56 protein-coding genes, 1 tRNA gene, 1 other RNA gene and 1 pseudogene (2 of these 59 only partly in view) are annotated in these 56,244 nt (G+C 66.1%); 33 read left to right on the top strand and 26 right to left on the bottom strand.

The features are described from left to right. A protein-coding gene (locus FHU31_RS26140; RefSeq protein ID WP_208411469.1) for a heavy metal translocating P-type ATPase crosses the window boundary here: on the bottom strand, positions 1-488 show its 5' end (the start). It extends 1,483 nt beyond the left edge of the window; only the first 488 of its 1,971 coding nucleotides appear in the window; the start codon lies at positions 486-488; its stop codon lies beyond the left edge, outside the window. Positions 489-614: 126 nt separating this feature from the next. On the opposite strand from FHU31_RS26140, the gene FHU31_RS26135 reads away from it, so the two are divergent. From FHU31_RS26135 to FHU31_RS26125, 3 genes are all read left to right on the top strand, one after another. Next, positions 615-974: an ArsR/SmtB family transcription factor gene (locus FHU31_RS26135; RefSeq protein ID WP_167163548.1), complete on the top strand. Its 360-nt coding sequence runs from the start codon at positions 615-617 to the stop codon at positions 972-974. Positions 975-1,155: 181 nt separating this feature from the next. Beyond that, positions 1,156-1,569, top strand: coding sequence for an ArsR/SmtB family transcription factor (locus FHU31_RS26130; protein WP_167163547.1), 414 nt, complete (start codon positions 1,156-1,158; stop codon positions 1,567-1,569). A gap of 2 nt (positions 1,570-1,571) precedes the next feature. Next, positions 1,572-2,714: a cation diffusion facilitator family transporter gene (locus tag FHU31_RS26125; RefSeq protein WP_167163546.1), complete on the top strand. Its 1,143-nt coding sequence runs from the start codon at positions 1,572-1,574 to the stop codon at positions 2,712-2,714. A gap of 333 nt (positions 2,715-3,047) precedes the next feature. Here FHU31_RS26125 and FHU31_RS26120 read toward each other — a convergent pair whose 3' ends face one another. Then, a complete protein-coding gene (locus tag FHU31_RS26120; RefSeq protein ID WP_167163676.1) occupies positions 3,048-3,803 on the bottom strand; it encodes an ABC transporter permease in 756 nt (251 codons plus the stop codon). A 177-nt stretch (positions 3,804-3,980) separates the two neighbouring features. Here FHU31_RS26120 and FHU31_RS26115 point away from each other — a divergent pair, with 177 nt between their 5' ends. The 6 genes from FHU31_RS26115 to FHU31_RS31285 all read left to right on the top strand — a co-directional run bounded on the left by FHU31_RS26115 (position 3,981) and on the right by FHU31_RS31285 (position 7,466). Next, positions 3,981-4,472, top strand: coding sequence for a fluoride efflux transporter FluC (locus FHU31_RS26115; RefSeq protein WP_167163545.1), 492 nt, complete (start codon positions 3,981-3,983; stop codon positions 4,470-4,472). Beyond that, entirely contained in the window at positions 4,469-4,834 is a 366-nt protein-coding gene (crcB, locus tag FHU31_RS26110) for a fluoride efflux transporter CrcB (RefSeq protein ID WP_167163544.1), read from the top strand. The genes FHU31_RS26115 and crcB overlap by 4 nt, the downstream gene beginning before the upstream one ends. A gap of 10 nt (positions 4,835-4,844) precedes the next feature. Next, positions 4,845-5,363 (top strand): universal stress protein, encoded by a 519-nt coding sequence (locus FHU31_RS26105; protein WP_167163543.1) that lies wholly within the window; start codon positions 4,845-4,847, stop codon positions 5,361-5,363. 56 nt (positions 5,364-5,419) lie between these two features. Beyond that, the gene (locus FHU31_RS26100; protein WP_167163542.1) at positions 5,420-6,634 is read left to right on the top strand and encodes an MFS transporter; all 1,215 of its coding nucleotides are present in this window, start codon (positions 5,420-5,422) and stop codon (positions 6,632-6,634) included. After that, on the top strand, positions 6,634-7,050 hold the full coding sequence (locus FHU31_RS26095; RefSeq protein ID WP_167163673.1) for a YkvA family protein: 417 nt from the start codon (positions 6,634-6,636) through the stop codon (positions 7,048-7,050). Before FHU31_RS26100 ends, FHU31_RS26095 begins: the two co-directional genes overlap by 1 nt. Positions 7,051-7,175: 125 nt before the next feature. Further along, on the top strand, positions 7,176-7,466 hold the full coding sequence (locus FHU31_RS31285) for an undecaprenyl-diphosphate phosphatase (protein WP_208411375.1): 291 nt from the start codon (positions 7,176-7,178) through the stop codon (positions 7,464-7,466). A 283-nt stretch (positions 7,467-7,749) separates the two neighbouring features. Here FHU31_RS31285 and FHU31_RS26085 read toward each other — a convergent pair whose 3' ends face one another. Both FHU31_RS26085 and FHU31_RS26080 read right to left on the bottom strand, forming a co-directional pair. Further along, complete coding sequence (locus FHU31_RS26085) at positions 7,750-8,832, bottom strand: DNA polymerase domain-containing protein (RefSeq protein ID WP_167163541.1); 1,083 nt, start codon at positions 8,830-8,832, stop codon at positions 7,750-7,752. A gap of 268 nt (positions 8,833-9,100) precedes the next feature. After that, positions 9,101-9,355 (bottom strand): type II toxin-antitoxin system RelB family anti-toxin, encoded by a 255-nt coding sequence (locus tag FHU31_RS26080; RefSeq protein WP_167163671.1) that lies wholly within the window; start codon positions 9,353-9,355, stop codon positions 9,101-9,103. A 479-nt stretch (positions 9,356-9,834) separates the two neighbouring features. On the opposite strand from FHU31_RS26080, the gene FHU31_RS26075 reads away from it, so the two are divergent. The 5 genes and pseudogenes from FHU31_RS26075 to FHU31_RS31705 all read left to right on the top strand — a co-directional run. Then, positions 9,835-11,223, top strand: a complete 1,389-nt coding sequence (locus FHU31_RS26075) for an AAA family ATPase (RefSeq protein WP_167163540.1) — start codon at positions 9,835-9,837, stop codon at positions 11,221-11,223. After that, a complete protein-coding gene (locus FHU31_RS26070) occupies positions 11,223-11,825 on the top strand; it encodes a hypothetical protein (RefSeq protein WP_167163539.1) in 603 nt (200 codons plus the stop codon). The genes FHU31_RS26075 and FHU31_RS26070 overlap by 1 nt, the downstream gene beginning before the upstream one ends. 214 nt (positions 11,826-12,039) lie before the next feature. Beyond that, positions 12,040-12,723, top strand: a complete 684-nt coding sequence (locus FHU31_RS26065) for a hypothetical protein (RefSeq protein WP_167163538.1) — start codon at positions 12,040-12,042, stop codon at positions 12,721-12,723. A 309-nt stretch (positions 12,724-13,032) separates the two neighbouring features. After that, positions 13,033-16,461 carry an NACHT domain-containing protein gene (locus FHU31_RS26060; RefSeq protein WP_167163537.1) on the top strand — a complete coding sequence of 1,143 codons (3,429 nt, stop codon included), beginning with the start codon at positions 13,033-13,035 and terminating at the stop codon, positions 16,459-16,461. A gap of 171 nt (positions 16,462-16,632) precedes the next feature. Further along, positions 16,633-16,746, top strand: a pseudogene (locus FHU31_RS31705) (ATP-dependent DNA ligase); the annotation flags it as partial. Between the two features lie 13 nt (positions 16,747-16,759). Here FHU31_RS31705 and FHU31_RS26050 read toward each other — a convergent pair. From FHU31_RS26050 to FHU31_RS26035, 4 genes are all read right to left on the bottom strand, one after another. Continuing rightward, complete coding sequence (locus FHU31_RS26050) at positions 16,760-17,035, bottom strand: hypothetical protein (protein WP_167163536.1); 276 nt, start codon at positions 17,033-17,035, stop codon at positions 16,760-16,762. A 953-nt stretch (positions 17,036-17,988) separates the two neighbouring features. Then, a complete protein-coding gene (locus tag FHU31_RS26045) occupies positions 17,989-19,005 on the bottom strand; it encodes a S1C family serine protease (RefSeq protein WP_167163535.1) in 1,017 nt (338 codons plus the stop codon). An 83-nt stretch (positions 19,006-19,088) separates the two neighbouring features. Further along, a complete protein-coding gene (gene lucA / locus FHU31_RS26040) occupies positions 19,089-19,826 on the bottom strand; it encodes a lipid uptake coordinator LucA (RefSeq protein WP_167163534.1) in 738 nt (245 codons plus the stop codon). Between the two features lie 81 nt (positions 19,827-19,907). Next, positions 19,908-19,993 (bottom strand) — tRNA-Ser (locus FHU31_RS26035). A 116-nt stretch (positions 19,994-20,109) separates the two neighbouring features. Between FHU31_RS26035 and ffs the strand changes: the two genes are divergently transcribed. From ffs to FHU31_RS26020, 3 genes are all read left to right on the top strand, one after another. Then, positions 20,110-20,204, top strand: an RNA gene (ffs, locus tag FHU31_RS26030) — signal recognition particle sRNA small type. Positions 20,205-20,306: 102 nt separating this feature from the next. Next, entirely contained in the window at positions 20,307-21,596 is a 1,290-nt protein-coding gene (locus FHU31_RS26025; protein ID WP_167163533.1) for an aspartate aminotransferase type Ic, read from the top strand. Between the two features lie 27 nt (positions 21,597-21,623). Continuing rightward, complete coding sequence (locus FHU31_RS26020) at positions 21,624-23,483, top strand: DNA polymerase III subunits gamma/tau (protein WP_167163532.1); 1,860 nt, start codon at positions 21,624-21,626, stop codon at positions 23,481-23,483. Between the two features lie 22 nt (positions 23,484-23,505). Here the strand turns inward: FHU31_RS26020 and FHU31_RS26015 are convergent, their stop codons facing one another. Both FHU31_RS26015 and FHU31_RS26010 read right to left on the bottom strand, forming a co-directional pair. Beyond that, positions 23,506-24,813: a class I SAM-dependent methyltransferase gene (locus tag FHU31_RS26015; protein WP_167163531.1), complete on the bottom strand. Its 1,308-nt coding sequence runs from the start codon at positions 24,811-24,813 to the stop codon at positions 23,506-23,508. Further along, positions 24,810-26,189, bottom strand: coding sequence for an FAD-binding oxidoreductase (locus tag FHU31_RS26010; protein WP_167163530.1), 1,380 nt, complete (start codon positions 26,187-26,189; stop codon positions 24,810-24,812). Before FHU31_RS26010 ends, FHU31_RS26015 begins: the two co-directional genes overlap by 4 nt. 83 nt (positions 26,190-26,272) lie before the next feature. Between FHU31_RS26010 and FHU31_RS26005 the strand changes: the two genes are divergently transcribed. Beyond that, positions 26,273-26,713 carry an SRPBCC family protein gene (locus tag FHU31_RS26005; protein ID WP_167163529.1) on the top strand — a complete coding sequence of 147 codons (441 nt, stop codon included), beginning with the start codon at positions 26,273-26,275 and terminating at the stop codon, positions 26,711-26,713. 42 nt (positions 26,714-26,755) lie between these two features. On the opposite strand, the gene FHU31_RS26000 is transcribed toward FHU31_RS26005, so the two are convergent. After that, positions 26,756-27,514 carry an Rv3717 family N-acetylmuramoyl-L-alanine amidase gene (locus FHU31_RS26000; RefSeq protein ID WP_167163528.1) on the bottom strand — a complete coding sequence of 253 codons (759 nt, stop codon included), beginning with the start codon at positions 27,512-27,514 and terminating at the stop codon, positions 26,756-26,758. Positions 27,515-27,648: 134 nt separating this feature from the next. Here FHU31_RS26000 and FHU31_RS25995 point away from each other — a divergent pair, with 134 nt between their 5' ends. The 3 genes from FHU31_RS25995 to FHU31_RS25985 all read left to right on the top strand — a co-directional run bounded on the left by FHU31_RS25995 (position 27,649) and on the right by FHU31_RS25985 (position 29,623). Beyond that, positions 27,649-27,978 carry a YbaB/EbfC family nucleoid-associated protein gene (locus FHU31_RS25995; protein ID WP_167163527.1) on the top strand — a complete coding sequence of 110 codons (330 nt, stop codon included), beginning with the start codon at positions 27,649-27,651 and terminating at the stop codon, positions 27,976-27,978. Position 27,979: 1 nt separating this feature from the next. After that, complete coding sequence (gene recR / locus FHU31_RS25990) at positions 27,980-28,591, top strand: recombination mediator RecR (protein WP_090361714.1); 612 nt, start codon at positions 27,980-27,982, stop codon at positions 28,589-28,591. Positions 28,592-28,708: 117 nt separating this feature from the next. Then, complete coding sequence (locus FHU31_RS25985; protein ID WP_167163526.1) at positions 28,709-29,623, top strand: type IV toxin-antitoxin system AbiEi family antitoxin; 915 nt, start codon at positions 28,709-28,711, stop codon at positions 29,621-29,623. On the opposite strand, the gene FHU31_RS25980 is transcribed toward FHU31_RS25985, so the two are convergent. Both FHU31_RS25980 and FHU31_RS25975 read right to left on the bottom strand, forming a co-directional pair. After that, positions 29,620-30,336 carry a type 1 glutamine amidotransferase gene (locus FHU31_RS25980; RefSeq protein ID WP_167163525.1) on the bottom strand — a complete coding sequence of 239 codons (717 nt, stop codon included), beginning with the start codon at positions 30,334-30,336 and terminating at the stop codon, positions 29,620-29,622. The two genes, FHU31_RS25985 and FHU31_RS25980, sit on opposite strands and share 4 nt — an antisense overlap. Next, positions 30,329-31,561, bottom strand: a complete 1,233-nt coding sequence (locus FHU31_RS25975; RefSeq protein WP_167163524.1) for a Mur ligase family protein — start codon at positions 31,559-31,561, stop codon at positions 30,329-30,331. The genes FHU31_RS25980 and FHU31_RS25975 overlap by 8 nt, the downstream gene beginning before the upstream one ends. A 74-nt stretch (positions 31,562-31,635) precedes the next feature. Between FHU31_RS25975 and FHU31_RS25970 the strand changes: the two genes are divergently transcribed. Continuing rightward, the gene (locus tag FHU31_RS25970; protein WP_167163523.1) at positions 31,636-32,625 is read left to right on the top strand and encodes a DEDDh family exonuclease; all 990 of its coding nucleotides are present in this window, start codon (positions 31,636-31,638) and stop codon (positions 32,623-32,625) included. 17 nt (positions 32,626-32,642) lie between these two features. On the opposite strand, the gene FHU31_RS25965 is transcribed toward FHU31_RS25970, so the two are convergent. The 3 genes from FHU31_RS25965 to FHU31_RS25955 all read right to left on the bottom strand — a co-directional run bounded on the left by FHU31_RS25965 (position 32,643) and on the right by FHU31_RS25955 (position 36,088). Continuing rightward, on the bottom strand, positions 32,643-33,548 hold the full coding sequence (locus tag FHU31_RS25965; RefSeq protein ID WP_234901648.1) for a class I SAM-dependent methyltransferase: 906 nt from the start codon (positions 33,546-33,548) through the stop codon (positions 32,643-32,645). Between the two features lie 49 nt (positions 33,549-33,597). After that, positions 33,598-34,902, bottom strand: a complete 1,305-nt coding sequence (locus FHU31_RS25960) for an AurF N-oxygenase family protein (protein ID WP_167163522.1) — start codon at positions 34,900-34,902, stop codon at positions 33,598-33,600. A gap of 325 nt (positions 34,903-35,227) precedes the next feature. After that, complete coding sequence (locus FHU31_RS25955) at positions 35,228-36,088, bottom strand: helix-turn-helix domain-containing protein (RefSeq protein ID WP_167163521.1); 861 nt, start codon at positions 36,086-36,088, stop codon at positions 35,228-35,230. Positions 36,089-36,161: 73 nt separating this feature from the next. Between FHU31_RS25955 and FHU31_RS25950 the strand changes: the two genes are divergently transcribed. Genes FHU31_RS25950 through FHU31_RS25940 form a run of 3 tightly spaced genes read left to right on the top strand, consistent with a single transcriptional unit; the run spans position 36,162 to position 37,857 of the window. Next, a complete protein-coding gene (locus FHU31_RS25950) occupies positions 36,162-36,782 on the top strand; it encodes a class I SAM-dependent methyltransferase (RefSeq protein ID WP_167163520.1) in 621 nt (206 codons plus the stop codon). Positions 36,783-36,820: 38 nt separating this feature from the next. Further along, a complete protein-coding gene (locus tag FHU31_RS25945) occupies positions 36,821-37,270 on the top strand; it encodes a hypothetical protein (protein ID WP_167163519.1) in 450 nt (149 codons plus the stop codon). After that, positions 37,270-37,857 carry a TetR/AcrR family transcriptional regulator gene (locus tag FHU31_RS25940; RefSeq protein ID WP_167163518.1) on the top strand — a complete coding sequence of 196 codons (588 nt, stop codon included), beginning with the start codon at positions 37,270-37,272 and terminating at the stop codon, positions 37,855-37,857. The genes FHU31_RS25945 and FHU31_RS25940 overlap by 1 nt, the downstream gene beginning before the upstream one ends. Here the strand turns inward: FHU31_RS25940 and FHU31_RS25935 are convergent. Both FHU31_RS25935 and leuA read right to left on the bottom strand, forming a co-directional pair. Further along, positions 37,854-38,240, bottom strand: a complete 387-nt coding sequence (locus FHU31_RS25935) for an SHOCT domain-containing protein (RefSeq protein ID WP_090361689.1) — start codon at positions 38,238-38,240, stop codon at positions 37,854-37,856. The two genes, FHU31_RS25940 and FHU31_RS25935, sit on opposite strands and share 4 nt — an antisense overlap. 45 nt (positions 38,241-38,285) lie before the next feature. Then, entirely contained in the window at positions 38,286-40,091 is a 1,806-nt protein-coding gene (leuA, locus tag FHU31_RS25930) for a 2-isopropylmalate synthase (protein WP_167163517.1), read from the bottom strand. Positions 40,092-40,264: 173 nt separating this feature from the next. On the opposite strand from leuA, the gene FHU31_RS25925 reads away from it, so the two are divergent. Together FHU31_RS25925 and FHU31_RS25920 are read left to right on the top strand one after the other, a co-directional pair. Next, complete coding sequence (locus FHU31_RS25925; RefSeq protein ID WP_167163516.1) at positions 40,265-41,212, top strand: hypothetical protein; 948 nt, start codon at positions 40,265-40,267, stop codon at positions 41,210-41,212. Positions 41,213-41,343: 131 nt separating this feature from the next. Beyond that, a complete protein-coding gene (locus FHU31_RS25920; protein WP_167163515.1) occupies positions 41,344-41,502 on the top strand; it encodes a hypothetical protein in 159 nt (52 codons plus the stop codon). Here the strand turns inward: FHU31_RS25920 and FHU31_RS25915 are convergent, their stop codons facing one another. From FHU31_RS25915 to FHU31_RS25880, 8 genes are all read right to left on the bottom strand, one after another. Further along, complete coding sequence (locus FHU31_RS25915; RefSeq protein ID WP_090361680.1) at positions 41,503-42,147, bottom strand: type II toxin-antitoxin system RelB family anti-toxin; 645 nt, start codon at positions 42,145-42,147, stop codon at positions 41,503-41,505. Positions 42,148-42,168: 21 nt separating this feature from the next. Next, positions 42,169-43,356, bottom strand: a complete 1,188-nt coding sequence (locus FHU31_RS25910) for an NAD(P)/FAD-dependent oxidoreductase (protein WP_167163514.1) — start codon at positions 43,354-43,356, stop codon at positions 42,169-42,171. Next, complete coding sequence (locus FHU31_RS25905) at positions 43,353-44,678, bottom strand: FMN-binding glutamate synthase family protein (protein WP_167163513.1); 1,326 nt, start codon at positions 44,676-44,678, stop codon at positions 43,353-43,355. Before FHU31_RS25905 ends, FHU31_RS25910 begins: the two co-directional genes overlap by 4 nt. Beyond that, positions 44,679-45,380: a GltB/FmdC/FwdC-like GXGXG domain-containing protein gene (locus FHU31_RS25900; protein WP_167163512.1), complete on the bottom strand. Its 702-nt coding sequence runs from the start codon at positions 45,378-45,380 to the stop codon at positions 44,679-44,681. Next, positions 45,368-46,237, bottom strand: coding sequence for a class II glutamine amidotransferase domain-containing protein (locus FHU31_RS25895; protein WP_167163511.1), 870 nt, complete (start codon positions 46,235-46,237; stop codon positions 45,368-45,370). The genes FHU31_RS25900 and FHU31_RS25895 overlap by 13 nt, the downstream gene beginning before the upstream one ends. A gap of 21 nt (positions 46,238-46,258) precedes the next feature. Further along, positions 46,259-47,563, bottom strand: coding sequence for a type III glutamate--ammonia ligase (glnT, locus tag FHU31_RS25890; RefSeq protein WP_167163510.1), 1,305 nt, complete (start codon positions 47,561-47,563; stop codon positions 46,259-46,261). Between the two features lie 113 nt (positions 47,564-47,676). Next, entirely contained in the window at positions 47,677-48,936 is a 1,260-nt protein-coding gene (locus tag FHU31_RS25885) for an ammonium transporter (protein ID WP_167163509.1), read from the bottom strand. A gap of 100 nt (positions 48,937-49,036) precedes the next feature. Then, positions 49,037-49,642: a nitroreductase family protein gene (locus FHU31_RS25880; protein WP_409371186.1), complete on the bottom strand. Its 606-nt coding sequence runs from the start codon at positions 49,640-49,642 to the stop codon at positions 49,037-49,039. A gap of 92 nt (positions 49,643-49,734) precedes the next feature. Here FHU31_RS25880 and FHU31_RS25875 point away from each other — a divergent pair, with 92 nt between their 5' ends. From FHU31_RS25875 to FHU31_RS25850, 6 genes are all read left to right on the top strand, one after another. Then, positions 49,735-51,000, top strand: coding sequence for an aspartate kinase (locus tag FHU31_RS25875; RefSeq protein ID WP_167163508.1), 1,266 nt, complete (start codon positions 49,735-49,737; stop codon positions 50,998-51,000). After that, positions 51,001-52,032: an aspartate-semialdehyde dehydrogenase gene (locus FHU31_RS25870; protein ID WP_167163507.1), complete on the top strand. Its 1,032-nt coding sequence runs from the start codon at positions 51,001-51,003 to the stop codon at positions 52,030-52,032. Between the two features lie 70 nt (positions 52,033-52,102). After that, positions 52,103-53,152, top strand: coding sequence for a DUF4185 domain-containing protein (locus FHU31_RS25865; RefSeq protein WP_167163665.1), 1,050 nt, complete (start codon positions 52,103-52,105; stop codon positions 53,150-53,152). 150 nt (positions 53,153-53,302) lie between these two features. Continuing rightward, positions 53,303-55,558, top strand: a complete 2,256-nt coding sequence (treS, locus tag FHU31_RS25860) for a maltose alpha-D-glucosyltransferase (protein ID WP_167163506.1) — start codon at positions 53,303-53,305, stop codon at positions 55,556-55,558. A gap of 53 nt (positions 55,559-55,611) precedes the next feature. Further along, a complete protein-coding gene (locus tag FHU31_RS25855) occupies positions 55,612-55,998 on the top strand; it encodes a hypothetical protein (RefSeq protein ID WP_167163505.1) in 387 nt (128 codons plus the stop codon). 102 nt (positions 55,999-56,100) lie between these two features. After that, positions 56,101-56,244: the 5' end (the start) of a hypothetical protein gene (locus FHU31_RS25850; RefSeq protein WP_234901647.1), read on the top strand. 381 nt of this gene lie beyond the right edge of the window; the window shows 144 of its 525 coding nt (coding positions 1-144); the start codon lies at positions 56,101-56,103; the stop codon falls past the right edge of the window.

Here is a 56,244-nt window from a genome sequence, read left to right as displayed (position 1 = left end):
ATCAACACATCGCCCACGTCGAGTACCGCAGTGTCCACCACCTCTTCCGCGCCGCCATTGGTGATGCGGGTGGCGGTGTCGGGGGCCAGATCGAGCAGGCCGCGCACCGAGTCCTCGGTGCGTTTGGTGGCCACGGCCTCCAGTGCGCCGGAGGTGGCGAAGATGACGATCAGCAGGGCGCCGTCGAAGACCTGGCCGATCGCGGCGGCTCCGATCGCGGCGGCCACCATCAGCAGATCGACGTCGAGCGTCTTGTCGCGTAGGGCTTGCAGCCCTGCCCATCCCGGCTCCCAGCCGCCGGTGACGTAGCACGCCAGATACAGCGTCCAGTACAGCCACGGCGGTGTCCCAGCGAGCTGGGCGAGCCCGCCCACCACGAACAGCACGGTCGCGAGAAGTGCCCACCGCACCTCGGGCAGCGACCACGCGCTCGACCGGGGTGCCCGCCACCCACGGACCTCCTCGCCGGTAGCGGTCGTTGGGCCCAAGTCGGCAGCTTGCAGGTCAGCTCTCACCCGAGGCACTATACCTGCGCATACACGAACATTCGCACCTGCACGTACATGCAGTCAGTTGTGCAGCTGATCACACGACTCCCACGGTAAACTCGCAGCATGCACACCTCGCTGCCGGACTTTCAAATGCCCAACGAGGAACAGGTGCACCTCGCAGCGGAGTCATTTCGGATGCTCAGCGACCCGACTCGAATCAAAGTCCTCTGGGCGCTGCTGCAAGGCGAGTCCTCGGTGGCGTGCCTGGCCGAGTTGGCTGACGTAGCCCCCACCGTCGTCAGTCAGCATCTAGCCAAGCTGCGGTTAGCGGGCCTGGTCAAAGGCCGCCGCGAAGGAACCTTCGTGTTCTACTCGGCAGCCGACCAGCACGTCCACCGGCTCCTCAGCCAGGCGCTGTTTCACGCTGATCACATCGATGCCGGCGCTGGCGACATCGCCGCGCGTCAGCCCGCCACGTCCTGATCGAAACTGCTGGACGAGCACTTCGGACGGCTGTTTAACGACGGCCCCCGTCTCGCTTCCAAAAATTTGGACGGTTCAGTTCCTGTCTCACGCGCGAGGTGCGGCGGAGTCGCGAACATGGGTGTCTGCATTCCTACGCAGATTGGACAATAAGCGGGCTGCGCCCGTAAGTTGCCTGCGTATGAATGCAGATACGGGTGGATGTCGTCGGCGGTTGCCCGAGGACCAGGTCGGCTTGGTCGTCGAGGTGTTCCGGATGCTCGCTGACGCCACCCGCGTGCAGGTCTTGTGGGCGCTGGTGGACCGTGAGATGTCGGTCAACGAACTGGCTGAGCACGTCGGGAAACCGGCCCCGTCGGTGTCGCAGCACCTGGCCAAGTTGCGGATGGCACGGCTGGTGCGGACCCGTCGTGAGGGCACCACGATCTTCTACAGCATGGAGAACGACCACGTCGCGCAGCTGGTCACCGACGCGGTGTTCAACGCCGAACACTCCGGCCCCGGCGTACCGGGACACCACGCCAGCACCGGGGAGCTGCGAGCACTTCATCCCGACACTCCCGCAGACCCCTCACCGCGTCACAAGGAAGGCTGATCATGGCCCACGAACCCATCGCGACCGACCCTCACGAAGGAAACTCGCACGCGGGCAACGATGGTCACGACCACGGCCCCCATGACCACGGCGAGGGGCACAGCCACGACCATGACCACGGTCACGGTCACAGTCACGACGGGTGGGGCGGGAAGTTCGGCGCGGCCATCCGCGAGGTGTTCGCCCCACACAGCCACGACGCCTCCGACAGCATCGACGGCGCCCTGGAATCCAGCGCCGCCGGCATTCGGGCGGTGAAGATCAGCCTGCTGGCCCTCGGCGCAACGGCCATCGCCCAGATCGTCATCGTGGTGATCTCCGGTTCAGTCGCACTGCTAGCCGACACAATTCACAATTTTTCCGACGCGCTGACCGCGATCCCGCTGTGGATCGCCTTCGCCCTCAGTACGAAGGCCGCAACCCGGCGCTACACCTACGGGTTCGGACGGGCCGAAGACCTCGCCGGGCTCTTCGTCGTCGCCATGATCACCCTGTCGGCCATCATCGCCGGAATCGAATCCATCCGCCGCCTGATCAACCCCGTACCCATCGACCACGTCGGCTGGGTCGCCGCCGCTGGACTCGTCGGGTTCATCGGCAACGAACTGGTCGCCGTCTACCGCATCCGCGTCGGACGCCAGATCGGCTCAGCAGCACTGATCGCCGACGGCCTACACGCCCGCACCGACGGCTTCACTTCCCTGGCAGTGCTTTTCGGTGCCGGAGGCGTCGCGCTGGGCTTCCCCCTGGCCGACCCCATCATCGGACTCGTCATCACCGTCGCGATCCTCGCCGTCCTGCGCACCGCCGTCCGCGACATCTTCCGCCGACTCATGGACGCCGTAGACCCCAAGTTCGTCGACACCGCCGAAGCCGCCCTGGCCGCCGAACCAGGCGTCACCGGGGTACGCAGCGTGAAGATGCGCTGGATGGGACACCGGCTGCACGCCGACGCCGAACTCGACATCGACCCCGCCACAAGTCTCTCCGAGGCGCACCGCATCGCTCACGACGCCGAACACACGCTCACCCACGCCGTGCCGAAACTGTCCTCGGCACTCGTCCACGCCTACCCCGCCGGAGGCTCCACCGAACCGGAGGACCATCGTCACGACGTCGAGCCGTCTCACCCGCACCAGCACTAGCCCTCAAATGTCCAGGCTTGTGGAACGTCCCAATCGTCGGTCGTCGTCAAGACGCTGGCCGTCCTCATCGCGGTGGTGTGCGGGCCTGGCCATACCAGTCGTTTCCGTCTCGGATCTACTTAGTTCCGAACCACCGCTGGTGTCCTGTAGGAACGAGGCTGATCAGATCTTGTCTCAGCTCTTCGATCGCGGAATCGTCGATTCAGATCCTCGTGAGATCAGTCGCGTCGTGGGGACGATGACGCGGTGGTGATCGTTGGCCGTGTCTCGCCGCAGGAACTTCGGCGTCGGGTACGCCTGCTGGAACTACCGGTAATTGCCCCGCGGGAATGCTCAGTGCGTCATTGCGTGTGGGCGTCGACTGATCCGGCCGCGGGCGACGAGTTCCCCGGTCAGGGCGACACCACAGCCTTGGGCTAGCAGCAGCCCGATGAGGACGAGGACCTGCACCGCGCCGGCTTGGGCGGCCGAGCCGGTTGCCAGCAGTACTCCGACGAAGGCTCCAGGCAGGGTGACCAGACCGGCCGTGCGGGCCTGATCGACATTGGGCAACAGGGCGTCGGCGGCGGACCGTTCGATCACCAGACGGCGGGAGTCCCGTTCGGACAGACCTAGGCTGAGGGCGGCTTCGACTTCACCGTTCCGGGTGGCCAAGGTGTCCAGACTGCGCCGCGCAGCGACGGCGACGGCGGTCATCGATCCGCCGAGAATGATGCCAACGGTGGGTATGAGCGCCGCCCCGGTCAATGGAACCAAACCCGTCAGCAGGAGCGCCGGGATGACCGCGGCCACACCGGTGGCCAATGGCATGGTCAGCCAGAGACGTCCGCGGTCGGCCTGACTGCGACCCGCTGCGGTGAGCACGGCGACGATGAACATCACCATCAGCACCGCCGCCGAGGACCACAGCCGGGTCATCGCCGTCGCCAACACCGCGGCGATCGCGGCCAATTGAGCGGCCGCGCGTGCGGCGGCAACCGGCACCGTCCAGATTCCGCCCAGGCCTGCCAACCGATAGACGGCGGCCGCGGCAACGGCGAACAGTACGCACACCACGATTAGCGTCGGGCCCAACACTGCAGCGGTCATCATGGGATCCAGTGTCGAGGGCCGTACGCCGATACCGCACCTGTGCCGTGTCATTGATGGATGGGTGGGTATCCTCGACTGTGGCGATGGATCTCCGCCAAGGCACCCGTGAATGGGTTGTCTGAACCGCCTCGTCCGAGGCTGATGGCTCCTTTCCGATGTGGAAGGAGTCTGCCCATGCCCGATTGCACCGATCCCATCACTGCTCCGCCGGTCGATCCCGACGTTGTCGAGCCTGCGCCGAGTCCGTTGCACATGCGTCCGTGGGCGATCGCCGCGGTCGCCGTCGGCGGACTAGTGGGTGCCCCGGCACGGTACGGCCTGGGGGTGGCGTTTCCGCAGTCGGTCGGCCAGTGGCCGGTGACGACGTTCGCGATCAATGTGATGGGTGCGTTCCTGCTGGGCGTGTTGTTGGAGGGCCTGACCCGGGTGGGGCCCGACACCGGGTGGCGCCAACGGGTGCGGCTGGGGGTGGGCACCGGGGTACTGGGATCGTTCACCACCTACAGCACCTTGGCCGTCGACATCGACGAACTGCTGCGTGGGCACCAGTGGTGGGCGGCGGGTTCGTATGCGGCGGGCAGTGTGCTCGCCGGGTTGGTGGCCACGGTGATCGGGATCGCCGTCGCCGCCCAGATTCCCTCTGGTCGAGAGGAATCCGGCCGATGATGGTGGTGTGGGTGGCGTGCGCGGGCAGCGTGGGCGCAGCGGCGCGGTTCGTCGTCGACGGTGCGATCCGGCACTGGCGCAGCACCGAGTTTCCGTGGGCGACGGTGCTGATCAACGTCACCGGGTCGCTTCTGTTGGGCGTCGTCGTCGGCGTCGTGCTGTTCCACTCGGCGCCACGAGAGATCCAGGTTATCGTCGGTGTCGGGTTCTGCGGCGGGTACACCACCTTCAGCACTGCCAGCGTCGAGACGGTCCGCCTAATCCAACGCCGCCGCTACTGGGCCGGTCTTTCCAACGCGATCGGCACCCTGGTGATGACCGTCGCGGCCGCCGGGGCGGGGATGGCGATGGCCGCGTTGTGAGGAGACCATCATGAACACGGGGACCGACTCGGGACGGTACGCGCCCACCGAGGGACCCAGCACCGGAATACTCCCGGCCCACCATCTCGTCGTCGGGTTCGATCGGTATCCGTCCAGCTGGCAGGCGCTGCGCTTCGCCATCACGCTGGCCGAACCCTTGAACGCGTATCTGCACGTCGCGCACATCGTCGACCTCGACGACGTTCCGATCGACCCCGACGGTGACGACTGGGAGGACCGCGTCACCGACGCGCTGGCCCGGGAACGCGCCCAGGCATGCGACCTCCTCAGCGCGTCGCCCGGGAACTGGACGTATTCCGCACACCATGGAGACCCGACCCACTTGCTGACCGCTCTGGCCGACACCCATGACGCTCTGATGATCGTCATCGGCACCGCCCGTGGCGGGCTGATGTCGGCACTGGATCGGGCGCTGGGCGAGTCGGTGTCGGCGCACCTCCTAGGCCACGCCCGGCGACCCGTTGTCGTGGTTCCCGACGCGACCAACCTCACGAAAACCGTTCAGTGACAACGGCATCCGAACAACAACCTCAGGGTTTTGACCCGCCGCCGGCCGGTCGACCAATGTTGGGTGCTTGGCGCTTCGTCACGGTGTTCGGCACGATCAGCCTGCTCGCGGACTTCGTCTACGAGGGTGCCCGTTCGATCACCGGCCCACTGCTGGCCTCACTCGGGGCGACCGGCTTGGTCGTCGGCGTGGTCACCGGAATCGGGGAGGCAGCCGCCCTGGGGTTGCGGCTGGTGTCGGGTCCGCTGACCGACCGCACCCAGAGATTCTGGGCATGGACCATCGCCGGCTACACCTTGACCATCGTGACGGTCCCGGTGCTGGGGATCGCCGCGACGTTGTGGGTGGCGTGCGCGTTGGTGATCGCCGAACGCATCGGCAAGGCGGTCCGCAGCCCCGCCAAGGACACGCTGCTCTCCCACGCCACCTCGGTCACCGGGCGCGGGCGGGGGTTCGCCGTGCACGAAGCACTCGATCAGATCGGGGCGGTGATCGGACCGCTGACCGTGGCTGCCGTGCTGGCTGCGACCGGAAACGACTACGGACCGGCGCTGGGCGTCCTCGCGCTCCCCGGGGCCGCCGCCCTAGCCTTGCTGGTATGGCTTCGGCTGCGCGTTCCCGAGCCGGCCCGCTACGAACCCCCGGCCGACCCCACCGCAGCCCCCCAGCCCCGAGGAGAGGCCGCCAACGGTCGCGGTGACCCGTCGTCCCCTCTGCCGCCGAGGTTTTGGGCGTATTGCGCGTTCACCGCGACCACGATGGTCGGGTTCGCCACGTTCGGGGTGCTGTCGTTTCACATGGTGGTCCGCGGCATCCTGCCCGCCGCCGCGGTCCCCCTGGTCTACGCCGCCGCGATGGGCGCCGATGCGGTCGCGGCGTTGCTGTCGGGCTGGGTCTATGACCGGGTCGGCGCGAAAATGCTTGCCGCTCTGCCGATCCTGTCCGCGCTGGTGCCGGTGGTGGCGTTCACAGATCAAGTGTGGCTGGTGATAACCGGTGCGCTGTTGTGGGGCGCGGCGGTGGGCATTCAGGAATCCACCCTGCGGGCGGTGGTCGCCGATTTGGTCGCCCCGCCGCGCCGAGCCACCGCCTACGGGGTGTTCGCCGCCGGGCTCGGCGTCGCCACCGCCGCCGGCGGCGCCCTGACCGGCTGGCTGTACGACACCTCGATCCCCGCCCTCGTCATCACCGTCGCGGTCATCCAACTGGCGGCGATCGGTCTGGCGGTCACGGTCATCGCCCGCCGTCGCTCAGCCTCGGCAGGGGCGTGATGGCGCACGTGTGGACCACGGTGATCGCGGTCCTCGCGGGTCTACTCCTTCTGTGGCTGGCCTTGTTGATCGCCCTGGCCGTGACCCGACCAGCAGATCTGCGCGTCACCGACCTGCTGCGTCTGTTACCCGACACCGTGATCCTGTTGCGCCGACTGGCCGCGGACCCCGATCTGCCGCGCGGGGTCCGCATCCGGCTGGTGCTGCTGCTGGGCTATTTGGTTCTGCCGATCGACCTGATCCCGGACTTCATCCCGGTCCTCGGCTTCGCCGACGACGCGATCATCGTGGCGATCACGCTACGCTCGGTCACCCGCCGAGCCGGCCCCGCCGCGCTGCAGACACACTGGCCCGGCACCAGCGAAGGCCTTCAGGCGGTGCGGCGCTTCGCCGGAATCGATCACACCGAGAGTTGACCCACTGCACCAAGTACGGCCGGACTGACACTCCCGCACGGCGCTTAAACCGCTACGCGACAGAGGAGTTCACCGCTTGAGCGTCATTGATGTCGGGCAGGCCGTGATCCTCGGTCATCTAGGGGATGACCGAGTTCCTGCCGGTCTCCTCCACCGGGCACCTCAAGATCGCTGAAGGGCTGCTGGGCATCCCGGTATGGGACGCCGCGGTCGTCGGGTTTACCGCGGTGATCCAGATAGGGTCGATCGCGGCGGCGTTGGTGTACTTCTTCGCCGCCCTGCGCCGCTTCGTCGTCGCGTGGGCCGCGGCCTGGTTCATTCCGAGGCCCGCAGCGACCGGGACTTCCGGTTTGCGTGGTGGGTGGTGTTCGCCGCGGTGCCGATCGTGGTGGCCGGTCTGCTGTGTCAACCGCTGATCAAAGGCCCACTCGGACCGCTGTGGGTGGTGGCGGGTCCGGCTAGCCGCGCTTCTTGCCGGCGATACCTAGGAAACGGCCTCGACGATATGGCTGGTCCGTTGGAGTGTTTGGCGCACGCGTGACAGCGGTGCGGGGGACGCCGGACGCATCAATCGGGTAATCAACGACCGGAAGGCGAGGCGCCGTGCATATGATTTTTGCGGGAAGCCCTCGACTCTGTCGAGGATCGATCTGGTCACTAACTGTAGCGAAGCATCACAAGGCCGCGCGACACTACTCGTCATTCATCTTCCCAGTTAGCAGCCACTTTTCGGCTCGGCTGTACTCGCGGAGGCTCGCCCGGCATCTTGGGGTAATCCGGAGGAAAGTTCATCTCAACCGGATTCTCGTTCCACAAATCCAGCAGCTGATCGATCGAGTGATGCACATCATCGAGACCCTGCCAAGGGTCTCCTGCCTCGGCCAGACGTTCCGGCACAGTGGCCACATTGAGTTCACGGGGATCGGAGATCTGCTGAAGCTCTGTCCAAGTAACCGGCGTCGAGACTGGTGCCCCGGCGCGCGACCGGGGAGACCAAGCGGCGGCGATCGTTCTGTCCCGACAATTCTGGTTGTAGTCAACAAAGACTCGCTCGCCACGTAGTTCCTTCCACCATTCCGTGGTGACACCCTTGTCGCGCCGCTCCAATTCCCTACCGAAAGCTATGGCCGCGTGGCGGACGTCGATGAAGTCCCAATCAGGCTTGATCCTCACGAACACGTGTACCCCACGGCCTCCAGATGTCTTGCAGTACCCAGTGATCCCAAACTCGTTCAGCAGGTCCCCAGCTGCGAGCGCCACCCTTACAACGTCACGGAATGTGGTTCCAGGTTCAGGATCAAGATCGATTCGTAGCTCATCCGGCTTGTCAACAGAACTCGGATCTTCTGTTCGCCGGACTGGCCACGGGTGGAACGTGATTGTCCCCATCTGGGCGCACCAGGCGAGCACCGCGGGTTCGGTCGGACAGACCTCTGCAGCGGTTCTGCCAGAAGGGAACGCAATCTCGACTCCTTCGACAAAATCCGGTGCATGTCGGATCATGCGCTTTTGGTAGAAGCCGCCGTCGTCGCCACCTCGCCCTAAGTGCATCCCAGGCTGCACACCGTTGGGCCATCGCTCCAATGTTGTTGGACGCGAACGCAACACACGGAGTAGCGGTTCGCCTACCGCAATCACGTACTGGACTAGTTCGAGCTTCGTGATGGCCGGCGTGATATCGGTCGCGGGGAAGACAATTCGACTTGCGCTGGAGACACGCAAAGTTCGCGGGGGCGCGATCGGAGACTCAACCTCTAACTCGACATCGTCCTTCTTTGCCATCTACCGGTCCTCGCATCCCTCGTGGATAGATCTGCTGGCGGAGGCTAGCGCGCAATCCGCGCCCTCAGGACTCTCGGGCCTGCCGATAAGTCGCAGGATGCGTTGTACCCGCGCGCACTATGGATCAGCACCGTAATCAGTGTTTCACGCTCATGGGCTGCGACCCGCGGTTGCAGTGCGATCGGCACGGGCGCCAACTGCGGCCGATGGTGCGACAGCACTCTGAGCCTGCGAGGCGTTGGACCTAGATTCGGCTACACAAGCCGATTTACTCCGCCATGAGCTCACTCGCCGGCACATCGAGTGCCTCGGCGATGTCGTACAGCCGCTCGAAGAGCAGCCCGCGCTTGCCGTTCTCGACTTCATTGAGGATCGGCCGCGTGACGCCAGACTTCAAGGCCAATTGCTCCTGAGTCAGGCCGCGCTTCTGCCGCAACTCGCGGATTCGTCTGCCGACGGCCGCCCGCCGACGCTCCCATGCAGCCACGCGCTCCGGACTGTTCTGACTAGGTCGCGTAGGCACGCCCACCAGTAAGGCTGTGCGCGCCTCCGATGTCTGTACTACTAGTATTACACTGCCACTGAGTGATGCGTCACTTCATGCATCTGAAAGGTCACGACAAATCGTTGCCATGAGCCCTGAAGACCCCTGCAAGCGTTGGCTTATGGCCCCAGAGTTCGTTCGCTGTCATGAATTCGAACAAGATGCCACCTCAGCTACACCGACCAGACCTGTCACCAGAATTAGTCCAGCGGCGTCGCGCCGATGGAGGCAGTGGATCGACATCACTGGCCTGTTTTCCGGCCTCGGGGATCCCTTGGCGGAGAGGGCGGAGCTCGCGTACGACGTTCGCGACCCATGGAATCCCTAGTCACGCACCAGACGCACCATTCAAGTCAGCTGGCGGCTGCGGACACGCGGAAAAAGCAGGCTGCCGATCAGAGGGCGGAGTGCGATTCAGTTCGACTCGCCGAAAACCCGACCACCACCCTTGCAAAGCGATGACTATCACCGACAACGAACCGACCACCCCGCCCGCCGACACCGTCGGCGGTGCCGGCCTGCGTCGCCAGCCAATCGACGACGTGGGGGCATACCTCGACACCCTGCCCGACCACGCCAGCATCGGGTTGCGCGCGCTAGGCGAGTTGCTGGTCGGGGTGACGCAACGGGCGCCGCGGGCGGAGACTGCGGACCGGTTCACCGCCCGCTGCCTCGGCGTCGAGCAGCTGGTCGACGAGGAGCGTGAGCTGGATCCGGTGTCGCGTTTGACTACCGCGGTCGCATTGGCTGAGTGGATCACGTCCTACGCCAACGTCATTGAGGTGGGGCCGGGTGAATACGGGCTCCCCCCGGCGTGGACCCAAACCGAGATCGGTGGACGCACCTACCGCCACCCTCAGTGCCTGCGGGTGCACTTCCCGGCCGGAACGGTGCTCGCCGACACCGGGTGCGTGATCGCCATCGATGCCCGCCGGGCCGCGATGGGATCCCCGCAACTCAGCGCCTACGTCACCCCCGACCATCAGGACGGCGCCCGCCTAGCCCTAGACCGGCTCATCGACCGCGCCAACGACCTCAACCCGTATCGCGGTCGGGCCCTGCGCGCCACCAGCGCCGGCGGCCTGCACCTGTCGGTGATCGACCTCCCTGCCACCCTCACCCGCGACACGGTCATCATCAACGACGAGGTCTGGCGGGAGATTGACCTCGGCCTGACCGCGGTGCGCGACCGCCACGACCTGCTCAACACCCATGGCTTGGGCGCCCGGCGTGGGGTGCTGCTCTGCGGGCCTCCCGGGACCGGGAAGTCCGCGGTGTCGGCGGTGATCGCCGCCGAAGTGGTCGGCGCGTTCACCGTCATCTACGTCGAGGCCAAGGCCGGCGAGCACCTGTTGACCGCGGTCGTCGAGGAAGCTCAACGCCTCGGTGGGCCCGTTCTGCTCGTCCTGGAGGACGTCGATCTGTGGTGCCGCAGCCGCCACAGCGGATACGGTGGCGGGCTCTCGGAGTTGTTGGCGGCCATGGACATCGCCGCCGACGCCCGCATCCTCACCCTGGCCTCAACCAACGACGCCGCCACCCTGGACGAGGCCGCGATCCGCACCGGCCGCTTCGACGCCATCGTCGCGATCGGCTACCCCACCCGCACCGACGCGGCCCGCATCCTGACCGCACTGATCACCGGCCTCCCAGGCGGAGACACCGTGGACACCGGCGCAGTAGCTGCCGCCGTGCCGGAGCAGACCAGCGGCAGCGACCTACGCGAAATCGTTCGTCGGGCAGTCCTGTCCGCCGACGACACCGGGCAGCTCGACACTGCGGCGCTGCTCGCCGAGGTGGGCAGCGGGCGCTACCGCGCCACCATCCCGAACGGCATGTACCTCTGATGAGCGACGGCGATGAGGGCATTCCCGAGCTGACCGAGTCGGAGCGAATCCGCATTCAGGCAATTGAATCGGACTTCACCGCGATGGGTGACGCGCTGCGCAACGGCACTGCGACACCCGAGGACGTCGAGGGCGCGTTCGCCCGGTTCATGTCTCTGGACATCGACCCCGACAAGCACCGTAACGCCCTGCACATCCCCGCTGATGCCGGACCGCATGCCACGGCGATCGAGACCATCCTGCGCCGCATCCCCGACGGCTGGGGACGCTGGATCAGCGTCGACCCCGGTTGGTACCCCTTGGTCATCGCCACCGACCAGCGCTTGGTCGAGATCGACGCCGAGTACGTCGTGCACCAGATCAAGGAGAAGTTCGGCACGCTGCGCTACTACTACTGGCCCAGCAGCGAGGACGCCAGCCCCGAGCTGCTCGACGCCATGGACACCATCACCGACGACGCCGAACGTGCCTCCGCGATCACCTGCGAACGCTGCGGCGAACCCGGAGTACTGCAGAGAACCCGGTTTTGGGCCAAGACGCTATGTCATGCCTGCGCGGACCCGCTCGGATACGCGCCCGTGCTGCCGCAGGACCTTGTGTAACCCGTCGTCGGCGTGCCGACTTACGACGCCCCGCGGGCGCGAAGTTGGGCTGCGAGCTGACGCGCGGCGAATTTCGCGTGCGGCGCTCCGGCGGCTTGTTGAGTGTGTGACCAGGGCGACTAGGAAGCAGGCACTTCCGCGGCGCGGTAGGTGAGGCCACCTGTGGACCGCTCGCAGCTAGCCGTCTGTGTCTTACTAGTAGTACATTTTTGTCGTGGTTCCGACGACGCGCAGCGAGGCATCGGAGAATGTGTCCGGCTTTGCATTGGAGGTACTCGACGAGCTACGCATACGAATGATGGAGAGTCGCTTAGCGCTGCAAGCGTTGGCGGGGGAAGCAGAGCTGAACTTCGATGAGCTGGACGAGGACCTGCAAGCAGTTCAGGATGCCGCCCGTGAGGCGTTCGAGGCCGCTAGCTTGGTGCATCAGGGCGCGCCTCTAGATTCACCATGGGCCGACGGGCCATCGCGGCCTCGAGCGATCTTTGCGCGGCACAATGCCGCCGTGCGCCAGGGTGCTCACAGAGTCGATCCGTTGATGACGATGGCTTGCGATCTCGAGCGTGCCCTTTGGCAGCTGCGAATGGGAGATGACGCCGAAGCGGCGGCAAGACGGCCCAGGTGCGCCGGAACGGTTCGCACCACGGGCGAAAAATGTGTCAGCGCCGTCATCCATCTTGGCGGCGGTTTGGTTGGTACGCAATGTTATTCACACGCGACCCCGGCCGAAAGAAATCAGTACAAAGTTAATCACGAAGTGCTTAACGCTCAGCGGTCAACGGCGCTCGGAGCACTCCTGAATCGGCGTCGCGATGCTGGTGTCATCGTCATGGAGCACTGGCTTCAATATCGCGAAGCCAGGCGCCAACGGCTGGGGAATGGCTTCCTGCCTCTGTAGCAGGCAAGCGAGTCGCGAAGAACGGCTGCCGGCTACGGCGCTTTCTCATCCGGGACTGTACACAGCTTGCCCAAGCAACACCGTTGGCCTCGAGCCGCAGTCGCAGGCAGGAATCGAACACGCGCTGGCGGAAGTTCACGCCAGGATCGAACTGCTACACAGAAACGTCTGACGACAGAGAGCCGCGTGTCTCAGCACCCAGCTCCATCCTCCGGCCGTGTTCGTCCCGGAATTTCCGCTGATGGTGGTCCCGTCTGACACGATGTTGAGGATTAGTACTTAAGCACCCGATGCTCTGAGCGAGGGACCGTGACGATCAGCGCCCAGACGCGCAAGCTGCTGTGGTCGCGCGCTCACGACATCTGCTCGTTTACCTCATGTTGGCAAGCCTTGACCGCGGATCAGGTCGACGAAGCTACCGGCGAGAAGTCCTCTGTCGTCAACGGCGAAGAGGCACATATCCGATCCCCTCGACCCGGCGGACCTCGGCACGACTCGACCTACAGCGGCGACGTTGATGGGTACGACAATTTACTTCTTCTTTGCCCGACCCACCACAGCTTGATTGACAAGCGCAATGGCGACGGGTTCGACGTCAAGACGCTCATCGAGATCAAGAACACACACGAGAAGCGTCAGGACCACCGCGACCGCATCACCAAGACCATCCGCGGATACGTAGGCAAGCAGTACGACGTCGATGACAGAGTTCTCTTCGAGCAGGTAGAACTCCACGGCCCGAGTGTGGATGTCATGTTCGTCGACGTCCCCTTCGCTTGCCGGCCAGACACCAAGATCGCGGAAATCATGGAGAGGATTGCGGCTGCACAACCCGGTGATCAAGAGGCGACCCAATCCGAGGACAGTCAGATCGTGACCGGCGCTGCCCAAGCGATCCTTCATCCCGAGTGGACGGGCAACGCCCTTCTGGTGGGAGGGCCCGGTCAGGGCAAATCAACACTCCTGCAGTACGTTTGCCAATTTCACAGAGCACGGATGCTTGACGATGCGGCCTATAGCGGGGCTCAGCAAAAGCTGTCGCCGGCGACGAGCGTCGTCAGGGTCGCAATCCGCCTGGATTTGCGGAGATATGCCGAATGGGCCACGCAGAAGGCGTCCGCCTCAAGGAAGGGCAAGGAAAACGAACGCCAGTGGCGAAGTATCGAGCAATACATCGTTTCAGATATCAAGAAGGGTAGTGGCGGTCACGCGTTCACACTGGAGGATCTCGCCGCATTGACGTCAACGGAACCGGTACTGATAGCACTGGACGGACTCGACGAGGTGGCGAACATCGAGCAGAGGTCTCGCGTCAGCGAGGAAATCGTCAGTACGAACGCAAGACTTAAAGCAGACGCACGTGATCTTGTCGTTCTAGTGGCGACCCGACCTGGGCTGACGACGTCCAGCCTGTGGTCGTCCCGAGAATTCCCAAGATTTGACCTGCGTCGATTGTCGCAGGGACTGCGAGTGCAATATCTGCGGCAGTGGTCGACAGCTGCCGGCCTCAACGATGAAGCCGCAGACCGCCTCCAAACAACCTTCATGGATAACCACCACGTGCCTCACATCCGTGAACTTGCCTCGTATCCAATGCAACTCGCCATTCTGCTGCACCTGCTCTATCGGCGTCAGCTGCTTCCACAGCAACGAACCGAGCTCTACGCCGAGTACCTCAAGACGTTTCTGGACCGCGAGCAGAGCGAGGACAAAGAACCACTGCTGTCCGAGCAGCGGGATGTGATCGTCAGCGTCCACGCGTACCTGGGTTGGTACCTGCAGACACGCGCCGAAGAGGGCGGCGCCGGTGCGATCTCACGCGTTGAGCTGAAGGCATTGGTCCGAGATCACTTGGAGGGCCAGGAGTACGGCCAAGACCTCGCCGACCGTCTGTTCTCGGCAATTGCCACCCGAGTGCTTTGCCTCGTCGAGAGGGACACAGGCAAATTCCAGTTCGAGGTTCAATCCCTACGTGAGTACTTCGCCGCACTGTTCATCTTCGAGAATGCTCCTCCGAAGGGCATTGGGAATTCGCGCGACGACTGCCTGGATGCCCTGCTGGAGCGCCCTTACTGGTCCAATGTCTGCAGATTCTTCGTCGGAATGTTCTCCAAGGTCGAGGTTCGCGGGATACGGCACAATCTCCGAAACCGTGGTGCCAAAGGCGATTTGGCGCTGCACCCAATGCTTCGTTCTATGGCAGCACTCTTCCTCGACGACCGAACCTATGCAGGTCAAGCGGACGAACCAATCCAAGAGGTAGTCGACTTCGTCCTGCACGATCAAGGGGTATTTCTTGCCGACGACGGTCTGCTCGACATCAACAACTCATCCCTGCACCTCTCCGAGAGGGCTGGCCGCGCTCAGGCCGTCCGTCACCTGAAATCACGCCTTTCGACGGAGTCGTCGGCCGATACGCGGACTGCACTTTCAAGGGTTCTGCAACGGCACGCAAGATCGGAAGACAAGATCGCGGCATGGTGGTGGGAGCACGGAGACAGGACCCAACAATGGTTGGAAACTGCCTCTGACTTAGGTGCTTTTGCACAGCTTCACGACCATCAATCCGAGGCGTTGGCCAAACTACTCGACCGGGTCGATTCCCCCAGGACTTGGCTCACGGCGCTGTTGATTCGAGGAAGTTATGATGGCCGGCATCCTGCCGTACTGACGTCATGTAGAAACGATCTCAATGAGGGTGCCGGTGATGCCCTCGCAACTGCCTCTCCGTCAACACCAGTCGGACGGCTCGTTGAGTGTGCTGCTTTGGCACAGTCGCGAGCGCGACCTAACGGCCAGGCTAAGCGAACCCGCATGCGGGAGCGAGATCAAGACAGTAGTGAGCTCCTTGCGGATGTCACCGAACTCTGCAACTACCTACGCAGTCAATATGTTTGGGATGCAACGTCGAACGACTGGTTCAGTCGGCTTGCGCGAATCGAACACGTGTGGGGTGACGGATGGGTATTGCGTCAGGCCGTGGCATCCGTGCCCTCCAACATCGAACTTGGCGAACTCGCGATTCGTGCGGACGGGTCGAATCCGACGGTACAGGGTGTCGCTTCGCGTGAAGGGGAGGCAAGAGCTCACAGAGGCGAAATCGATTGGTGGCGTGACTCACTGACGACATGTGGGACAGACCTGGAACGGCGCCACTGGATGTTCTCAATACTCACTGTCGCGCGTATGCAGGTCATCGTTGAGCTATCCGACAGTCTCGTCGAATTGTCGTCGCAGCTGTCGCCCAGGGAGTTTCGATCTTTGCGCGGGAGCCTTGCCGGTTTCATGGGGTCACCTACAGCACGTGAACTAGTGCTCAACGAACCGCTGCGGCTCCGATCGGTGAACGTCAGCCCGCGGCTACTGTGGCTTATCCGGCCGGTGGCAACAGAAGCGACCAAGCATTGGATCGATCGTAGGATTGTTGTTGGATTCCAGACGCTGCTCGAGCCCGGAATGGGCGATATGCGCGAACTGGTCCGCACAGTCGGGGCTCAAACGTCCATCAAGGCCGATCTGCTCAGACATGGCCGCTCGGCCTTGCCGCTCGGCGGGTGGGCGAGTGATATCAAGGTCGGCGCGGTCAGCTTCAGCCTTGCTCGCGCGATTCTGCAGAGCCCCGGCGAGTGGCCCGGGGATCTCGTTCAGCGCGGCGCTGAGAAACTCGGCAGCCGAGTAGCTTCGCAGACGCCAACCTTGGCCGCCACAGCACTCACGCACTCTTGGTTCACGCAGTAGTCCCATCTTGACCGTCCCGAATCGACGAAGAGGCATCGCGAACAACCTCATGTCCCCTATGCGTGCCACCGATGATGATTCAACGCTTCCGGAGCAAAGGCTCCGAGCGGTCGTCACACCGTGGGAAGACTGTCCAGACCGGCAGGGCGTCAATCCCGACCGCACAGCCCTGAACTACCCGGAGAACCGAGCTATCCGAAGATGCCGGGTGAACCGCCCCGTGTGCAGCCCAGCAAGAAGGTTGCTGCGCACTGGGACGCGGACGGGAACCCGGTCGGGGAGTAGGTCCCGCGGGTGCTCAGCGCAGCGGCACGACCGTCGCGCTCACCAGAAGGTGGTGCGAACTGCCGTCGACGGATTCCACGTGCGAGGCCGCGCTCGAGGCGGCGGCGACCGAGCTGAACTCGACGGCACCGAGGATCAGCAGCGGCCAGAGTGCTCCGGCTCCGGCGCTGAGCGCGAACTGGTGCGGCACCGGCTCGTACTTTGACCCCATATGCCGGCTGGCCATATAGATGACCACTGCACTGAGCGCCCAGCCGATGAGGTAGGCCGCTATGACGGTTTGGACCACGATGTCTCCCCCTTGCCAGCGGGGCGGGCTGTTGCTTCATGCACAGCTGCGGGCCGCAGGTCGTTAGTGCAAATGTAACGCCGAGTGGCGGCATGGGAAAGGCCTGCGCGGCGCCCTCAGGCGCGACAATTACCAGGTCAGCGGCCTTCAGCGAACTTCCAGCAACGGGGTCGGCTGTTGCCCAGGCAACTACCCGGGCGCACGTGAGCGGGCTGCCGAAGCCCGCGGAGGCGTTTTGCGGGGCGGCCCGAGATGGACCCGGCTCCGCGGTCGGCGATGTCCCGGATGCACCCGTCGTGTCCGCCGGCCGGCCGGCCGGATCCGCGGTCGCCCAACCCGCGGCGGCAGGCGGCGACCGGGTGCGGCCGACCCCGCGTGCCGGCGCGTGTGCGGACGAGAATTCGCGGGCTCGCGTGCCCTCGGTGGCGAATCGGGCGGGTGATGAAGTCTGCCGTGACGCTGTGTTGCCGCCAGTGTGCGGGACGCTCCGCGCTGTGAATGAAAGGCCCTATGGCAGTGCCGGTTTCAAGATCACATCGATTCGGCTCGAGTGCATACGAGGATGCCCCCGCCCGGCCGGCGCAAGGTCGCCGTAAGTGGTGTGATCCTGTAGGTCACACCACTTCTTTGCTCGTAGCGAACCCCGGGTGTGCGAATCCGTATGAGTCGATCACCCGACGCCTCGGCTACCGGGCGAGGGGAGTGGTGAGTAAACGGTGAGTCGATTTTTGGCGCTGCCGACAATGATGTGGCGCGGACGGGTTCACAGTGCCACAGGAATCACGCCGAGGGCGAGAGCAATGGCAATTTTGACGAATACGTCACATTTTGTCGCCGATGCTTGCGCGAGCAACGCTGATCGCACTCAAATGACGCACCCGAAAATTGCGTAAAGGTTTTTTGAAAAATGCTGTGGCTACACCTCGTGCGGGCGTGTCGCGGCGTCTCGGCGCTCAGTCGCCGGCGGTCAGCGTCGCTTTCCCGGTCTGGTGCTGACCCGCTCGGTCGATCCACGTCAGTGCGATCACGTCGCCCGGATAGTGCCGGTCCAGCACAGCGGTCAGCTCGGTCGCCGAATCGAGCTGTGTGCCGTCCAGGGTCAGAATCACGTCTCCGTTGACCAGTCCGGCCTGCTCAGCGGGTCCACCGCGCAGCACCTCGTGCACGAGGACGCCCGGAAACGCCTCATGTTGCTCGGCCGTACTCACGCCGACCCCCAGCAGTGTCGGCGGTCCGATGTGCACGGTGTCCGACGGAGTGGCCGCGCGGATCTGGTTGGCGATCGCCAACGCGTCGTTGATCGGGATCGCGAACCCTTCGCCGCCGGGGCCCATCCTGAAGTTCACCGAGGCGGCCGTGGTGATGCCGACGACCTGTCCGGCGCCGTTGACCACCGGTCCACCCGAGTCCCCGGCCCGCACGGGGGCGGCGATCTCGAACAGGCCGGTCATCTGATTCGACGATCCGGTGAGCTCGTCCGCGGCGCTGATGGTCCGCCCGAAGGCGCTGATGGTGCCGGTTTCCTGGGTCAAAGGGGCGCCCGTGCCGCGGGCATTGCCCAGGGCCACGACGGGATCGCCGATGGACAGCTGGGCGGAATCACCCAGCGGCGTGACCGGCAGACCGCCCGCACCGCGTAGCTGGATCACCGCGATATCGCGGCGGCGATCGAATCCGACGATATCGGCCGCGAAGGGCCGTCCGCCCACCATCGCGTTGATGGTGTCCGCACCCTGGATCACGTGGTAGTTCGTCAGGACCTGCCCGTTCGGGTCGAGAACGATGCCGGTGCCGGTCCCCATCACATGCTGGTAGTCGACCGTGGTGTCGATGCGCACCACGGAGGGTTCGACCGCTGCGATCGCGCCGGACAGATCATTGGGGGCGGCGGCTGCAGGGGCAGCCGCCAGGAAGGCCAGCAGCGTGGCGACCAGGATCGCAAACCACCGGTGAAAGTGGAACCTGCGCATTCGCCGCCTTCCGGAGCGCCAGAGGTATTCCCTCAATATTGACGGTGCAACCGGAAACTGTCGATGCAGCGACACGCAGGCGTTCAGTCTTCGACGGCTATCCCGCCACGCGTCCGGCCGCGCCGTGCTTTCCCGGCAGGCCTGCGATTGCGCAGCTTGCTACCACCGGCCTCGGATTCGGTATCGGTATCGTCGCCCTCCGCGTTACCGGCGACGGAATCCGCAGCCGTCTCGTCGGCGTCCCGGGTGTCTTCGGTGTCTTCGGCGGTCTCGGTGTCTTCGGTGGTCTCGGCGTCCTCGGACGTGCCGGCTTCGTCCGGTGTGGCCGAAATCTCCTCATCGGCGCCGCCGCGGCGGCGCTTGTCCGCTTTGATCTTGACCGGCTTCGGCGGCGGCGGTGGCAGCTCGGCCACGAAAGCCAGGTAAAAGGAGAACGCGCCCAGCAGGGCGATCGCGGCCGCGGCGCCATAGATGCCGAACAGCCACTGCCCCGCGGTGTCGAGACTCAGCCAGATCTCGCTGATGCCGGCGCCCGCGATGAGCAGGCCGGCCAGCACATGCGCCCCGATGGACCAGACCCGCAGCGACAGGGCCAGGGACGGCGTCCCCAGCTCCGGCTTGCGGGTGCGCGACCAGGTGAGGGCGACCGGCAGTGCGCTGAGCACCACCAGGACGCCGCACACGATGCGCATCACGGTGCCGAGGGTGTGCGGCCACTCGCCGGTCAGCTCGAACCAGCGGGGCAGGACGAAGAAGAAGTAGAGCGCCGCCGCAAGGATCAGAGACGATGCGTGCCATAGCACCGCGATCCCACGACGCATGGTCCTCCTTGAGTCTGAGGGCCGGGGTGCGACCCGCTGATCATCTGGCGACAATCGCTGGTCGCGCCCCGGACCCGAGCGCGGAGGATAGGGGATTTGAACCCCTGAGGGCTATTAACCCAACCCGCGTTCCAGGCGAGCGCCATAGGCCACTAGGCGAATCCTCCGTCGGCCATGGTAGCCGACCAACCCGGGGCGCCCGACCAGCCAGGGTCGGTCAGGGCCTTTGGCGCAGATCCCCGGTCGCTCCGCTGCACCCCAGAGCGGGGGACTACACTCGTTTCCCGGACCCCGCGCGGCGTCCATCCTGTGAACTCCCCCAGGGCCGGAAGGCAGCAAGGGTCAATGGGCTCTGGCGGGTGCGCGGGGTCCCCTTATGTTTGTGTGGATGTGTCTGCGTCGACATGTCTGTGTGGACATGCCTTGTGGACGACGTCCTTCTAGGCAACCCTGTGTATGCACGGCTTTGAAAGGCCCACAGTGTCGTTTGAGTCCCTCGGCCGTGACGAACTGGTCGCCCAGCACGACTTGCAGCAGCAGAACTACACCGCGCTGCGGGCCAAGGGGCTGGCGCTCGACCTGACCCGCGGTAAACCGGCGCCGGAGCAGCTCGATCTGTCCAACGGCCTGCTGGCGTTGCCGGGACCCGATTCCTATCGGGATGCGGACGGGACGGACACCCGCAACTACGGCGGCCTGCACGGCCTGCCGGAACTGCGGGCCATCTTCGGTGAACTGCTCGGGATCGCGGTGCCGAACCTGATCGCGGGCAACAACGCCAGCCTGGAGTTCATGCACGACGCGGTGGTGTTCTCGCTGCTGCACGGTGGGGTGGACTCCCCGCGGCCCTGGATCGAGGACCGGGCGAGTACCGGTATCAAATTCCTCTGCCCGGCGCCGGGCTACGACCGGCATTTCGCGATCACCGAGAGCTTCGGTATCGAGATGGTCGCGGTGCCGATGCGCGAGGACGGCCCGGATGTCGACCTCATCGAAGAACTGGTCGCCGCCGATCCGGCGATCAAGGGCATGTGGTGTGTGCCCGTGTTCTCCAATCCGACCGGCGCCAGCTACTCCTGGGAGGTCGTCCGGCGGCTGGTCCAGATGAAGACCGCGGCCCCGGATTTCCGGTTGTTCTGGGACAACGCCTACGCGGTGCACACCCTCACCGCAGAATTCACCCGGCAGGTCGATGTGCTCGGATTGGCGGCCGCGGCCGGAAACCCCAATCGCCCGTTGGTGTTTGCCTCGACGTCGAAGATCACCTTCGCCGGCGCCGGGGTCAGCTTCTTCGGTGGTTCGTTGGGCAACATCGCCTGGTACCTGCAGCACGCGAGCAAGAAGACGATCGGCCCGGACAAGGTCAATCAGCTGCGTCACCTGAAGTTCTTCGGGGACGCCGACGGGGTCCGCCTGCACATGCAGCGCCACCGCGAACTGCTGGCGCCGAAGTTCGCCCTGGTCGCCGAGATCCTGGAGAACCGGCTCGGGGAGTCCAAGATCGCGTCCTGGACCGACCCCAAGGGCGGCTATTTCGTCAGCCTGGACGTATGGCCCGGTACGGCGAAGCGGACGGTCGCGCTGGCCAAGGACGCGGGCATCGCGGTCACCGCGGCGGGTGCGTCGTTCCCCTATGGAAAAGATCCCGAGGACAAGAACATTCGGATCGCCCCCACCTTTCCGGCCGAGTCGGATCTGCGCGAGGCGATCGATGGTTTGTCGACGTGTGCGCTGCTCGCGGCCACCGAGTCGCTGCTGGCTCGTGATTAGTCGCACCTTCTCGGTAGCCTGCTGACCGTGGCGCTCTACCGGAAGTACCGACCCGCAAGCTTCGCCGAGGTCGTCGGACAGGAGCACGTCACCGCACCGTTGTCCACGGCATTGTCCGCCGGCCGGATCAACCACGCCTATCTGTTCTCGGGGCCGCGCGGCTGCGGCAAGACGTCGTCGGCGCGCATCCTGGCCCGCTCGCTCAACTGTGAGCAGGGCCCGACACCGACACCGTGCGGGACGTGTGACTCCTGTGTGGCGCTGGCGCCGAACGGTCCGGGCAATGTCGATGTCGTCGAGCTCGACGCGGCCAGCCACGGCGGTGTCGACGACACCCGTGAGCTGCGCGACCGTGCGTTCTACGCGCCGGCCCAGTCTCGCTACCGCATCTTCATCGTCGACGAAGCGCACATGGTCACCACCGCGGGGTTCAACGCGCTGCTCAAGATCGTCGAGGAGCCGCCGGATCACCTGATCTTCGTCTTCGCGACCACGGAGCCGGAGAAGGTCCTGCCGACCATCCGATCGCGCACCCACCACTACCCGTTCCGGCTGCTGGCCCCCAAGACCATGCGCGGCCTGCTGGAGCGGATATGTCGGGACGAGGGCGTGACCGTCGACGAGGCCGTGTACCCGTTGGTCATTCGCGCCGGGGGCGGCTCGCCCCGGGACAGCCTGTCGGTGCTCGACCAGTTGGTGGCCGGCGCCGACGGTAACCGGGTGGTCTACCAGCGGGCCCTGGCCCTGCTGGGTGCCACCGATGTCGCGCTGATCGACGACGCGGTCGATGCACTCACCGCGGGGGATGCGGCCGCATTGTTCGGCGCGGTGGAATCGGTCATCGACGCCGGACACGATCCGCGCCGCTTCGCCACCGACCTGCTGGAGCGGTTCCGCGACCTGATCGTGCTGCAGGCGGTGCCCGATGCCGCCGACCGCGGGGTCGTCGACGCGCCGGCCGATGTGCTGGAGCGTATGCGGGAGCAGGCCGCCCGGCTGGGCTCGGCAACGCTTGCCCGCTACGCGGAGGTGGTGCACGCCGGGCTGGGGGAGATGCGCGGTGCGACGGCGCCCCGCCTGCTGCTCGAGGTGGTCTGTGCCCGGCTGCTGCTGCCGTCGGCCAGCGATACCGAAGCGGCGCTGCTGCAACGTATCGAGCGCATCGAGACGCGGCTGGACGTCTCGGTCCCCAGCAATGAGCTGAACCCTGCGCCGGCTGCTCCGGCGACCCGGCAGTTCGTCCGACCCAGTCGCACCGAGTCCGCGCCATCTGCACCCGAGCCCGAGCCCGAGCCCGTGGCGCGACCGGTACCCACACCCGCACCGGCGCCCGCCCCCGAACCCGAACCTGCTCCCGAACCGCCGCCGGAGCCCGAGCCGGTGCGCGCGCCCGCGCCGGCCCCGCCACCCGCACCGGCCGCGGTTGCCCCGCAGACGGTTGCCGCCGCGGTCGGTCAGCCCGACGCGGCCGCCGTCCGCAGCATGTGGAACACGGTGCGGGAGAAGGTCAACGGCCGTAGTAAGGCGGTCAACGCCATGTTGGCCGATGCCATCGTGCGCGCCGTCGACGGTGACACGCTGGTGCTCAGCCACCCGGCGCAGTCACTCGTGAAGCGCCTCGGGGAGACGAAGAACGCCGAGATCATCCGGGAATCGATCAAGGATGCGCTCGGTGTCGACTGGCAGATCCGGTGTGTGCCGGACACCGGTGAGACCGTGCCGGCCGCGGGCCCGGCGCCCGCTGCGCCCGATCCGCAGGCGGAAGAGGAACGCATGCTCGCCGAGGCGAACAGCGACACCTCCGAGGTGGTGCGCCGCGACCCGGAGGAAGTGGCGATCGAGCTGCTGCAGACCGAACTGGGCGCGCGCCGGATCGACAAGGGTTAGCCGACGCGATACGCGTGCGAACTCACGGAGTCCACCACGGACGCAGCGGCAGACCGTTGCCGCCCCGTTCATCCAATTTGACCGCCAGAACCTGGTGCAACTGAACAACGTTCGATTCGAAGCCCCAGCGTGACCCGGCCATGTACAGGCCCCACACCTTCGCGGTGGGCAGCCCGACCTCGGCCACGGCCTCATCCCAGTGCTCGACTAGATTGCGGCACCAGTCGCGCAGCGTCATCGCGTAGTGCTCACGCAGGTTCTCCTCGTGGACCACTTCGAGGCCGACGTCCTGGGCTTCGGTGATGATGCGCCCCGACCCGGTGAGTTCGCCATCGGGGAAGACGTACCGGTCGATGAATCCGCCTGCGTGCGGCCCCGTCCGGTTATCCGGCCGGGTGATGCAGTGGTTGAGCAGGAGCGCCCCGGGCCGCATCTTGGACTGCAGGAACCGGAAGTACGACTGGTAGTTGGCCACCCCGATGTGTTCGGTCAACCCGATCGAGGACACCGCGTCGAAATTCGATTCGCGCACATCCCGGTAGTCGCCGTGCCGCACCTCGGCCAGGTCGGACAGGCCCTGCTCTTCGATCGCTCTCTGGGCCCAGGAAGCCTGTTCGGCCGACAAGGTGACACCGAGGGCTTTCACCCCGTGTTTGGCGGCGTAACGGACCATCCCGCCCCAGCCGCAGCCCACATCGAGCAGCCGATCACCGGGCTGGAGGCGCAACTTGTCGAACACCAGCCGGTATTTGTTGTCCTGGGCCTGCTCCAGGGTGGCGTCGGCATCCGGATAGCACGCACACGTATAGGTCATCGACGGGCCGAGCACCCACTCGTAGAACGTGTTCGACACGTCGTAGTGGTGGTGGATGGCCTCGGCATCTCGGGTCTTGCTGTGCCGCAACCCCTCTGCGAGCCGGCGCCAGCGCGGCAGTGCCTCTTGCGGGGGCGGGGCGATGGGCAGCAGATGTTCCACGCCGATCGAGGCGACGATATGGGCCAGCACGCGAGCCGGCGGCAGTTTGAAATCCGTCTTGCCGGCCATGGCCCTGAGCAGGTCGTACGGATCGCCGGGGTGCACGCCGAGCATGTCGAGGTCACCGGACACATAGGCCCGGGCCAGTCCGAGCTCGCCAGGTGAAGTGGCCAGGTAGGTGGTGCCCCGCGGCGTCTTGAGGTCCAGCCCGACGACGGCGTCCTCAGGACCGGCGGTGCTGCCGTCGTACGCGGTGAACTTCAGCGGGACTTCGCCTGCTGTGACGATTTCAAGGATTTCGGCCAGAGTGAGCCGACCGGTGGGTGCCGCAGCGCGGTCTTTGTACGTGGTCACTTTCTTTGCACCGCCTTCGCATACAGATCGAGCAGCCGGGAATCGGGGTCGTAGGTCATCTTCGCGGTCCGGTAGGCCTTGCCGCCGTAGAGTGCGTCGAACTCCTCCGGAGAGTAGAAAGCGTCCGAGTAGAGGGATTTATGCCCCTCCAGTTCGCTCACCTTGCGTTCGATGAGCCTGTTGGTCTCACCCTCGGTGGCGCCGGCCGGGACCGACGACCAGAAGCCCACGTTCACATAAGTGTGGTGTGGGCGGATCGGATACAGCGGCCATTCGTCATCACCGCGTAACCGCAAGGGACACAACCAGATCGGTTCGATCGGCACGTGTGCCAAAAACCAGTCCAGGTACTCGGCGCACCGTTCGAGGGGGACCTCGACATCCTGCACCACCCGCTCCCGCGGTGGCCTGCCGTGTCGTTTCTCGATGCGATCGGCGATGTTGAAGCGCTGGTCGTAGCCGACCAGCTTCCAGTAGAAACTGCTGCGCCGGAAGCGGCGGGGCCACAGCCGGCGGGCAACGGGGTGCTGGGCACCGAAAGCCCTTGAACACCAGAACCAGTCGGTGTCCCATCGCCACAGATAGTCGTGGATGGTCAGGCGGTCCTGTAGCTCACCCTCGGGGTGCTGAATGGAGCGGTAGTAGATCTGCCGGCCGGTGTAGTCGCTGACCGGCCCCGGCGTCGCGGTCTGTACTCCGAGGCACAGGTAGCTCTCCTGCGCGCTGAACACCACCCCGTCCAGGTAGTCCACGGGCGCGCCGTCGTAGCCACCGGTCTCGATGATTCGCTCCATGGCCGCGATGAGGTGCTCGATCGTGTGGAATCGCAGGTGGCGAAGGCTCACGAAGGGTTTCACGGATTCGAGCTCGATCTTGAGACGTACCGAGTAGCCGAGCGTGCCATATGAATTCGGGAAGGCGTGAAACAGATCGGGGTACTGAGTTCGGCTCGCGGTGACGATATCCCCGGCCCCGGTCAGGATGTCGAGTTCGAGCACCGATTCGTGTGGCAGGCCGTTGCGGAACGACGCGGACTCGATACCCAGTCCGGTGACGGCGCCGCCGAGGGTGATGGTCTTGAGCTGCGGCACCACCAGGGGCGACAACCCGTGCGGCAGTGTGGCCGCCACCAGATCCTCATACGTGCACATTCCGGCCACATCGGCGGTGCGGGCGTTGGGATCGACGCTGATGACACCGGTCAAACCTGAGGTGTCCAGACCTTTTGTGGTGCTTTTGGCACGTGAGCGGAACAAGTTGGACGTGGGCTTATTCAGGCGCACGGTGGCCGTCGCGGGGATGGCGCGGTAACTGTCAAGCAGCCGCTGCACCCCCGCGGCGTGGGTCCCCTGCGCGTCGGTTGCAACAACAGACACACATATACGCTAGTCCTCGGTCGCCGACGATGCGACCGCACACACTGGGGGCACGCCCCATAGATGACACGGGAGTTTTCTGAATGGGACAGGTCAGCGCATCCAACACGGTGTTGATCGACGCGACGCCGGAAGCAGTGCTCGCCGCAGTCGCCGACTACCAGACGGTGCGACCGAAGATCCTCTCCTCGCACTACAGCAATTACCAGGTGCTCGAGGGCGGGCAGGGTGCGGGCACCGTCGTGAGCTGGAAGCTGCAGGCCACCGAGTCACGGGTGCGCGATATCAAGGCGACCGTCGACGTGGCGGGCAAGACCGTCATCGAGAAGGACGCCAACTCCACGTTGGTGACCAACTGGACTGTGGCCCCGGCCGGCACCGGATCGACCGTCACGGTCAAAACCTCGTGGAAGGGTGCGGGCGGCGTCAAGGGATTCTTCGAGAAGACGTTCGCGCCGCTGGGCCTGCGCAAGATCCAGGACGCGGTGCTGGCCAACCTGAAGAAGGAACTCGAGGCGAAGTAGGCCGCGACATGGCTGGCGAAGCGAAGTAGGCCGCGACAGGGATCAGCGCGCAGCGCCGGACGCCAGGTAGGCGACGATGCCCCGGACGATGGCGTCGGCGTACTTCTGGCGTCCGGAATCGGTCTCCATCAGTGCCGAGTCGGCCGGGTTCTTCATGTTGCCGCACTCGACGAGGATCGAGGGGTACTGCGCCAGGTTCAGCCCGGCGATATCTGAACGTGCGTCCAGCCCACCGGAGCCGATGTAGTTGGCCGGCGGGATTCCCGAACCCTGGATCTGGTCACGCATGACCTGAGCGAACTGGATGGCGGGGCCGGCCTGGGCGGTGTTCAGCGGCGGCGACGAGTACAGCACGTGGAAGCCGCGGCCGTTGGCCGGGCCACCGTCGGCATGGATGCTCACGATGGCGTTCGGGCGGATCGCATTGGCCATGGCGGCGCGCTCGTCGACGCACGGACCCAGCGCGTCGTCGTTGCCGCGCGACATCGCGGTGCGCACGCCGAGTTGGGTGAGTGCTGCCCGTACCCGCAGGGTGGTATCCCAGTTGAAGGTGTGCTCCGGATAGCCCGAGTTGCTGCTGGTACCGCTGGCCTGGCAGTCCTTGGTACCGCCGCGGCCGGTCGGTACCTGCCGGCTGATGGACGCGTCGTTGGCGCCGTTGTGGCCGGGGTCGAGGAACACGATCATGCCCGCGATGTTCGCCGGAGCGGCGGCGGCGGGCGCGGGCGACGTTACGGACGACACGGTGGCGGCGATGAGCAGTGCCGTGGCGCCGACACGCAAGCTGTTGGGGACGTGCACGGCGCCACCGTAACCGGGGTGGAGACTAGTGTTGAAGAACAAACCGCGGTCGGCTCGCGAGCGAAACCAAGTCGAGACCAGGACGCAACCAACACGCAGTGTCAGATTCGAGTCGGACTCAAAAGGAACTCATCATGGAACCCGGCCCCCCCGATATGTCCGCGCTGCTCGCCCAGGCTCAGCAGGTGCAGCAGGCGCTGATGGAGGCGCAGGAGGCGCTGGCCAACTCGGAAGTGCACGGCCAGGGCGGCGGTGGCCTGGTGCAGGTCACCATGAAGGGCAGCGGCGAGGTCACCGCGGTGGCCATCGACCCCAAGGTCATCGACCCGGCGGACCCCGAGACGTTGCAGGACCTCATCGTCGGCGCCATTGCCGACGCCTCCAAGCAGGTGACCATCCTGGCGCAGACCCGGCTGGGCCCGCTCGCCGGCGGGATGAGCGGCTTGCAGTTGCCGGGATTCTGAGGTGTTCGAAGGCCCGGTCCAAGATCTGATCGACGAGCTCGGCAAGCTGCCCGGGATCGGGCCGAAGAGCGCCCAGCGCATCGCTTTCCACCTGTTATCGGTCGAACCTCCGGATATCGACCGGCTGACCGCGGTGCTGGGCCGGATCCGCGACGGTGTCACGTTCTGTGCCGTGTGCGGCAACGTCTCGGACGATCAGCGCTGCCGCATCTGCAACGACTCGCGCCGGGACGCGTCGCTGGTGTGCGTGGTCGAGGAGCCCAAGGACATCCAGGCCGTCGAGCGCACTCGAGAATTCCGGGGGCGGTATCACGTCCTGGGTGGCGCGTTGGATCCGCTGTCCGGAGTGGGACCGGACCAACTGCGGATCCGTGAACTGCTCAACCGGATCGGCGAACGGGTCGACGGTGTCGACATCGCCGAGGTGATCATCGCCACCGACCCGAACACCGAGGGTGAGGCGACCGCCACCTACCTGATGCGCATGCTGCGCGATATCCCGGGCCTGACGGTGACGAGGATCGCGTCGGGCCTGCCGATGGGCGGGGATTTGGAGTTCGCCGACGAGCTGACCCTGGGCCGCGCCCTGGCCGGCCGCCGCGCCATGGTCTGACCCCCTTGCGCGCTCTCTCTTTCCGCCCAATTGATCAAACGGGCGGGAAAGATCGAGTGGTCTACGCCATTTCGTCGAGTTCGGTGACATGTCGGACCCGGGCGTCACCATGCCTGCATGAACGAAGTATTTCTGGGCAGTGAGGCGCTGGGCGCCGGCATGCCGCGCACCGTGCTCCGCCGGTGGTATCGGCCGATGTTCCGCGGGGTGTACACACCGAAGTGGGCCATCCCGACCCTGCCGGACAGGGCGCTCGGCGCCTGGCTGACATCCGGGCGCAGTGGCGTGATCACCGGAGTGGCGGCTTCGGCGTTGCACGGCGCCGAGTGGGTCGACGACACCGAGCCGATCGAGGTGGTGGTACTGCAACACCGCCGGCAGCCGGGGTTGTTGATCCGGATGGATCGGATCGCGGACGACGAGATCACCACGGTCGACGGTATCCCGGTGGCGACGCCGGCGCGCACCGCGTTCGACCTCGGGCGCCACCAGAAACGATCGATCGCACTCGGTCGTCTCGATGCACTGATGAGAAGCGTCGCATTCGACTCCGATGAGGTTGCGCTGCTGGCACAACGGTACGGCCCGGTGCGTGGTGTCCGCCAACTTCGCGAACTACTGCCGCTGATCGACTCGGGCGCCGCGTCGCTGAAGGAGAGTTGGCTGCGGCTTCTCTTGATCGACAACAACTTTCCGGTACCCGAGACGCAGATCCCGGTCTGCGATGAGGACGGGCAGACCTTCGCGTATCTGGACATGGGATGGCGGAGTCTGGGGCTCGCCGTCGAGTACGACGGAGAGCAGCACCAGACATCACGCCCGCAGTACGCCAAGGACCACAAGCGGCTACCCAAGATCGCCAAGCGTGGCTGGGAGGTCATCCGCGTGATCGCCGAGGACACCAAGAGCGAGATCCTGGAGCGGGTGGGTGAGGCCTTCGCGCGTCGCGGCGCCGAGATCGACGAATTGGCGCGATCCACTCGCAGAAATCCGCCCGTTTGTTCAATTGGGCGGAGGGAGGATGCGGCTTAGACCCGGCGTGGTGCGGCCAGGCGTTCGGTGCGCAGCTGTGTCACCTCGGACAGGTCCAGCGGCGGTAGATCCCCGACAACGCGGCTGAGCAGGTGGTCGGCCAGCTGCGGATTGCGGGCCAGGCACGGGCCGTGCAGATAGGTCGCCACCACGCTGCCCTGTACCGCGCCGTCATACCCGTCGCCGAGGCGGTTCCCCGCACCCTTGGTGACCCGGGCCAACGGCTGTGCCGAGGAGCCCAGAGTCGTTCCGCCACGGTGATTCTCGAACCCGGTCAACGGTTCGTCGAGCCCGTCGACCAGCGGGGTCGACGTCACCTCGCCGATGGTCCTGGCGTCCTGGGGCGAGGTGGTGACGTCCAGCATGCCGACGCCATCGACCCGTTCGCCCGCCGAGGTCTCGTACCAGTGCCCGAGCACCTGGATGGCAGCGCAGATCGCCAGCACCGGCGCGCCCTTGGCCGCGGCACGCTGCAGCCCGGGATGACGGATCAGATGGCGGGTGGCCAGTCGCTGCGCGTAATCCTCTGCGCCACCGAGGGTGTAGAGATCCAGCGAGTCCGGTACCGGGTCATCGAGCGTGATCTCCACGATCTCGGCGTCGATCCCGCGTAGCCGCAGGCGCTGCCGCAGTACCACCGCGTTGCCGCTGTCGCCATAGGTGCCCATCACGTCGGGCAGCACCAGTCCGATCCGTACGGTCGATTCAGGCATGGCGCTCCAGAGCCCGGCTCAGTTGCAGGAAAGCCGTGTAATTGGCGATCACCTCGACATGCCCTGGCGGACATGACTCGATCGCGGCAACGGTGTCGTGCACCAGCGTGTGCTGCACCCCCGCGTAGCCGAGGCGCACCGCGAGGTCGGTACCGCGCTCACCGGCGGCCACCACGGTCGTATCGTCGAAGTGCTCGAACCGCACATCCCACAGCCAGGACAGATCCTCGCCGTCGGGGACCTGGCCGTTGACCGAGATCACTACGCCCGCAGCGTGTTTGTCGACCATCGACAGTGCTTCCTGCCAGCCGGCGGGATTCTTGGCCAGCAGCAAGCGCGCGGTGTGACTGCCCACCCGCACCGTTCGGTACCGGCCGGCCACCTCGTCGACGGTCGACACCGCCGCCACCGCCCGGGCCGGGTCTGCACCGAGCACCACCGCGGCGGCGACCGCCTGGGTGGCATTGCCGCGGTTCACCGCGCCGGGTAGGGCCAGCTGCATGGGCTGTGAAAAGCCGTCCGGACCATAGATATTCGTGTCGTCGTACCACCATTGCGGGGTGGGACGCTTGAAATCGGTTCCGGTCGAATACCAGTCGGCGCCGTCGCGCACGATGACCTCGCCGGACCGTGGGCAACTCACCGAGTCGCCGGCCCACCCGCCCCCGGCGGCCACCCACACCACGTTCGGGTTGTCGTAGGCCGCCGACGCCATCAGCACGTCGTCACAATTGGCCACGATCACGGCGTCGGGATGACGGGCCAGTCCCGAACGCAGCGTGCGCTCGATGTGGTTGATCTCGCCGACCCGGTCCAGCTGATCGCGCGAGAGATTCAGCAGCACGATCACCGCGGGCGCCACCGCATCGGCGACGTGCGGCACGTGCATCTCGTCGACTTCCAGCGCGGCCAATTCGGCGTGCCGGGCACCGGCCAACGCGGCCACCAGACCGGCATCCATGTTGGCACCCTCGGAATTGCTCGCGACCGGTCCAAGCGTGGCCAGCGCCGCCGCCGTCATCCGGGTGGTGGTGGATTTGCCGTTCGTCCCGGTGACCACCACCGAGCGGCGGCCCGCACCGAGCTGACCCAGGATGGAGCGATCCAGTGTCATCGCCACCAGGCCGCCGATCATCGCACCGGCGCCGCGGCCGGTCACCCGTGACGCCCAGCGCGCGGCGGCACCGGCGCCCAGGGCCACTTTCCCGCGAGTAGAGACAGCCATCAGCTGAATTTTAGGGGTCCGACACGCGCGCCTGCGATCGGTGTGTTGTCGGACCGCCGTGCCATCCTCGAATCATGAGCCAGACCTGGGGACGACCGGCGGTCGAGCCGGGCACCGGTTGGGCCGTCGTCGACGTCGAGACCACGGGTTTCCGGCCGGGACAGGCCCGGGTGGTCAGTGTGGCCGCGCTCGCAGTCGGCGATGACGGCAACGTCGAACACAGTGTGTCCAGCCTGCTCAATCCCGGCGTGGACCCCGGTCCCACCCATGTGCACGGCCTGACCGCGGAGATGCTCGACGGCCAGCCCACGTTCGCCGATGTCGCGCCCCGGTTGATGGAGATCCTGCGCGGGCGCACGCTGGTCGCCCACAACGTGGCATTCGACTACGCCTTCCTTGCCGCGGAGGCCGAGTTGGTCGGTGCTGCGCTGCCGGTGGAGTCGGTGATGTGCACCGTCGAACTGTCCCGCCGGTTGCAGCTGGGCACCGAGAACCTGCGCCTGGAGACGCTCGCCGCGCACTGGGGCGTCACCCAGATGCGCCCGCACGATGCCCTCGACGATGCTCTCGTGCTGGCCCAGATCCTCAAGCCCGCGCTGGTGGCGGCACGCGAGCGCCGATCGTGGCTGCCGATCAGGTCGGTATCGCGCAAGACCTGGCCCAACGGCCAGGTCACCCACGAAGAGCTGCGGCCGCTGAAAACCCTGGCCGCCCGGCGCCCGTGCCCGTTCCAGAACCCTGGACCGTTCGTGACCGGCCGCCCGCTGGTGCAGGGCATGCGGGTGGCGCTGTCGGCGGAGATGGCGCACACCCATGAAGAGGTGATCGAGCGGATCCTCGACGCCGGACTGGCGTACACCGAGAACGTCGACCAGCTGACCTCGGTGGTGGTGTGCAACGACACGGCGCCGGAACAGGGCAAGGGCTACCAAGCGGCCGAACTGGGCGTCCCCTTGATCGCGGACACCGAGTTCATGGCGCTCATCGAACAGGCCGTCGGTGGCCGTGATGTCGAGCAGTTCGTCGACACCACCGGCGACGGCGACCAGTACGCGTTGTTCTGAGCCCCGGCCGGTGGACGTCAGTCGGGTTTGACGAAGGTGTAGACCCGGTATTGGAGAAGGCTGAGTTTGGAAAGCCACTTCATCCATCGGGTCCCGACGAGCATGGTGCTCTGGGCGTCCTCGGATGCCTGCTCGCGGAAGAACCTCAGCAGGAACGGATACGTCGGCATGGTGTTCTTCCGGATGTTGCGATTTGCGACGAGCTGCAGCCCGGCGCGCCTACCCATGGACCGGTAACCCCGTAGGGGGACATCGCCGAGCGTGCCATAGGACTTCGCGATTCTGGGGCGGATCGCCATCCAGATCGGCGTCTTGCCGAAGAACATCATGGTCGGGACGAAGTCGGACACCGCCAGGTAGCCGCCCGGTTTGAGCACCCTGGCAGCTTCGGCGAGGAACTTCTGTCGCGAGGGGAAGTGAAAAATGCACTCTACTGCCAGGATTCGGTCGAACGAGTTGTCTTCGAACGGCAGCTCGCACGCGTCGCCTTCGACCCAGCGAAGGGTGTTGCCATAGGTGGGCGTGATCTGGGCGTCGGCAGCGGCGAGCTGGCGTGGGTCGATGTTCAGGCCGGTGAGATCCATATCGGAATAGGCACCGTTGATCTGTTGGAGCGTCCCGCCGAAACCACAACCCACATCGAGCAGCTTCTGGCCGTCGGTGAGCTTTCCGGCGTGGAACAGCACGCCGTTCATCGCCTCCATGGCGGCGGTGTAGTCGGCCCGGGTGCCCTCGGCGGCCTTGGGGTCCTCCCAATACCCCCAGTGCACCTGATTCTCCCAGAGCTGGCCGGTTTCACCGCCCTCCTGGCGTTCCTCCATCAGCAGGTCGAAATAGGGCAGGGCGGGTCTGGAGAGGTGTTGCGCCGACATCGTTTTCATATCAGGTGCCTCCGCGGATTCGGTGGTGGGCGAGATAGTCATTTGTTGCCTTTCAGGTCGATTCAGGGTTGCCATGTTGGTGTGCCCTCGGTCATGGCGTGGGCATCCATTCGGCAAGAGCAAGGATCATGAACACCACCAGAGCGAGGCCGATCAACCCGCCGGCGGGAATCATGGCGACGCAGACCACCACCCAGACCAGGAACCGCGACCACTCGAATGGTTGGTTGCCCACCACGCGGCCATATCGTGCCCGCAGCATGTGGTAGGTCGCCCAGACACCCGCACCGGCGGCGGCGACGGCGATGATGCGCAATCCGTCCGGGGTCGCCAACAGGGCCACGCCCGCCATGAGTATCGCTGCGGCACACCGTCCCCACACCGTTCCTCGACAGTCCGTCGTGAGCGTGGTCGCCGGACTGCGATCGGGCTCGCCGCGATACCGGGGCAGGCGCCCGTCGATGCCCAGCAGCCGCCAGATCCAACGCGACCACACCGGGCGCAGACCGAGGTCGGCGGCGGCACGCCGAACGTCGGCCGCCGATTCGGCCAACAGTCGACGTGAGTGGGCACTTCGCCAGTACGCGGCCTTGAAAACCTGCCGGGGGATCCCGAACTGCCGAACGAATGCGCGCGGCGGCGTGAGCATCTCACCGATCAGCCAGCGGAGAAAGAACGGGAAGGTGAGGGCGTACAACGCCCGTCGTAATCGCCCGGCGCTCCCGATCTGCTGCGCCAGGTGGATGTCGGCAAAGGTGATGTGGCGTGCTTCCTCCGCCAGATGGATCGAGGTGATGCGATTGAGCAGCGGGGGTACCTGGGTGGCGCCGCGATGCTGCAGCGTCTGCTGGAAGTGCAGTGGCTGTTCGCCACACAAGACCCCGATGAAGAGAAAGATATTGGCGTAGCCGCCGATGAAGGCGATGATCGGACCGATGATGCGGGAGGCACGGCGCATTCCGGGGACGTCTTCACGGGTGCGGTTGACGAATTCCTGGAACATCTGGATGTGATGACACTCGTCGGACAGTTCGTTGAGCAGATACCGGAAGACCTCGGCGCCGTTGGGCAGACTGCCCGCGTAGTGCACGACGCCGCGCACCAGCATCATCTCGAACTGAAGGGTGACCTTGAGCATGTTCGCGGTCATCCAGCGGCCCATGTCGATACGCCGCTGCAGCGACTGTTCGCCATACCACTGCGTTGCCGCCAGCGGGGCGGCGTCCGGATCCAATTGCCAGCGCGGATCGTCCTCGTTCAAGACGTTCTCCGTTGCGTCCCAATCGATATCACGATAGGGATCGAATGCCAGACGGGTCATCGCCTCGGTGAGCGCCGTGACCTTGTCCGAATATTCGGCCTCGGACGTGTCGTCGGTACGACTGAGCGTCGTCATCGGCTGACACGTTCTGCCATGGCGAACGGGATGACGCAGACCGGCGCCGAGTTCTCGGCGCACTCTGCCGGCGGGCAATCCCATTGCATACCGATCTCCATCCGCTGTCGCTACCGCAATTGCTATCACCTGCGTGATCGCTGTGTACGCATGTGCGCCAAGTCGTTACGCTTTGCGCGCCGACCCGTTACGAGCGAGAGCTAGACGGTAACTGGGGGAGACGGTTCGGTGGATTGGGCGGATTGACACCAAATCGAAATCTCTTGTAGTGCAGTCGGGCACCGAGATCGGGTGCAGCCGGCGGCACAATCGCAGGGAGCAGCAATCAGTTTGCGCTCGTACCGCCCCGCCAACGCCGCGGCGGTACGCCGTGCCGGCGGTGGAACAGTCGGGCGAAGTAACCCGGGTCGCCGACACCGACACGGCGGGCGATCTCGGCGACGGGCAGGTCCGTCCCGGCGAGCAGGGCGCGAGCCTCGGTCATCCGCCGTTCGATGATCCACTCTTGTACCGTGCGCCCGGTCCGGCGGCGCACCACGGTGGTCAGATGCCCGGGGGTCAATCCGAGTTCGGCGGCCACGTCGCTCAAGGACAGGGGTTCGCCGATACGCCGTTCGATGACGGCGAAGACATCGGCGATCAAGGGCTCACCGCTGCGGCGCAGATCGGCCACCACGTCACCGGTCATGCGGGCCAGGTCGATCAGCAGCAGGGTGAGGTGGGCCAGGACCGCTTGCCGGTAACCCTCGCCGCGGACCGTGAGTTCTGCATCCATCGAGTCGATGGTGTTGTCCCAGAATGGCTTCCGATCCGGCGGAAGCTGCAGGTGCAGGATTCCGCCGGCATCGCCGTGCAAGAACGGGAACAGCAGGGGATGTCCGCGCCAGGACGGCCACGGCGAACGGGTGCTGTCACCGAGTGCGGCGGCGTCGAAGAACACCACGGCCACGTCGGGTGTATTCCGGATCCACACCGGGTCGATCGGTTCGCCCGCTGCGACGACGTACACGGAACTGCTCTCCGCGACATAGGTCAGGAGCGGAAAATCGTGGATATGGCGGCTCTTCTGCAGAACGTTGTCGGGCAGTGACCGGATCACCACGACCGGGTCCTGGTGGGTCGCCGGGGAGTACTCGTAGACCGGCACACCGTTGACGTGCCGAGCAGGTCGGACAGCCGAGGTCATGACATGAAGATAGTCCCGATTTGGCCGAAGATCGCACAACATCCGAGTTCATGCCTGGTGCAGCATGGAAGCCATGAGCAATGATCATCCGAATTCGGTCGCCAAGACGTGGGGAAACCGACACGACTACCTGCCCGCCGCCGGGCACGATCTGCTGTTACCCGTCTATGACCTGCTCACCCGCGTCCTCGGCATGCCGCCCGCCTACGACATGTTGGTGGCCCAAGCGCAACTGTTCGCAGGTGCGCGCGTACTCGACATCGGTTGCGGTACGGGAAATCTCACCATCAGGGCGAGACGGGCCGAGTCGGCCGTGCAGATCACCGGTATCGATCCGGATCCCCGGGCGCTGGAAAAGGCGCGGAAGAAGGCTCCGGACGTCACCTTCGAGCGTGGTTATGCGCAGGAACTACCGTTTGTCGACGGGTCGTTCGATCGAGTGCTGTCGTCGATGATGTTGCACCACCTGGATCCCGAGATGCGCAGGGCCGCGCTGGGCGAGGCGTACCGGGTGCTGCGGCCCGGAGGCAGCGTTCACATCGTCGATGTGGTGGGCCGGCACCTCTCGGTCGCCCATGCCGATGGCGAACTGCCCGGTCTGCTGCGCGAGGCCGGTTTCGACTGCGCCGATCTGGGTTCCCGGCGGCTGCGCCTGGTGGGTCCGGTCGCCTTCTTTCGGGGTACCCGGGCATAGATTGTTACCACTACTTCCGTAGTGGTAACCTACGCACCATGGATACCACTACAGATGTAGTGAAACCGTCGCGGTGGGAGGCGTACCGCCGCCACGGGTATTACTTCCGCCAGGCCGCGATGTTCACCCTCGTGATCGGGTTCGGCATGCACCTCTGCCGCGTGCTGTTCGGCGACGAGGCCGCGCTGCGCTACGTCGTCACGCCCGTCGGTGACCTGCTGCTGTTGCTACCGATGGCCTACGCCGCCGTCACCGGAATCGTCGGGTACCGCCGGATGGCGTTCGTCAACCGGCCCCACCGCATCGCGCTGACGGCGGCGATCGGCTACATCACGGTCAGCGTCCCGCTGCACCTGTATGTGCTGTTCGTGCTGGGCGATGTCAGCTTCTATGTCCACCTGGCCGGCTACTGGTTCAGTTACCTGCTGCTCTGCCTGGTCTACCCGGTGTTCCTGGTCATGCTGGCTCGGGTGCGGTACCAGGACTGATGCCGCCGAATCCGCACCGCCGCGCCGTGCTGCTCGATGCCGCGATCGACATCCTGGGCGAGATGGGCGCCGGCGGGCTCACCCACCGCGCGGTCGACGAGCGGGCGGGACAGCCCGCCGGCACGACCTCGAACTACTTCAGGACCAGGATGGCCCTGCTGGAGGCGACGGCCGCGCGCCTCGTGGAACTGCAGTGGCAGCACGTCGGCCTGCTGCAGAACGGGTTGGGAACGCTGAACCGGGAGACGCTGGCCACGATGATGACGGCCATGGTCACCGATCTCGGCGGCTCGAACGGGCGACGGCAACTGGCCCGGTACGAACTGTTCAACGAGGGCGTGCGGCGGCCCGAGCTGCGGCCGTTGTTGAGTGAGATGCAGTCGGCGGCATTGAAGTCCGCATCGCTACTGCTGGCCGCCGCGGGGCTGGCGGTGACCGACGAGCAGGTGGGGGAACTCGCCCGGTTGCTCAACGGGTTGGCCTACAGCAACCTGACGTTCATCGCCGACCAGCCCGGCGCGTCCGATCTTGCCGGGCTGGTCGAGCGGATGCTGACTGCCGTACTCGGGCAGTCGGAGCGAAACTAGCTGAGCGCCTTGGTCTTCAGTGCGTCGAACTCACTCTGGCTGATGGTGCCGGCGTCCAGCAGTTCCTTGGCGTGCGCGATCTCTTCGGCCGGGGAGCGGCCCGCGGCTTCCCGGATGTAGTCGTCGGTCTGCTTCTTGGCGGCCGCGGCGGCTTCGCGGGCTCGTTCGGCCATACCGTTGCCACGGGCGATGAGGTACACCAGTGCCGTCAGCCACGGGAAGACGATCAGCAGGATCACCCAGATCGCCTTGGCGAAACCGGATGTCTTGTGGTCACGCCAGAACAGGTCCGTGAGGATCTGGAACAGCACGAGCAGGTACGCGATCCAGGCGAAGATGATCAGGAAGTGCCACAGGAAATCCCATGTTGAACCCCAGTCCATAGCTACTCCTCGTAGGTGACGGTGCGTTATTTACGCTTACGTCAGTCAATCACGCGCGGCGCGGTTCACGGCGGATACCACAGCCCGCAGTGACGCAGTTGTGATCGACGTCGCGATACCCACACCCCAGACGGTCTTGCCGCCGATGGACGCCTCGACATAAGCGGCGGCCTGGGCCTCTTCACCCGAGGACATGGCGTGCTCGGAGTAGTCCAGCACGTTCACGTCGTAGCCGATGGCGCCCAGGGCGTCGCAGAACGCGGCCAGCGGGCCGTTGCCGGCGCCGACGATCTCGCGTTCGACCCCGTCGACCTTCACCACCGCGGTGATGGTGTCGGTACCGCCGTCGACCTCGGCGGCGTCCACCTTCTGGCGCATGCGCTCCAGCGGTGTGATCGGCGCCAGGTATTCGTCGGCGAAGACATCCCAGATGGCCTTGGGTGAGACCTCGCCACCTTCACCGTCGGTGATCGCCTGGATGGCTTTGGAGAACTCGATCTGCAGCCGCCGGGGCAGCACCAAACCGTGGTCGGCCTTCATGATGTAGGCCACCCCGCCCTTGCCGGACTGCGAATTCACCCGGATGACGGCCTCGTAGGTGCGCCCGACGTCCTTGGGGTCGATGGGCAGATAGGGCACCTGCCACAGGATGTCGTCGATATCCGAGCCGATATCGTCCGCATCGACCTTCATCTGATCCAGGCCCTTGTTGATGGCGTCCTGGTGGCTGCCGGAGAAGGCGGTGTACACCAGATCACCGCCGTAGGGATGCCGTTCGTGCACCGGCAGTTGGTTGCAGTACTCCACGGTGCGGCGGATCTCGTCGATGTTGGAGAAGTCGATCTGCGGATCCACCCCGCGGGAGAACAGGTTCAGCCCCAGGGTCACCAGGCAGACATTGCCGGTGCGCTCGCCGTTGCCGAACAGGCAGCCCTCGATCCGGTCCGCACCGGCCTGATAGCCCAATTCCGCTGCGGCGACACCGGTCCCGCGGTCATTGTGCGGGTGCAGGCTCAGGATGATCGACTCCCGCGGCGACAGGTGACGGCTCATCCACTCGATCGAATCGGCGTAGACGTTCGGGGTCGCCATCTCGACGGTGGCGGGCAGGTTGATGATCAGTGGCCACTCGGGGGTGGGCTTGACGATCTCGGCCACCGCGTTGCAGACGTCGACGGCGTACTCCAGCTCGGTGCCGGTGTAGGACTCCGGCGAGTACTCGAAGCGCCACCGCGTTTCCGGGTACTTCTGCGCCTCGTCGACGCACATGCGGGCGCCGTCGGTGGCGATCTTCTTCACCGCGTCCCGGTCGGCGCGGAACACCACCCGCCGCTGCAGGATCGAGGTCGAGTTGTAGAAGTGCACGATGGCCTGCGGGGCGCCCGCGCAGGCCTCGAACGTCTTGGCGATCAGCTCGGGCCGGCACTGGGTCAGCACCTGGATGGTGACATCGTCAGGGATGGCGCCCTGCTCGATGATCTCGCGGACGAAGTCGTAATCGGTCTGGCTGGCCGACGGGAAGCCGACCTCGATCTCCTTGTAGCCCATCCGTACCAGCAGGTCGAACATCCGGCGCTTGCGCGCCGGGCTCATCGGGTCGATCAGGGCCTGATTGCCGTCGCGCAGGTCCACGGCGCACCAACCGGGGGCGTGGGTGACGACGGTGTCGGGCCAGGTGCGGTCGAAGGGGGCTGCGGGCTGTCCACCTGGGACTTCAGCGGCGAAACTGCGGTACCGGTTGACCGGCATCGTCGATGTGCGCTGGGTGTTCCAGGCGGGCTGGCCGGCACGGCGCGGGCCGGCGGGCGTGGTGATGGTGCGGGCAGAGGTGTAGGCGTCTGGGCTGTTCATGGTGTTCGCTCCGGAGTCTTGGGATCAATCCCGTGGATTTCAGACCGGCGCATCGCGAAACACCCGCGACGGGTAGCCGGTCTGGTCAGACCCCGTCGCGGCGTCCGAGAAGGAGCACCCGCTGCACGTGCGCTACTGTACTCCGCATCGCTGTGGCGCCAAAACCCCGCTCTGTGCAGTCCGTGCTGGTCCTGTTACTCGTCACGGTGCTCGGCCTCGCGGGATGTGCCCGGTTCATCCCCGCCGCGTCGCGCGCCGCGGCTCCCGATCCCGGATATTTCTTCGCCGGGCCCGTGTCCACCTACGGGGTGTCGGTGAGCCCCGCGCAACGGGATCGGCTGGCGTATCTGCGTGCACTTCGCCGACTCGACCCGTGTGGCCTGCTGACCCGTGAAACGCTCGCGAAAATCGGTGAGATCGGTTCTGTGGGAACGATGTTCGCCTTCGATGAATGCGATGTGGACATCAAGGTGGCCGGCGAAAGCGCCCGCCGCTACGTGAGCGTATGGGTGGGGCTGGACACCCTGGAGCCGTCGCCGTGTGAATTCGTGGGGTCGCTGCCGCTGGACCGCCTGCCCGGGGCCCCACCATTGCCCGGACCGGTGGAACCGGTGGTCCGGATCACCCCGATCACCGAGCAGTCGTGCGATTTCGCCGACCTCATCGGGCGGTCGGCGGCGCCGATACTCGACGCGACGCGGCCCCCGATCCGCGACGGTGCGGCGGCCTACCCTGTCGTGCTCGCCGAGCGCGATCCCTGCGAGATCGTGGCGGTGCAGCCCGCGGCGCGGTGGGATATCGGGGCCACCCGACCGCACATGTGTGCCATGACGCTGGCCGATCGCACCGCCGTGCGGCTCACGTTGCAGCCTCAACTGTTCGAACCGGGCACCGACAACCGGTCGCGGCTCAGTCGCGACGGTGTCGTGGTGTTTCTCGATACCCAACTCTGTACGGCGAGTGTGTTCCTCGGTGCGCCGATGCGCCGCAAACTGCTCGGCGGCGACTATCTGCGTCCTTCCGACGTGGTGATCCGCCCCTCGGTCTCGGTGGAGAGCACCCCGCCGCGGTGCGAGACGGTCACCGATATCGCGGTGTCGGCGGCCAAACTCTTCGGCTGAATCCCGAGCTCCTTCCCCTGATCGGGGGACACCGGGTTCATCCGGGATATCCACCACTCGCCCGACAGACCGTGACCCTTCTCTCGGACATCGTTGAGTCAACAGCGCACTCACGCAAAGGAACTCACGACATGATCAATTTCGTCAAAGCCATCGGCACCCCCATTCTGGCCGCCGGTGTCCTCGGCGCCGCGGCACTCGGACTGTTCGGCGCGACCGGCGCCGTCACCGGTCTGGAAGCGGCTGCGACCGCGCAGTCGGCCACCGGAACCGCGTTCCACCACCAGTAGTCAGACCTGGGTGTCGGGGAACGCGATCACCGAGAGGAACCGGATCGGTAGCGCCACCAGATCCACCGGGCCGTGCGCTCCCTCGCCGTCCATCTGCAGTGAGTCACCCGGGTGCAACCGGTACACCGACCGGCTGTGGCTGTAATCCATGACCCCCTCGAGCATGAAGATGAACTCCGTACCCGGATGCTGGAACAGCGGATAGGTCCGGCTCTTCTCGCTCAGCGTGACGTGCAGGCACTCCAGCCGCTTGTGCTCGCCGCGCAGCGAGCTCAGCAGCTGGTACTCATGCCCCTCCTTGGTGCCGTTGCGCACGATGCGCGCCCCGGTGCCCGACTTCACGAAGGCGGCCGGGCGCTCGACGTCGGCCCCGCGGAACAGGCTGGTCACCGGCACGTCGAGACCCTTGGCCAGCAACGCAAGCGTGGACAGGCTGCAGGAGGTCTGGGCGTTCTCGATCTTGGACAGCATCGCCTTGGAGATACCCACCCGGGCCGCCATCTCCGCGACGGTCAACCCCTGGGCCAACCGCAGCTGGCGCACATTGCGCCCGATGGCGGCCTCGAACTCGAGGTCATCGGGCGGCGCCTGCGGATCCCGGTCCCGGGCGATGCCGGAGTTACGGAGCAGTGGGACGTCACTCATGGTTCGACTCCGCTCTCCTGCCTAGCGCATCTCGCCCGCGCCGACGTACGGGTAGGGGCTTCTGAGCAGATCCTCCTCGGCAAACCGGGACAACCGGAAATCGGTCTCCGGGATGCGCGGGTCGGTGCTGCGACCGTCGATGACGAGATCGGCGACCAGCCGCCCCACGGCCGGGGCGATCTTGAAGCCATGCCCGCTGAATCCGGCGGCCACGATGAGCCCGTCGATTCCGGTGCGTGAGATGACCGGATTCCAGTCCGGCGTGACGTCGTAACAGCCCGCGTAGCTGCTGGCGATGGCGGCGTCGGTAAGACCGGGGAACCGGGTGCTGAGCTTGTCGACGGTCAGGTCGACGAAGGCGTCATCGGCGCGGTTGGAATACCCGTCGGGATCGGCGATGTCCAGTGCCATCAGATCGGAGTTCCCGAACAGCAGCTCCCCGTTGGGTTCCGGGCGGATGTACTGCAGGGAGACCAGATCGGAGAACACCGGGACCTGCCCGAGGTCGACGCCGGGTTTGATCATCATGATCTGTTCCCGGTGCACCTCGATGGGCACGTCGATCCCGTAGGGCGCCAGGAGCGGACGGGTCCACACCCCGGTCGCGATGACGACGGTGCCGGCGCAGACCTCGGTGCCGTCGGCCAGGCGCACGCCGGTGACCTTGTCGCCGTCGGTGAGCAACGCGGTGACCTCGGTGCCTTGGCGGACCCGCACACCCGCGGCGCGTGCGGACACCGAGAAGGCCTGCGCGGTCTGGTAGGCGTCGCCGTAGCCGCCCCGGGCTTCCCAGCCGAACGCGGCGAACGGCTCCAGGTCGGCCCACGGCCACATCGCCGCGACGTCCGAGGCGTCGATCTCCTCGGTCTGTACGCCCACCTCACGTTGGGCGGCCAGGCTTTTGCGCAGGTTCTCGACGTTCGGCGCGCCGACTCCGACGACATAGCCGGTCTGCCGGAACCCGATGTCGTTGCCGAAGATCTCCTCGGCGCTCTCGAACACCTCCAGGCCGACGGTGGCCATCGCGGCGAGCGAGCTGACCCCGTAGTGGCAGCGCACGATGCCGCTGGACTTCCCGGTCATCCCCGAGCCGACGGTATTGCGTTCGGCCACAAAGACATCGGTGACCCCGCGTTGGCTCAACGCCCACGCCGCAGCGGCCCCCTCCAGTCCGCCGCCGACGATCACGACATCTGCGGTCTCGGTCATGAGCCCGGTATCCAGTTCGTACCGGCCAGCGGTACCCGGGCCATGGCGGCGGCCTCGATGGTGACGGCCACCAGATCCTCGGGTTCCAGATGTGTGACATGGGCCTTGCCGCAGGCCCGCGCGATGGTCTGGGCCTCCATGGTCAACACCCGCAGGTAGTTGGCCAGCCGCCGGCCACCCTCGATCGGATCGAAGCGTGCGGCGAGTTCGGGGTCCTGAGTGCTGATCCCGGCGGGGTCGCGGCCGTCCTGGAAGTCGTCGTAGAAACCGGCCGCGCTGCCCAGCTTTTCGTACTCGGCGCCGTAGCGGGGATGGTTGTCGCCGAGGGCGATCAGCGCCGCGGTGCCGATGGCCACCGCGTCGGCACCCAGTGCCAGCGCCTTGGCCACGTCGGCGCCGGACCGGATGCCGCCGGAGACGATCAGTTGCACCTTTCTGTGCACCCCCAGCTCGGAGAGTGCCTGCACCGCCTGCGGGACCGCGGCCAGGGTGGGGATACCGACGTGTTCGATGAACACCTCCTGGGTGGCGGCGGTGCCGCCCTGCATCCCGTCGACCACCACCACGTCGGCGCCGGCGTGCACCGCGAGTTTGACGTCGTAGTAGGTGCGGGTGGCCCCGACCTTGACGTAGATGGGCTTCTCCCAGTCGGTGATCTCGCGCAACTCGTTGATCTTGATGGTCAGATCATCGGGCCCGGTCCAGTCCGGATGCCGGCAGGCGCTGCGCTGGTCGATACCCTCGGGCAGCGTGCGCATGCCGGCCACCCGCGGGGAGATCTTCTGCCCCAACAACATTCCACCGCCACCGGGTTTGGCCCCCTGGCCCAGCACCACCTCGATGGCATCGGCCTTGCGTAGGTCGTCGGGGTTCATCCCGTAGCGCGACGGAAGGTACTGGTAGACCAGGTTCTTGCTCTGGCCGCGTTCCTCGGGCGTCATCCCGCCGTCACCGGTGGTGGTGGAGGTACCCGCTTCGCTGGCGCCGCGGCCCAGTGCCTCCTTGGCCGGCCCGGACAGCGCCCCGAAGCTCATACCCGCGATGGTGACCGGGATGTCCAGATGCAGGGGGTGTTTGGCATGCCGGTCGCCGAGCACCACATCGGTGCCGCAGCGCTCCCGGTAACCCTCCAAGGGGTAGCGCGACATCGACGCACCCAGGAACAGCAGGTCGTCGAAATGGGGAAGCGGCCTCTTGGCGCCCCAGCCCCGGATGTCGTAGATCCCCGTCTCGGCGGCCCGCTGGATGGCGGCGATGGTGGGGCGGTCGAAGGTGGCGGACTCGCGCAGGCCCAGTCGGGCCCGGTCATCAACTGAAGTCATTTAGTAGCTCGCAGAGTTGTCGACGTGGAAGTGGTAGAGGTTGCGTGCCGATCCGTACCGGGTGTACGCGGAGGTGTCGTCGGCGTAGCCGGCCGCAGCGAGTAGCTCGGCCAGTTCGGCATGATGTTCGGGACGCATGGGTTTGGCGATGCAGTCCGCGCCCAGCGATGCGACCTTGCCGCGCACGTAGATCCGGGCCTCGTAGATCGAATCCCCCAGGGCCTCACCGGCATCGCCGCGTACCACCAGTCGCCCCGCCTGGGCCATGAAGGCGCTCATGTGGCCGATGTTGCCGCCGACCACGATATCGACGCCTTTCATCGAGATACCGCAGCGGGCCGCCGCGTCACCTTCGATCACCAGCAGGCCGCCGTGCGCGGTGGCCCCGGCGGACTGCGACGCGTTGCCGGTGACCCGCACCGTGCCGCTCATCATGTTCTCGGCCACCCCGGTGCCGGCGTTACCGGCGATGGTGACGTCGGCGAGCTGGTTCATTCCCGCGGCGTAGTAGCCGACGTGTCCCTCGATGCGCACCTGCACCGGTGCGTTGAGTCCGACGGCGACATTGTGGGCGCCGTCGGGATGGGCGATGAGGAAGTCACCTTCGATCCCGAGTTGGTGCAGCGCCGAGTTGACCTCGCGCAACGGTGAGGTGCGCAGATCGAAAGACTCGACCGATAGCGTGGCCCCTACTTTTTCCATGCGTACACAACCTCCGGTTCCGGTTCCCAGATCTTGGCTTCATCGACACCGGGCAGACCGGCCAGCGCGCGGTACTCACTGGCCATCGCCACCCAGCCGGGTGTCTCGGCGATGACCGCCGGTTTGCAGGCGATCGCGTCGCGCACCACCGCGAACGAATCCCGATCGGACACCAGCAGCGTGTAGAAGCCGTCAAAGGACGCGAGGAGGTCCTTCAGCGCGCCTTCCACGTCCCGCCCGTCGGCCAGCGCTTTGGCGACGAATCGGGCGCCGACCTCGGTGTCGTTCTCGCTGTCGAATTCGACGCCAGCCCTGCGTAGTTCGCGCCGGATGGTGGCGTGGTTGGCGAACGATCCGTTGTGCACCAGGCACTGCTGCGGGCCGACGGTGTAGGGATGGCAGCCCGACGGGGTGACGGCCGACTCGGTGGCCATCCTGGTGTGTCCGACACCCTGCCAGCCCTGGGCCTTGGCCAGCCCCCAGCCCTCGGTCAGGGTACGTGGATTGCCGACACCCTTGAGCACGGCCAGATCGGCTCCGAACCCTGCGATCAACGCGTCCGGGTAGGCCGCCCGTACCCGGGTGAGCAGTTCCTCCGACGGTGTGTCGGCGGTCAGGATGTAAGTCGAATCAACCTGTACGACAGCAACATCCGGGCCCAGGTCCGGGGCCTTCTCGATATCGGTCACCGATACGCACCCCCGGCCCGGCGGTGACCACGCCGGGTCGCCGTAGACGGCCACCCCGGCCGAATCCGACCCGCGGTCCGACATTTCGCACAGCATTCCGGTGAGCAGTTCGCCCAGCCGGGGATAGAGCTCCGGTGTGCGTAGGTGTAACCCCACGATGCCACACATATGTTGTCTCCCTTGAAAGTTTCAGAACGCGGTCAGATAGGAATCGACTTCCCACGGCGCGACGGTGCCGTGGTAGGCGAAGAACTCGTCACGTTTGACGCCGGCGAAGTAGGTCGCGACGCCCTCGCCGGCGGCGTCGAGTACCCCGGTGATCACCGGGTCGGCCTCCAGTTCGTCGATGGCGTGCAGCAAGGTGGGCGGCAAGGTCGACGGGCCCTGCGCGCCCACGGCACCGGGGTCGAGGCTGCGCTTGATGCCGTCGATGCCGGCGCCGAGCGACGCCGCGATCGCCAGGTACGGATTGGCCGAGCCGTCGCCGCCCCGCAGTTCGACGCGCTGGTTGTCGGGCACCCGGATGTAGTGGGTGCGGTCGTTGCCGCCGTAGCTGGGCTTGCGCGGAGCCCACGATGCCCCCGACGAGGTGGTGGTGGCACCGGTGCGTTTGTAGGAGTTGACGGTGGGGGCCACCACGGCCTGCAGTGCGCAGGCGTGGTCCAGGATGCCGCCGATGAACCCGTACGCGGTATCGGACAGACCCAGGCCCCGCGGGTCCTCCTGGGCCGGGAACACCGGGATCCCCGCGCTGGTGAGCGACATGTGCAGGTGCAGTCCGTTGCCGGTGCGATCGGCGAACGGCTTGGGCATGAACGTGGCGACCATGTCGCGCTCGGTGGCGATCATCGACAACAGGTAGCGCAGCGTGATCACCCGGTCGGCCGTGGTCAGCGCGTCGGCGAACTCGAAGTTCTGCTCGAACTGGCCGTTGCCGTCCTCGTGGTCGTTGGCGTAGTTGGACCAGCCCAGTGCGTTCATCGCGGTGGAGATCGAGGTCAGGTGGTCGTACATCCGCGTGACACCCCGTGCGTCGTAACAGGGTTGGGCCGCGGTATCGGCGGTGTCGGCGGTGACCAGGTTGCCGCCGGCGTCACGGCGCAGCAGGAAGTACTCCACCTCCGCACCCACCCAGGGCTCGAAACCGGCGTCGGCGGCCCGCTGGATCAAGCCCTTGAGGATGACCCGCGGCGCGTACGGCCACGGCTTGCCCTCCACGTGCGGATCGCAGTGCACCAGCGCCAGACCCTCTTTGATGAACGGGATCGGGGTGAACGACGCCGGGTCGGGAATCGCCATCAGATCGGGGTCCTTGGGCTCCTGGCCCATGGCACCGACGGCGTACCCGGCGAACCCGACTCCCTCGGTGGCCAGTTGGTCGACGGCCTCGACGGGAACCAGTTTGGCGCAGGGCTTTCCGCGTAGGTCGACGAACAGCGCGAGAATGAATCGGGTGCCGGATTGCTCGGCCAGGGTGGCAAGATCGGGCGGCATAGCTGTCTCCTAATAAGAACCAATGTATCGTACGGTGAAACTCGAATGGGCCAAAGAAACCCCGGTGACCAGCCGGCGCAGGAGTGCTGCGCCGGCTGGAGCCGGGTTGGGATCTAGACGGGTGCGAGCTCGTAGGCCGCGTCCCGGTGGACGTGCGTGTCGATGCCCTTTTCTTCTTCTTCGGGCGAGATGCGGATGCCGATCGTCTTCTTGATGGCGAAGGCGATGACGAACGCGATGACGAAGGAGTAGACCATCACCGCGCCTGCCGCGAGGGCCTGCTTCCAGAGCTGACCGAACCCGCCGCCGTAGAACAGGCCGTTGGTGGCATTCGGCATGGAATCACTGGCCAGGAAACCGATCATCAGGGTGCCGATGACACCGCCGACGAGGTGCACGCCGACCACGTCCAGCGAGTCGTCGTAGCCGAACTTCTCCTTGAGTCCCACCGCGAACGGGCAGATGGCCCCGGCGACCAGGCCCAGGATGATGGCACCGACCGGGGTGACCGCACCGCAGGCGGGGGTGATGGCGACCAGGCCGGTGATCGCGCCGGCCGCGGCACCGACGCCGGTGACGTGCCCGTCCTTGAACTTCTCGACGGCCAGCCAGGCCAGGGTCGCGGCGCAGGTCGCGACGAAGGTGGTGACCATGACGATGGCGGCCGAGTTACCGGCGGCCAGGGCGGAACCACCGTTGAACGCGTACCAACCGGCCCACAGCAGGCCGGCGCCCAGCAGGGTCAGCGGGACGTTGTGCGGCTTGCGCAGCTGACCCCAGTTGGCGGCCTTGCCGAGCACGATGGCGACGGCCAGCGCCGCCGCACCGGCGTTGATGTGCACCGCGGTGCCACCGGCGAAGTCGATCGCCTTGAGGTTGTTGGCGATCCAGCCTCCGACCGAGTCCTTGGTGACCACACCGTCGAAGGCGAACACCCAGTGTGCGACGGGGAAGTAGACCAGCACGGCCCACACCGTGGCGAACAGCATCCAGGCGCCGAACTTCATCCGGTCGGCTGCCGCACCGGAGATGAGCGCCACCGTGATGGCCGCGAACAGTGCCTGGAACAACGCGAACAGGCTGACCGGCAGACCGTTGATGGTCGTCTGCGTTTCCAGAAGATCCTTCATGCCGGCGAACTCGGTGAAGCTGCCGACCAGTCCGGAGCCGCCGATCGAGGTGCCGAAGGTCATCGAGAAGCCGAACAACACCCAGAGCACGCCGACGATCGCGACCGCGCCGAAGGTCATCATCATCATGTTGGTCGAGCTCTTGACGGAGACCATGCCTCCGTAGAAGAGCGCGAGGCCGGGGATCATCATCGTGAGGCCGATGATGCAACAGAGCATGAACGCGGTGGTGCCGGTATCCATATACGTCTCCTGAGGGGGTGCGGCCGCCGGGCCGATCACTCGCAGTAGACGATGTTTCTGTTACGTGGACCGTTGTGTGGTGTTGCGAGCGGGTTACGGCTCACAACGGCCAGTTGAGTACGAGCCGGTCCAATGGCAGCCGCTCCCGGGGCCGGCTGTCGCGCTCGACGACGGCGGCGTCGGCCTGCGCGTAGTCGCCCAGTGAGCCCACGGCGATCACCGCGAGCGGACGGAGCCCGGCCGGGAGATCGAACGCCCGCCGCGCACCGTCGGTATCGAACCCGGCCATCGGATGCGCGATCAGACCGCGCGACACCGCCTCGATGCTCAGTGCGGCGATCGCGGCACCGGCGTCGACGGCGGCGTAGCGCGCGGTGCGCTCGTCCTCGCCTTCGTCGGCGCACACCAGGATCAGCGCACCCGCCGCACGGGCGTAGCTGTTACCCCTCTTGAGCAGCCCCGCCAGCGTGGTGAATGTCTCATCCACGCGTATCCCGACGACGTAGCGCACCGGTTCGCGGTGCCCCCAGGTGGCCGACCAACGCGCCGCCTCCACCAATGCCGTGAGGTCGTGGCGGCTGACCACCGCGGACGGGTCGAAAGCGCGTGGGCTCCAGCGGGCCGCGATGGGCGGATGGATCGGCACGCTGGTGCGCGCCAGGCGGTCGCGCGGTCCCAGCGGTCTTCGCGCGAGGTGCTCATCCACCCCGCTGACGCTACCGGCAGGTGGAGGAGTAAAAACCAGTGTGCGGACCCCTTATCCTTGTTGGGACATCCCGGCGGTTGAGAGGTTCTACAGTGGCGCTCGTCGTGCAGAAATACGGCGGATCATCGGTGGCGGACGCCGATCGGATTCGGCGCGTCGCCGAGCGCATCGTGGAAACCAAGAAGGCCGGCCATGACGTGGTCGTCGTCGTCTCCGCGATGGGTGACACCACCGATGACCTGCTGGATCTGGCCCGCCAGGTCTCCCCGGCGCCCCCCGCGCGCGAGATGGACATGCTGCTCACCGCCGGTGAGCGCATCTCCAATGCGCTGGTCGCGATGGCCATCGAGTCGCTCGGCGCACAGGCCCGTTCGTTCACCGGCTCACAGGCCGGCGTCGTCACCACCGGCACGCACGGCAACGCCAAGATCATCGACGTCACCCCGACCCGCCTGCGTGAAGCCCTCGATGCGGGCCAGATCGTGCTGGTCGCCGGATTCCAGGGCGTCAGCCAGGACAGCAAGGACGTCACCACGCTGGGCCGCGGCGGCTCGGACACCACGGCCGTCGCCCTGGCCGCCGCCCTGCACGCCGATGTCTGCGAGATCTACACCGATGTCGACGGCATCTTCACCGCCGACCCGCGCATCGTGCCCAACGCCAGGCATCTGGACAGCGTCTCCTTCGAGGAGATGCTGGAGATGGCCGCCTGCGGCGCCAAGGTACTGATGCTGCGTTGTGTCGAATACGCCCGCCGATACAACGTGCCGATTCACGTCCGTTCGTCGTACTCGGACAAGCCCGGAACCATTGTCAAAGGATCGATCGAGGACATCCCCATGGAAGACGCCATCCTCACCGGAGTCGCGCACGACCGCAGCGAGGCCAAGGTCACCGTCGTGGCATTGCCCGACGTCCCCGGTTACGCCGCCAAGGTGTTCCGCGCCGTCGCCGACGCCGACGTGAACATCGACATGGTGTTGCAGAACATCTCGAAGGTGGAGGACGGCAAGACCGACATCACCTTCACCTGCTCGCGGGAGAACGGACCGAGTGCGGTGGAGAAGCTGACCGCTCTCAAGGACGAGATCGGCTTCTCCCAGGTGCTCTACGACGATCACATCGGCAAGGTGTCGCTGATCGGCGCGGGTATGCGCAGCCATCCCGGGGTGACGGCGACCTTCTGCGAGGCGCTGGCCGACGCCGGCATCAACATCGACCTGATCTCCACCTCCGAGATCCGGATCTCGGTGCTGATCAAGGACACCGAGCTGGACAAGGCGGTGGCCACGCTGCATGAGGCCTTCGGTCTCGGTGGCGATGAGGAAGCCGTCGTGTACGCGGGGACGGGGATATAAATGGTTTCCATCGGTGTGGTGGGCGCGACCGGTCAGGTCGGCCAGGTGATGCGGGCACTGCTGGAGGAACGGGATTTCCCGGCCACGTCGGTGCGGTTCTTCGCCTCGGCCCGTTCGGAGGGTAAGAAGCTCACCTTCCGCGGCCAGGAGATCGAGGTCGAGAACGCCGAGACCGCCGACCCGTCCGGTCTGGACATCGCGCTGTTCTCCGCGGGCGCCACCATGTCGCGGGTGCAGGCACCGCGATTCGCCGCCGCCGGGGCCGTCGTCGTCGACAACTCGTCGGCGTGGCGCAAGGACCCCGACGTGCCGCTGGTGGTCAGTGAGGTCAACTTCGCGCGTGACGCAGCCACGCGTCCCAAGGGCATCATCGCCAACCCGAACTGCACCACCATGGCTGCGATGCCCGTGCTCAAGCCGCTGCACGACGCCGCCGGCCTGACCCGGCTGATCGTGTCGAGCTACCAGGCGGTCTCGGGCACCGGCCTGGCCGGTGTCGAGGAGCTGGCCACCCAGGCGCGCGCGGTGATCGACGGTGTCGAGGGACTGGTGCACGACGGACGTGCGGTGGACTTCCCGGCTCCGGTGAAATACGTTGCGCCCATTGCCTTCAACGTGGTCCCGCTGGCCGGCGCGCTGGTCGACGACGGTTCCGGCGAGACCGACGAGGATCAGAAGCTGCGCAACGAGAGCCGCAAGATCCTCGGTATCCCCGACCTGCTGGTGTCCGGCACCTGTGTGCGGGTACCGGTGTTCACCGGCCACTCGCTGTCGATCAATGCCGAGTTCGCCGAACCCCTTTCGCCCGCGCAGGCGCGCGAGCTGCTGGCCGGTGCGCCGGGGGTGAAGCTGGTGGACGTCCCCACACCGTTGGCCGCCGCCGGCGTGGACGAGTCGCTGGTCGGCCGGATCCGTCAGGATCCCGGAGCGCCGGACGGGCGCGGACTCGCGCTGTTCGTCTCCGGTGACAACCTGCGCAAGGGTGCCGCACTGAACACCATCCAGATCGCCGAACTGCTGGCTCAGGGCTAATTTGCGCCGAGGTGCACATTTGGGCGCGAAAGTGCGGGTGGTGTGCGCCATTTCGTCGGCCTCGGCGCTGATGTTCGCCGTGCCGGCCCAGGCCGACCTCGGCTTGGCGCCCGGCCAGGTGACGCGCCTGGGGCCGGTGGCCGGAACGGGCACCGATACCGGCGATTACGGTATCGGCGCGACGGACCTGTGTGAGTTCATGGAGTTCCCCAGCCGAATGCTGCAGGTGTGCGGCGACAGCTTCGCAGGCCAGGGCGTCGGATTCGGCAACTGGTATTCGCCCGTGGCCCTGCACGTCGATCCGGAATCGATCGCCGACCGCGTGCGCGTCACCGGGGTCACCGGGGTGACGACGCCGCTGCTGGCCGACCGGCCGCCAGCGGGTGCGTCGCAACTGCCGGCCGGGATCGTGTCGATCAACCGGGCGAACTACATGCTCGTCACCACCACGCACGATCTCAAACCCGATTCCTCTCGCCTGGTGAAAGCCGATGCGGCGCAGCCGAACTGGCCCACCGTACCCAAGTCTCGGCGCGACGCCTCCTATGCCGGCGGTGCGCAGTCGCAGATCAGCGGATACTACGACCCGATTCCGACCCGCGACTCGCCGAGCGGCTGGGTGTACATCGTGGCCGACAACTTCGACCGCACCAGCCCGGTGTTCCTGTACCGGGTGCCGCCGGCCGATTTCACCGACCGCAGTCGCTGGCAGGGCTGGTCGGCGGCGCGGGGCTGGGGCCACCCGCCCACCGCGCTGTGGAGCGATCGGGCTGGCGAGCTGAGCGCGCGCCAGATCGACGGTAAGACGGTGCTGTCCTATTTCAATGCCACCACGGGCAACATGGAGGTGCGCGTCGCCGACGATCCGACCCAGCTGGGCGCCGCACCGGTCACCACGGTGGTGGTGGCCTCGCCGTGGCCGGACGCGCCCGAGGATCTGCCCGATCCACGCGACAACAGCCTGGCTCAACCGTACGGCGGCTATATCTCGCCGGCGTCGACGCTCGACGAGCTGAGGGTGTTCATCAGCCAGTGGCACACCGCACCCGCCGACAATGCCCCATACCGGGTGATCCAGTTCGCGGTGAACCCGTTGAAGCCTTGGGCGGCAACGGGTTAGCGCGAACGCCCGGCCTCCCATGGTGTTCGCGTAGCATCGAGTCGGCGCTGTGCCGTCGCGGGTACAGGTCCCACGATGTTTGCGCGCAGCGGCACGTGGCAATACTGCCCCTCGGGGTAGCGCCATCGTGGCACGTGAGGGAGGAGACAGATGTCGTCGCAGGCAGCTGGACCACCGGACCCCGCGGTGGACGGTCAGTCCAACGAGCCTGCCGAGATCACCTTCGACGAGCATCTGCATCCGGCTCGCCCCAAGACGTTGCGCTCCCGGCCCCGGGTGCGCACCCCGTTCGTGCGGCGGTCGCTGGCTCAGGACGGGCCGCCGACCGGGGCGAACCCCGCGTACGTCTCGTGGCTGCTGTCGCAGTCGATGCTGGCCGACGCCAACGAGATCAGTCAGCAGTTCTCCGGGCAGGGCTCGATGTGGCAGAACCCGTTCGCGCGGCCGAACCCGCGCTCGGCCGTCGACACCGCATCGGTATGGTTCACCGCCTACCCGCTGTCGCTGATCACCCGACCCGACGAATCGTTCCTCAAGGCGATGGCCGACGAGGAGATGTGGAAAGCGTTCGCGGAGATCGGTATTCAAGCTGTGCACACCGGCCCGGTGAAACGGGCGGGTGGCATCGCGGGCTGGCAGTTGACGCCCAGCGTGGACGGCCACTTCGATCGGATCAGCACCCAGATAGACCCCGCGTTCGGAACCGAGGACGAGTTCCGGCAGATGTGCGGCACGGCCAACTGGTACGGCGGCACCATCATCGACGACATCGTGCCCGGCCACACCGGCAAGGGTGCCGATTTCCGGCTGGCGGAGATGAAATACGCCGACTACCCGGGTATCTACCACATGGTCGACATCGATCCGCGGGACTGGGAGCACCTGCCGGAGGTCCCGGCCGGTGTCGATTCGGTCAATGTCGATTCCGCGACCGAGGATTGGCTGGACAAGGCCGGGTACATCATCGGCCGGCTGCAGCGGGTCATCTTCTACGCCGAGGGCATCAAGGAAACGAACTGGAGTGTGACCCGGCCGATCGTCGGTGTCGACGGTGTCGAGCGGCGCTGGGTGTATCTGCACTACTTCAAGGACGGGCAACCCTCGATCAACTGGCTCGATCCCAGCTTCGCCGGTATGCGACTGGTGATCGGCGACGCACTGCATTCGCTGAGCGACCTGGGGTCGGGTGGACTGCGCCTGGATGCCAACGGGTTCCTCGGCGCGGAGAAATCGGCCGAGGATGACGTCGGCTGGTCCGAAGGCCACCCGCTGTCACAGGCGGCGAACCAGTTCATCGGAAGTATGGTGCGCAAGCTCGGTGGGTTCACCTTCCAGGAGCTGAACCTGACCATCGACGACATCCGGGACAACAGCATCGCCGGACCCGATCTGTCCTACGACTTCATCAACCGGCCCGCCTACCAGCATGCGCTGGCCACGGGGGACACCGAGTTCCTGCGCCTCACCCTGCGCACCACGCTGGAGACGGAGGTCGATCCGGCCTCGCTGGTACACGCCTTGCAGAACCACGACGAGCTGACCTATGAGCTGGTGCACTGGTCCGCCGGGCACCGCGACGATATCTACACCTACAAGGGTCACGAGGTCACCGGCGAAGAACTCGGGCAGACCATCCGCACCGATCTCACCGATGCGCTCACCGGCCCGCACGCGCCGTACAACCTGGTCTTCACCACCAACGGCATCGCCTGCACCACCGCCACGGTCATCGCCGCGACCCTCGGTGTCACCGATCTCGACGAGATCACCGATATCGACCGCATCCGGCGGGCACATCTGCTGCTGGCCATGTTCAACGCGCTGCAACCGGGGGTGTTCGCCCTGTCCGGCTGGGATCTCTGCGGGATGCTGACGCTGCCGGCCGCGGAGATCCATGAGCTCCTGCGCGGGGGAGACACCCGCTGGATCCACCGCGCCGCGCACGATCTGATGGGCGTCAACCCCGAGGCCGGTCACTCCAGTGCCGGCATGCCGCGCGGTACCAGCTTGTACGGATCCCTACCCGAACAGCTCGCCGACGACACCAGTTTTCTCCGCCAGCTCCAGGCCATCCTGCGGGTCAGGACTCATTTCGGGGTGGCGACCAGCCGGCAGATCGACATCCCCGACGTTTCCCACCACGGCATGCTGGTCATGGTCCACCAGCTCGACGACCCCAACCAGCTGCAGCTGACGGTGCTGAACTTCGCCAACGAGGACATCGCGGGCACCGTTCGCTCCGAGTACCTGCCCCCCGGTGCGGCGGTGTCGGACATGTTCAGCGGCAAGGTGATCGGCCATGTCGACGATCTGCACAGTTTCGCCGTCGAGATGTCGGCCCACCACGGGATGTCGCTGCTCGTGGAAGTGCCGCCCGCCGAGGGCGTCGCTGCGTCTCACAGCTGATTCATATTGCCCATCTAACCGGCACATTGCCCCGCGTCGGCATCATGGGAAGCATGAGCGATGAAGCCGAGACACCCACCACCCCGGTGGCCCCAGTAACCCCCGTGCCGACGCAGCCGGTGTTCGTGGAGCCCAAGCGTCCTCACAAACTGTTCCAGGCCGTCGCCTGGGTGGGTATCGCCGCGGGCGCCACCTTCATCGTCGCGGTGGTGTTCTTCTCCGGGTTCTACCTGGGCAAGAACTCCGACGGCGGACACCGCGGCGGCCCGCATCGCGAGTCGGGCATGTTCCACCGGGAAGGCCCACCGATGGGCCCGCCGCACATGTTCTTCCCGGGCGCTCCCGGTGACCGCGACGGCTTCCCGGGTGGACCCGGTGGTCCTGGGGGACCGAGTGGCCCCGGCGGACCGGGTGGCCCGAACGTCATGCCGCGACCCTAGGGACATTGATCGGCCCTAGACATTAAGAGGAAGGTCACGGGGGTCTGAGAATCCCCGTGACCTCTTGGCAGCAGCGGGTGACTCGTGAGAGTCTCGCTAACCATGACACGCCGACCGTCGCCTACCGTGCTGATGGTCGGTGTTGTGGTATTGGCGGCCATCCTGTCCTCGTGTGGATTCCGGGCCCAGTCCGCCGATGTGGCGACGTCGACGATCTTCACCGTGGGTGACTGTGTGCAGATCCCC

The organism is Mycolicibacterium fluoranthenivorans, assembly GCF_011758805.1.
Lineage (GTDB): Bacteria > Actinomycetota > Actinomycetes > Mycobacteriales > Mycobacteriaceae > Mycobacterium > Mycobacterium fluoranthenivorans.
This window is presented reverse-complemented; position numbering and strand designations above follow the sequence as displayed.

Coding starts and splice junctions, on each gene's coding strand:
- FHU31_RS26135 (WP_167163548.1), top strand. CDS start 615: ATGCACACCTCGCTGCCGGACTTTCAAATGCCCAACGAGGAACAGGTG.
- FHU31_RS26130 (WP_167163547.1), top strand. CDS start 1,156: ATGAATGCAGATACGGGTGGATGTCGTCGGCGGTTGCCCGAGGACCAG.
- FHU31_RS26125 (WP_167163546.1), top strand. CDS start 1,572: ATGGCCCACGAACCCATCGCGACCGACCCTCACGAAGGAAACTCGCAC.
- FHU31_RS26120 (WP_167163676.1), bottom strand. CDS start 3,803: ATGACCGCTGCAGTGTTGGGCCCGACGCTAATCGTGGTGTGCGTACTG.
- FHU31_RS26115 (WP_167163545.1), top strand. CDS start 3,981: ATGCCCGATTGCACCGATCCCATCACTGCTCCGCCGGTCGATCCCGAC.
- crcB (WP_167163544.1), top strand. CDS start 4,469: ATGATGGTGGTGTGGGTGGCGTGCGCGGGCAGCGTGGGCGCAGCGGCG.
- FHU31_RS26105 (WP_167163543.1), top strand. CDS start 4,845: ATGAACACGGGGACCGACTCGGGACGGTACGCGCCCACCGAGGGACCC.
- FHU31_RS26100 (WP_167163542.1), top strand. CDS start 5,420: ATGTTGGGTGCTTGGCGCTTCGTCACGGTGTTCGGCACGATCAGCCTG.
- FHU31_RS26095 (WP_167163673.1), top strand. CDS start 6,634: ATGGCGCACGTGTGGACCACGGTGATCGCGGTCCTCGCGGGTCTACTC.
- FHU31_RS31285 (WP_208411375.1), top strand. CDS start 7,176: ATGACCGAGTTCCTGCCGGTCTCCTCCACCGGGCACCTCAAGATCGCT.
- FHU31_RS26085 (WP_167163541.1), bottom strand. CDS start 8,832: ATGGCAAAGAAGGACGATGTCGAGTTAGAGGTTGAGTCTCCGATCGCG.
- FHU31_RS26075 (WP_167163540.1), top strand. CDS start 9,835: ATGACTATCACCGACAACGAACCGACCACCCCGCCCGCCGACACCGTC.
- FHU31_RS26070 (WP_167163539.1), top strand. CDS start 11,223: ATGAGCGACGGCGATGAGGGCATTCCCGAGCTGACCGAGTCGGAGCGA.
- FHU31_RS26045 (WP_167163535.1), bottom strand. CDS start 19,005: ATGCGCAGGTTCCACTTTCACCGGTGGTTTGCGATCCTGGTCGCCACG.
- lucA (WP_167163534.1), bottom strand. CDS start 19,826: ATGCGTCGTGGGATCGCGGTGCTATGGCACGCATCGTCTCTGATCCTT.
- FHU31_RS26005 (WP_167163529.1), top strand. CDS start 26,273: ATGGGACAGGTCAGCGCATCCAACACGGTGTTGATCGACGCGACGCCG.
- FHU31_RS25995 (WP_167163527.1), top strand. CDS start 27,649: ATGGAACCCGGCCCCCCCGATATGTCCGCGCTGCTCGCCCAGGCTCAG.
- FHU31_RS25985 (WP_167163526.1), top strand. CDS start 28,709: ATGAACGAAGTATTTCTGGGCAGTGAGGCGCTGGGCGCCGGCATGCCG.
- FHU31_RS25980 (WP_167163525.1), bottom strand. CDS start 30,336: ATGCCTGAATCGACCGTACGGATCGGACTGGTGCTGCCCGACGTGATG.
- FHU31_RS25975 (WP_167163524.1), bottom strand. CDS start 31,561: ATGGCTGTCTCTACTCGCGGGAAAGTGGCCCTGGGCGCCGGTGCCGCC.
- FHU31_RS25970 (WP_167163523.1), top strand. CDS start 31,636: ATGAGCCAGACCTGGGGACGACCGGCGGTCGAGCCGGGCACCGGTTGG.
- FHU31_RS25965 (WP_234901648.1), bottom strand. CDS start 33,548: ATGACTATCTCGCCCACCACCGAATCCGCGGAGGCACCTGATATGAAA.
- FHU31_RS25960 (WP_167163522.1), bottom strand. CDS start 34,902: ATGACGACGCTCAGTCGTACCGACGACACGTCCGAGGCCGAATATTCG.
- FHU31_RS25955 (WP_167163521.1), bottom strand. CDS start 36,088: ATGACCTCGGCTGTCCGACCTGCTCGGCACGTCAACGGTGTGCCGGTC.
- FHU31_RS25950 (WP_167163520.1), top strand. CDS start 36,162: ATGAGCAATGATCATCCGAATTCGGTCGCCAAGACGTGGGGAAACCGA.
- FHU31_RS25945 (WP_167163519.1), top strand. CDS start 36,821: ATGGATACCACTACAGATGTAGTGAAACCGTCGCGGTGGGAGGCGTAC.
- FHU31_RS25940 (WP_167163518.1), top strand. CDS start 37,270: ATGCCGCCGAATCCGCACCGCCGCGCCGTGCTGCTCGATGCCGCGATC.
- FHU31_RS25935 (WP_090361689.1), bottom strand. CDS start 38,240: ATGGACTGGGGTTCAACATGGGATTTCCTGTGGCACTTCCTGATCATC.
- leuA (WP_167163517.1), bottom strand. CDS start 40,091: ATGAACAGCCCAGACGCCTACACCTCTGCCCGCACCATCACCACGCCC.
- FHU31_RS25920 (WP_167163515.1), top strand. CDS start 41,344: ATGATCAATTTCGTCAAAGCCATCGGCACCCCCATTCTGGCCGCCGGT.
- FHU31_RS25915 (WP_090361680.1), bottom strand. CDS start 42,147: ATGAGTGACGTCCCACTGCTCCGTAACTCCGGCATCGCCCGGGACCGG.
- FHU31_RS25910 (WP_167163514.1), bottom strand. CDS start 43,356: ATGACCGAGACCGCAGATGTCGTGATCGTCGGCGGCGGACTGGAGGGG.
- FHU31_RS25905 (WP_167163513.1), bottom strand. CDS start 44,678: ATGACTTCAGTTGATGACCGGGCCCGACTGGGCCTGCGCGAGTCCGCC.
- FHU31_RS25900 (WP_167163512.1), bottom strand. CDS start 45,380: ATGGAAAAAGTAGGGGCCACGCTATCGGTCGAGTCTTTCGATCTGCGC.
- FHU31_RS25895 (WP_167163511.1), bottom strand. CDS start 46,237: ATGTGTGGCATCGTGGGGTTACACCTACGCACACCGGAGCTCTATCCC.
- glnT (WP_167163510.1), bottom strand. CDS start 47,563: ATGCCGCCCGATCTTGCCACCCTGGCCGAGCAATCCGGCACCCGATTC.
- FHU31_RS25885 (WP_167163509.1), bottom strand. CDS start 48,936: ATGGATACCGGCACCACCGCGTTCATGCTCTGTTGCATCATCGGCCTC.
- FHU31_RS25870 (WP_167163507.1), top strand. CDS start 51,001: ATGGTTTCCATCGGTGTGGTGGGCGCGACCGGTCAGGTCGGCCAGGTG.
- FHU31_RS25865 (WP_167163665.1), top strand. CDS start 52,103: ATGTTCGCCGTGCCGGCCCAGGCCGACCTCGGCTTGGCGCCCGGCCAG.
- treS (WP_167163506.1), top strand. CDS start 53,303: ATGTCGTCGCAGGCAGCTGGACCACCGGACCCCGCGGTGGACGGTCAG.
- FHU31_RS25855 (WP_167163505.1), top strand. CDS start 55,612: ATGAGCGATGAAGCCGAGACACCCACCACCCCGGTGGCCCCAGTAACC.